The 55751-nt window shown below is 71.3% G+C and carries 56 protein-coding genes (2 of these 56 only partly in view); 25 read left to right on the forward strand and 31 right to left on the reverse strand.

Features of this window, described 5'->3' with window-relative positions; genetic code table 11:
• Positions 1-280, forward strand: partial view of a hypothetical protein gene (locus QLQ12_RS12710; RefSeq protein ID WP_282759645.1) — the 3' portion only. The gene continues 59 nt to the left of window position 1, outside the view; the window shows 280 of its 339 coding nt (coding positions 60-339); its start codon lies beyond the left edge, outside the window; its stop codon occupies positions 278-280.
• A 31-nt stretch (positions 281-311) separates the two neighbouring features.
• Here QLQ12_RS12710 and QLQ12_RS12715 read toward each other — a convergent pair whose 3' ends face one another.
• The 4 genes from QLQ12_RS12715 to QLQ12_RS12730 form a co-directional block, all read right to left on the reverse strand.
• Positions 312-1559 (reverse strand): glycosyltransferase family 4 protein, encoded by a 1248-nt coding sequence (locus tag QLQ12_RS12715; RefSeq protein ID WP_282759647.1) that lies wholly within the window; start codon positions 1557-1559, stop codon positions 312-314.
• Between the two features lie 389 nt (positions 1560-1948).
• The gene (locus QLQ12_RS12720) at positions 1949-2236 is read right to left on the reverse strand and encodes a YciI family protein (protein ID WP_282759649.1); all 288 of its coding nucleotides are present in this window, start codon (positions 2234-2236) and stop codon (positions 1949-1951) included.
• A gap of 220 nt (positions 2237-2456) precedes the next feature.
• Complete coding sequence (locus QLQ12_RS12725; RefSeq protein WP_282759651.1) at positions 2457-2870, reverse strand: nuclear transport factor 2 family protein; 414 nt, start codon at positions 2868-2870, stop codon at positions 2457-2459.
• A 98-nt stretch (positions 2871-2968) separates the two neighbouring features.
• Complete coding sequence (locus QLQ12_RS12730) at positions 2969-3502, reverse strand: hypothetical protein (protein WP_282759653.1); 534 nt, start codon at positions 3500-3502, stop codon at positions 2969-2971.
• A gap of 48 nt (positions 3503-3550) precedes the next feature.
• Between QLQ12_RS12730 and QLQ12_RS12735 the strand changes: the two genes are divergently transcribed.
• Both QLQ12_RS12735 and QLQ12_RS12740 read left to right on the forward strand, forming a co-directional pair.
• The gene (locus tag QLQ12_RS12735) at positions 3551-4258 is read left to right on the forward strand and encodes a hypothetical protein (protein ID WP_282759654.1); all 708 of its coding nucleotides are present in this window, start codon (positions 3551-3553) and stop codon (positions 4256-4258) included.
• Positions 4259-4590: 332 nt separating this feature from the next.
• Positions 4591-6201 (forward strand): cellulase family glycosylhydrolase, encoded by a 1611-nt coding sequence (locus QLQ12_RS12740; RefSeq protein ID WP_282759655.1) that lies wholly within the window; start codon positions 4591-4593, stop codon positions 6199-6201.
• 115 nt (positions 6202-6316) lie between these two features.
• Here the strand turns inward: QLQ12_RS12740 and QLQ12_RS12745 are convergent, their stop codons facing one another.
• Positions 6317-7153: an LLM class flavin-dependent oxidoreductase gene (locus QLQ12_RS12745; RefSeq protein WP_282759657.1), complete on the reverse strand. Its 837-nt coding sequence runs from the start codon at positions 7151-7153 to the stop codon at positions 6317-6319.
• A 268-nt stretch (positions 7154-7421) separates the two neighbouring features.
• On the opposite strand from QLQ12_RS12745, the gene QLQ12_RS12750 reads away from it, so the two are divergent.
• Complete coding sequence (locus QLQ12_RS12750; RefSeq protein WP_282759659.1) at positions 7422-7826, forward strand: DoxX family protein; 405 nt, start codon at positions 7422-7424, stop codon at positions 7824-7826.
• A 50-nt stretch (positions 7827-7876) separates the two neighbouring features.
• On the opposite strand, the gene QLQ12_RS12755 is transcribed toward QLQ12_RS12750, so the two are convergent.
• The gene (locus QLQ12_RS12755; protein WP_282759661.1) at positions 7877-8317 is read right to left on the reverse strand and encodes a MarR family winged helix-turn-helix transcriptional regulator; all 441 of its coding nucleotides are present in this window, start codon (positions 8315-8317) and stop codon (positions 7877-7879) included.
• Complete coding sequence (locus QLQ12_RS12760; protein WP_282759662.1) at positions 8314-8733, reverse strand: EVE domain-containing protein; 420 nt, start codon at positions 8731-8733, stop codon at positions 8314-8316. Before QLQ12_RS12760 ends, QLQ12_RS12755 begins: the two co-directional genes overlap by 4 nt.
• Positions 8734-8991: 258 nt before the next feature.
• Between QLQ12_RS12760 and QLQ12_RS12765 the strand changes: the two genes are divergently transcribed.
• Positions 8992-11661 (forward strand): BTAD domain-containing putative transcriptional regulator, encoded by a 2670-nt coding sequence (locus QLQ12_RS12765; RefSeq protein ID WP_282759663.1) that lies wholly within the window; start codon positions 8992-8994, stop codon positions 11659-11661.
• 76 nt (positions 11662-11737) lie between these two features.
• Complete coding sequence (locus QLQ12_RS12770; RefSeq protein WP_282759664.1) at positions 11738-12271, forward strand: DUF3558 family protein; 534 nt, start codon at positions 11738-11740, stop codon at positions 12269-12271.
• A 23-nt stretch (positions 12272-12294) separates the two neighbouring features.
• On the opposite strand, the gene QLQ12_RS12775 is transcribed toward QLQ12_RS12770, so the two are convergent.
• Entirely contained in the window at positions 12295-13302 is a 1008-nt protein-coding gene (locus tag QLQ12_RS12775; protein WP_282759666.1) for an AraC family transcriptional regulator, read from the reverse strand.
• A gap of 70 nt (positions 13303-13372) precedes the next feature.
• Here QLQ12_RS12775 and QLQ12_RS12780 point away from each other — a divergent pair, with 70 nt between their 5' ends.
• From QLQ12_RS12780 to QLQ12_RS12800, 5 genes are all read left to right on the forward strand, one after another.
• Entirely contained in the window at positions 13373-14869 is a 1497-nt protein-coding gene (locus QLQ12_RS12780; RefSeq protein ID WP_282759668.1) for a flavin-containing monooxygenase, read from the forward strand.
• Between the two features lie 207 nt (positions 14870-15076).
• On the forward strand, positions 15077-15718 hold the full coding sequence (locus QLQ12_RS12785) for a hypothetical protein (protein ID WP_282759670.1): 642 nt from the start codon (positions 15077-15079) through the stop codon (positions 15716-15718).
• Between the two features lie 187 nt (positions 15719-15905).
• Entirely contained in the window at positions 15906-16094 is a 189-nt protein-coding gene (locus QLQ12_RS12790; protein ID WP_282759672.1) for a (2Fe-2S)-binding protein, read from the forward strand.
• Positions 16095-16148: 54 nt separating this feature from the next.
• Positions 16149-16631 carry a bacterioferritin gene (gene bfr / locus QLQ12_RS12795; RefSeq protein ID WP_282759674.1) on the forward strand — a complete coding sequence of 161 codons (483 nt, stop codon included), beginning with the start codon at positions 16149-16151 and terminating at the stop codon, positions 16629-16631.
• Positions 16632-16718: 87 nt separating this feature from the next.
• On the forward strand, positions 16719-17351 hold the full coding sequence (locus QLQ12_RS12800; protein WP_282759676.1) for a maleylpyruvate isomerase N-terminal domain-containing protein: 633 nt from the start codon (positions 16719-16721) through the stop codon (positions 17349-17351).
• Between the two features lie 83 nt (positions 17352-17434).
• Here the strand turns inward: QLQ12_RS12800 and QLQ12_RS12805 are convergent, their stop codons facing one another.
• On the reverse strand, positions 17435-18304 hold the full coding sequence (locus tag QLQ12_RS12805) for a polysaccharide deacetylase family protein (RefSeq protein WP_282759678.1): 870 nt from the start codon (positions 18302-18304) through the stop codon (positions 17435-17437).
• Positions 18305-18399: 95 nt separating this feature from the next.
• Here QLQ12_RS12805 and QLQ12_RS12810 point away from each other — a divergent pair, with 95 nt between their 5' ends.
• Positions 18400-19008, forward strand: coding sequence for a cadmium resistance transporter (locus QLQ12_RS12810; protein WP_282759680.1), 609 nt, complete (start codon positions 18400-18402; stop codon positions 19006-19008).
• Positions 19009-19028: 20 nt separating this feature from the next.
• Here QLQ12_RS12810 and QLQ12_RS12815 read toward each other — a convergent pair whose 3' ends face one another.
• Genes QLQ12_RS12815 through QLQ12_RS12825 form a run of 3 tightly spaced genes read right to left on the reverse strand, consistent with a single transcriptional unit; the run spans position 19029 to position 22544 of the window.
• Positions 19029-20096 carry a DUF2855 family protein gene (locus QLQ12_RS12815; RefSeq protein ID WP_282759681.1) on the reverse strand — a complete coding sequence of 356 codons (1068 nt, stop codon included), beginning with the start codon at positions 20094-20096 and terminating at the stop codon, positions 19029-19031.
• Positions 20097-20156: 60 nt separating this feature from the next.
• On the reverse strand, positions 20157-21329 hold the full coding sequence (locus QLQ12_RS12820; protein WP_282759682.1) for a lycopene cyclase family protein: 1173 nt from the start codon (positions 21327-21329) through the stop codon (positions 20157-20159).
• 21 nt (positions 21330-21350) lie between these two features.
• Positions 21351-22544, reverse strand: coding sequence for a delta-60 repeat domain-containing protein (locus QLQ12_RS12825; protein WP_282759684.1), 1194 nt, complete (start codon positions 22542-22544; stop codon positions 21351-21353).
• A gap of 225 nt (positions 22545-22769) precedes the next feature.
• Here QLQ12_RS12825 and QLQ12_RS12830 point away from each other — a divergent pair, with 225 nt between their 5' ends.
• Positions 22770-23177, forward strand: coding sequence for a RidA family protein (locus QLQ12_RS12830; protein ID WP_282759685.1), 408 nt, complete (start codon positions 22770-22772; stop codon positions 23175-23177).
• Between the two features lie 38 nt (positions 23178-23215).
• On the opposite strand, the gene QLQ12_RS12835 is transcribed toward QLQ12_RS12830, so the two are convergent.
• The 4 genes from QLQ12_RS12835 to QLQ12_RS12850 form a co-directional block, all read right to left on the reverse strand.
• Positions 23216-23605 (reverse strand): winged helix-turn-helix transcriptional regulator, encoded by a 390-nt coding sequence (locus tag QLQ12_RS12835; protein WP_282759687.1) that lies wholly within the window; start codon positions 23603-23605, stop codon positions 23216-23218.
• Positions 23606-23626: 21 nt separating this feature from the next.
• Entirely contained in the window at positions 23627-24490 is an 864-nt protein-coding gene (locus tag QLQ12_RS12840) for a helix-turn-helix transcriptional regulator (RefSeq protein ID WP_282759688.1), read from the reverse strand.
• A 177-nt stretch (positions 24491-24667) separates the two neighbouring features.
• Positions 24668-25663: a polysaccharide deacetylase family protein gene (locus tag QLQ12_RS12845; RefSeq protein WP_282759690.1), complete on the reverse strand. Its 996-nt coding sequence runs from the start codon at positions 25661-25663 to the stop codon at positions 24668-24670.
• Positions 25664-25964: 301 nt separating this feature from the next.
• On the reverse strand, positions 25965-27008 hold the full coding sequence (locus tag QLQ12_RS12850) for an NAD(P)-dependent alcohol dehydrogenase (RefSeq protein WP_282759891.1): 1044 nt from the start codon (positions 27006-27008) through the stop codon (positions 25965-25967).
• Positions 27009-27164: 156 nt separating this feature from the next.
• Here QLQ12_RS12850 and QLQ12_RS12855 point away from each other — a divergent pair, with 156 nt between their 5' ends.
• The gene (locus QLQ12_RS12855; protein ID WP_282759692.1) at positions 27165-28151 is read left to right on the forward strand and encodes an aldo/keto reductase; all 987 of its coding nucleotides are present in this window, start codon (positions 27165-27167) and stop codon (positions 28149-28151) included.
• A 35-nt stretch (positions 28152-28186) separates the two neighbouring features.
• Entirely contained in the window at positions 28187-28861 is a 675-nt protein-coding gene (locus QLQ12_RS12860) for a DUF6891 domain-containing protein (protein ID WP_282759693.1), read from the forward strand.
• A gap of 24 nt (positions 28862-28885) precedes the next feature.
• On the opposite strand, the gene QLQ12_RS12865 is transcribed toward QLQ12_RS12860, so the two are convergent.
• Positions 28886-30673, reverse strand: a complete 1788-nt coding sequence (locus QLQ12_RS12865; RefSeq protein WP_282759695.1) for an AMP-dependent synthetase/ligase — start codon at positions 30671-30673, stop codon at positions 28886-28888.
• 91 nt (positions 30674-30764) lie between these two features.
• Between QLQ12_RS12865 and QLQ12_RS12870 the strand changes: the two genes are divergently transcribed.
• Together QLQ12_RS12870 and QLQ12_RS12875 are read left to right on the forward strand one after the other, a co-directional pair.
• Entirely contained in the window at positions 30765-31439 is a 675-nt protein-coding gene (locus QLQ12_RS12870; RefSeq protein ID WP_282759697.1) for a TetR/AcrR family transcriptional regulator, read from the forward strand.
• A gap of 27 nt (positions 31440-31466) precedes the next feature.
• Complete coding sequence (locus QLQ12_RS12875; RefSeq protein WP_282759698.1) at positions 31467-32558, forward strand: hypothetical protein; 1092 nt, start codon at positions 31467-31469, stop codon at positions 32556-32558.
• 91 nt (positions 32559-32649) lie between these two features.
• Here QLQ12_RS12875 and QLQ12_RS12880 read toward each other — a convergent pair whose 3' ends face one another.
• On the reverse strand, positions 32650-33927 hold the full coding sequence (locus QLQ12_RS12880) for an ROK family transcriptional regulator (RefSeq protein ID WP_282759699.1): 1278 nt from the start codon (positions 33925-33927) through the stop codon (positions 32650-32652).
• A 55-nt stretch (positions 33928-33982) separates the two neighbouring features.
• Between QLQ12_RS12880 and QLQ12_RS12885 the strand changes: the two genes are divergently transcribed.
• The 6 genes from QLQ12_RS12885 (at position 33983) to QLQ12_RS12910 (ending at position 41416) form a co-directional block, all read left to right on the forward strand.
• Complete coding sequence (locus QLQ12_RS12885) at positions 33983-34816, forward strand: LacI family DNA-binding transcriptional regulator (protein WP_282759700.1); 834 nt, start codon at positions 33983-33985, stop codon at positions 34814-34816.
• Between the two features lie 131 nt (positions 34817-34947).
• On the forward strand, positions 34948-36252 hold the full coding sequence (locus tag QLQ12_RS12890; protein ID WP_282759702.1) for an ABC transporter substrate-binding protein: 1305 nt from the start codon (positions 34948-34950) through the stop codon (positions 36250-36252).
• Positions 36249-37124 carry a carbohydrate ABC transporter permease gene (locus QLQ12_RS12895; protein WP_282759704.1) on the forward strand — a complete coding sequence of 292 codons (876 nt, stop codon included), beginning with the start codon at positions 36249-36251 and terminating at the stop codon, positions 37122-37124. Before QLQ12_RS12890 ends, QLQ12_RS12895 begins: the two co-directional genes overlap by 4 nt.
• Positions 37121-37933 (forward strand): carbohydrate ABC transporter permease, encoded by an 813-nt coding sequence (locus QLQ12_RS12900; protein ID WP_282759705.1) that lies wholly within the window; start codon positions 37121-37123, stop codon positions 37931-37933. Before QLQ12_RS12895 ends, QLQ12_RS12900 begins: the two co-directional genes overlap by 4 nt.
• Positions 37930-40401, forward strand: a complete 2472-nt coding sequence (locus QLQ12_RS12905; RefSeq protein WP_282759707.1) for a glycoside hydrolase family 2 protein — start codon at positions 37930-37932, stop codon at positions 40399-40401. The genes QLQ12_RS12900 and QLQ12_RS12905 overlap by 4 nt, the downstream gene beginning before the upstream one ends.
• A gap of 16 nt (positions 40402-40417) precedes the next feature.
• The gene (locus QLQ12_RS12910) at positions 40418-41416 is read left to right on the forward strand and encodes a glycoside hydrolase family 26 protein (protein WP_282759708.1); all 999 of its coding nucleotides are present in this window, start codon (positions 40418-40420) and stop codon (positions 41414-41416) included.
• A gap of 41 nt (positions 41417-41457) precedes the next feature.
• Here the strand turns inward: QLQ12_RS12910 and QLQ12_RS12915 are convergent, their stop codons facing one another.
• From QLQ12_RS12915 to QLQ12_RS12935, 5 genes are all read right to left on the reverse strand, one after another.
• Positions 41458-42120, reverse strand: coding sequence for a response regulator (locus tag QLQ12_RS12915; protein ID WP_282759710.1), 663 nt, complete (start codon positions 42118-42120; stop codon positions 41458-41460).
• Positions 42117-43295 carry a sensor histidine kinase gene (locus QLQ12_RS12920; protein ID WP_282759712.1) on the reverse strand — a complete coding sequence of 393 codons (1179 nt, stop codon included), beginning with the start codon at positions 43293-43295 and terminating at the stop codon, positions 42117-42119. The genes QLQ12_RS12915 and QLQ12_RS12920 overlap by 4 nt, the downstream gene beginning before the upstream one ends.
• Positions 43296-43314: 19 nt before the next feature.
• Positions 43315-45642 carry an FtsX-like permease family protein gene (locus tag QLQ12_RS12925; protein WP_282759713.1) on the reverse strand — a complete coding sequence of 776 codons (2328 nt, stop codon included), beginning with the start codon at positions 45640-45642 and terminating at the stop codon, positions 43315-43317.
• Positions 45639-46322 (reverse strand): ABC transporter ATP-binding protein, encoded by a 684-nt coding sequence (locus tag QLQ12_RS12930; protein WP_282759714.1) that lies wholly within the window; start codon positions 46320-46322, stop codon positions 45639-45641. Before QLQ12_RS12930 ends, QLQ12_RS12925 begins: the two co-directional genes overlap by 4 nt.
• A 151-nt stretch (positions 46323-46473) precedes the next feature.
• Positions 46474-46950, reverse strand: coding sequence for an RrF2 family transcriptional regulator (locus QLQ12_RS12935; protein WP_282759716.1), 477 nt, complete (start codon positions 46948-46950; stop codon positions 46474-46476).
• Between the two features lie 107 nt (positions 46951-47057).
• Here QLQ12_RS12935 and QLQ12_RS12940 point away from each other — a divergent pair, with 107 nt between their 5' ends.
• Positions 47058-47528 (forward strand): cupin domain-containing protein, encoded by a 471-nt coding sequence (locus QLQ12_RS12940; RefSeq protein ID WP_282759717.1) that lies wholly within the window; start codon positions 47058-47060, stop codon positions 47526-47528.
• A gap of 10 nt (positions 47529-47538) precedes the next feature.
• Here the strand turns inward: QLQ12_RS12940 and QLQ12_RS12945 are convergent, their stop codons facing one another.
• Positions 47539-48378, reverse strand: coding sequence for a patatin-like phospholipase family protein (locus QLQ12_RS12945; RefSeq protein ID WP_282759718.1), 840 nt, complete (start codon positions 48376-48378; stop codon positions 47539-47541).
• Positions 48379-48469: 91 nt separating this feature from the next.
• Between QLQ12_RS12945 and QLQ12_RS12950 the strand changes: the two genes are divergently transcribed.
• Positions 48470-49585 carry an AraC family transcriptional regulator gene (locus QLQ12_RS12950; protein WP_282759720.1) on the forward strand — a complete coding sequence of 372 codons (1116 nt, stop codon included), beginning with the start codon at positions 48470-48472 and terminating at the stop codon, positions 49583-49585.
• Here QLQ12_RS12950 and QLQ12_RS12955 read toward each other — a convergent pair.
• The 7 genes in view from QLQ12_RS12955 to QLQ12_RS12985 are tightly spaced (at most 18 nt apart) and all read right to left on the reverse strand, a layout consistent with a single transcriptional unit that may run on beyond the window.
• Entirely contained in the window at positions 49477-50478 is a 1002-nt protein-coding gene (locus tag QLQ12_RS12955; protein ID WP_282759722.1) for an SMP-30/gluconolactonase/LRE family protein, read from the reverse strand. The two genes, QLQ12_RS12950 and QLQ12_RS12955, sit on opposite strands and share 109 nt — an antisense overlap.
• Before the next feature lie 18 nt (positions 50479-50496).
• Positions 50497-51195, reverse strand: coding sequence for a histidine phosphatase family protein (locus tag QLQ12_RS12960; RefSeq protein ID WP_282759723.1), 699 nt, complete (start codon positions 51193-51195; stop codon positions 50497-50499).
• A gap of 4 nt (positions 51196-51199) precedes the next feature.
• On the reverse strand, positions 51200-52237 hold the full coding sequence (locus QLQ12_RS12965; protein ID WP_282759724.1) for a phosphotransferase family protein: 1038 nt from the start codon (positions 52235-52237) through the stop codon (positions 51200-51202).
• Positions 52234-52971, reverse strand: a complete 738-nt coding sequence (locus QLQ12_RS12970) for an SDR family oxidoreductase (protein ID WP_282759726.1) — start codon at positions 52969-52971, stop codon at positions 52234-52236. Before QLQ12_RS12970 ends, QLQ12_RS12965 begins: the two co-directional genes overlap by 4 nt.
• Positions 52968-53759, reverse strand: a complete 792-nt coding sequence (locus QLQ12_RS12975; protein ID WP_282759727.1) for an SDR family NAD(P)-dependent oxidoreductase — start codon at positions 53757-53759, stop codon at positions 52968-52970. Before QLQ12_RS12975 ends, QLQ12_RS12970 begins: the two co-directional genes overlap by 4 nt.
• On the reverse strand, positions 53756-54997 hold the full coding sequence (locus QLQ12_RS12980; protein ID WP_282759730.1) for an acyl-CoA dehydrogenase family protein: 1242 nt from the start codon (positions 54995-54997) through the stop codon (positions 53756-53758). Before QLQ12_RS12980 ends, QLQ12_RS12975 begins: the two co-directional genes overlap by 4 nt.
• Positions 54998-55006: 9 nt before the next feature.
• Positions 55007-55751 carry the 3' portion of an HAD-IA family hydrolase gene (locus QLQ12_RS12985; RefSeq protein WP_282759732.1) on the reverse strand. It continues 44 nt past the right edge of the window, so only the last 745 of its 789 coding nucleotides appear in the window; its start codon lies off the right edge, out of view; it ends in the stop codon at positions 55007-55009.

Below are 55751 nucleotides of genomic sequence, written 5' to 3' on the forward strand. Positions count from 1 at the left end.
CGCCGGCAGGGAACTCATGCGCACCGAGGTGCAGCGGGCCGAGGTGACCGACGTCGAGGGATGGTTCCACTGCTTCGGCGGCCTCGTCGACGCGCGCCAGGCGACCGCGGTGCTGGTCGGGTCGGTGCATCAGGACGACGACGAGCCCAACGCCAGGCAGTACGTGGTCCGGCTGCACCTGCCCGGCGGCGACACGGTGACACTGCGGCTCGGACCGTACGACGACGCCACCTTCGCGCACGCGGTGGCGGAGACGGTGGTGCGCCGGCTCTTCGGCTGAACCCCTTCGGCCGAGGAGCCGGCGTCACCGTTTACCGCCTGCTCTCCCGCGCGCTTTCCTCAGCGCTCTCCTGGCTGACCCTCTGCGCCGGGATCTTCGGTTCGCCGGCCGTCCGGCCGGTCAGCTCGGCGAACAGCTTCTCCCAGTGCGCGGCGATGACGTGCATCTCATACTGAGCGCCGGTGGCACGCGCGGCCAACCCCATCGCCTCGCGCTCCTGACTGTTCTCGATCAGGCGCGACATGCCGGCGGCCAGACCCTCCAGATCCTCGGCCGGAACGAGCACGCCGTTGCCGCCGTCGTCGACCACATCGGCCGGGCCGGTCGGGCAGTCGAACGACACCACCGGCAGACCCGCGTTCATCGCCTCCAGCAGGACCATCGGCAGGCCCTCCTTGCGGGAGCTGAGCACGAAGATCGACGACCTGGTGAGTTCCGCGTCCAGGTTCCGGGTCGTCCCACGCAGATGGACCACCTCGTCCAGACCGCGTTCGGCGATCATGGCGGTCAGCTTCTTCCGCCACTTGCCGTCACCGAAGATGTTGAGCTGCCAGTCCGGGTGCTTCTCGTGGACCGGCACGAACGACTCGATCAGCAGATCGAAGCCCTTCTGCCGCTCCAGCCGCCCGGCGGCGATCAGCGTCCGGTCCCGCTCGGCGTCGGGCGCGCCGGTGCGAGCCGGGATGCCGTTCGGGATGCGGACCAGCCGGACCGCGTCGCCGAGCGCCTCGCGGTAGTCGGCGAGGTCGGCCTGCGTCAGCACCGACACGGCGTCCAGCCGCGGATAGGCGCGCTTGATCTGTGCCTGCAGCCGCAACCGGTAGCTGCGGTAGTTCATGTGGTCCTGACCGATACGGATCAGCTTGCGCGGCCCGAACCAGGCGGACAGCAGGTTGAGCGCCGGCCGCGTCGAGATCAGCACCGTGCCCTTCTCCTGGGCGCGCATGTAGCGGATCACCAACAGGTCGACCTGGGGATCCCAGCGCTTGTACCGGAAGTCCCGGCCGTGCGGCATCGGGTTCGGCATGCGACGGGTCTTGCGCCACAGCCGGGAGTTGGTGCCCGCCTCGTCGGTCCACCGCGAGCCGTCGGGGCGAAGGTCCGTCACGGACACCAGCCGCACCCGTGGATCGAGCGTGAAGGCGGGCACCTCGGAGGTCCGGTACACGCTGGCGATCTCGACGTCGTGGGTGGCGCACAGCGCGTTGGCCTGATTGAAGACCGTACGGATGGTTCCGCCGATCCCGTACGCGTTGTGCAACAGATACCGAATGTTCACGGGCACAACCTATGTTTCGCTGTCAATCGGCGCTGTCCCTCGAATCGGGCATCCCGCCGATGACTACCGGCCGCCGGGCCTGACGCTCATCCATGTCGGGTGCGAACTCGCATGCCACAAGGCGGCTGGAGCTTCCAGGTCGCCCGCAGCAGAGGCCAAGCTAGCAGCGCGGATGCCGGGCACGAAATCGATCGTCTGACCGTCTTCGGACGGCGGTTCGGAGGACGGGCCCATCCGCGACACCGCTAGGCACCAACAGACAGCAACGACATCTCGGGCTGTATCGGTCACATCCGCGTGCTTTTCCAGCCCTGAATGTGGCCTTGACCACCCATTCCACCTCGGCCCGGCCGTCGGTCTCCGGCCGGCGCGGCCGTCGGGCCGCGCGGCTACGACAGGAGTCGCTCGAAGCCGGCCGCGGCTCGGGAGGCGACGAACTCGGTCACGGCGTACTCGGCGAGGCCGAGCCGGCGGAACGGATCCTCGGCGAGCCGGCGCTCGAGATCCTCCGCGGAGAGGCCGCCGGCCAGGATCACGCCACCGACGCGGGGCACGCGCCGGCCGGAGGCGATGAACACCCCGTCGGCATACTGCCGGTCCAGCCAGGCGATGTGATCCTGCAGCGCCTCGTCGACCCGGGCGAGGTCGGCCCGGTAGGTAAGTACCACCACGAACATTGCATGATCGTAAATGACGGTGGACGCCCGGGCCCGCCGGTGGGCCCGGCGCATGGGCGACGACGTGCAGAACTCCCTCGCCGTGGACCTCGACCGTCTGGCCACCCTCGCCGAGACCCCGGCCCGCTGACCCGACCGTCGCGTCACGACGAGGCGCGCGGCAGCCACAAGCCCCGGCCGGACGGGTGGGTTCCATCGGCGCGGCGCCCGCGCGGGAGGCTCATCGAGCGTCGGTGAACTCCAGGGAGCCGAACTCCCAGTACGCCCGCAGGGCGGAGAGCCTGCCGTTGCCGTCGCCCCGGTAGGTGAACACGCCGCGCACGACGGCGGTCTGCCCGCCGGGCAGGCTCATGTGGATCGAGCCCACGTCGGCCACCTCGTCGCCGCAGAGGTACGACCGCTCGATCTCGAAGCGGAGACTGTCCACCTGGGCGATCACGGTGTCGTAGAAGACCGCGATGGCCGCGGCGCCGCGGTGCCCGGCGCCCGCGGGATCGAGCGGCGACGGACCGACCGGGTCCTGGACGATCGCGTCCGGCGTGAACAGACCGAGCCAGGCCTCCCGGTCGTTGGCGCCGGCCGCCGCCTGGGAACGGCGTGCCAGGTCCCGCACTGTCGCGACCGCTTCCGTCATCACCGGTCTCCCGTCATGCGGCCGCACTCGCGGGCTGTCCCCCAGCGTCCTCGTGACCACCGCCGTCACGCCAGTAGAACAGGTTCTATCGAAGGAGGTCAATCCGGTGGTGTGATCCGCCGCGCCGTCTGAGCTGGAGGCGTGCACGGCAACGCCCGACGCCCTGTCATTTGCGGGGATGGCTCCAGGCGTTCCCGGTCACGGGTGAGCTGGAACCGCGTCGTTCCACTGTGATGCGCCTGCCAGCCCGCGCCGAGCGCCTCCCGGACGATCTTCGCGACCAGAGCCGGCGCGATGGGGTTCAGCTCGAACACTTCGGCCGCCCGGCCGGCAGGTGCGGTGATGATCGGCCCGTAGTTCAGCCATGGGTCGTCGAAGGCCACCATGACCTCCAACGCGCCGCCGCGCCGGGGTGCGTCGTGCCAGACCTTGACCCTGACATGGCCAGGATCCACCAGGCCGACGGTCCATCGGTAGGCGATGTCCTCGACGACGATGCTCCTGATACGGGACCGGGCCACGACGAAAGAGTAGGCGCCATCCGCTTGTGCCGCGATGACGCGTTCGCGATTCCGGCCGCAGCAGGTTCGGCGGAAGGCGCCGTCCGACCACGGTCTGACGGTCACGTTCATACCGTGCTCCGACGCGCCGGGTGTCACCGATGGGCCACTGTCGATCTCATGACGGAACCGCGTTTTCCCGGCCGCTGGCTCGGCGGCGTCGCACTCGTTCTCGGCCCGCTGCTCATGTCGACCGGGGTCCTGCTCCGCGCTGGGCGCGACTTCTTCTTCCCCGAGCAACTCGCCGCGTACGCCCAGCACCCGGCCTTGATGCTCACCGCCTACAGCTGCTTCCTCGCCGGCAACGTGCTGCTGTGGCCCGCCGTCGCCGTGCTCGCTCAGCGCATCGGCGCGACAAAGCCGATCATCGCTGTCTGGGGCGGGGCCCTGGCGACGTTCGGCCTGTTCGCCCGAACCTTCCACGCCGGAGTCGACCATCTGGCATTTCAGCTGGTCCGGGTCCAAGACCTGCCGACGGCGACCCAGGCGGTGGCCGACTCCTACACTGCCTACCACATCATCAGCGCGCTCTCCGTGGCGATCATGGCAGGCTGGATCGTGCTCGCGGTCGGCGCCTGGCGCGCCCGCGTCCTCGGCCTGCCCCGGGCGATCGCCCTGGCGGCGATGTCCGCACTGCCCCTGGGCGTACTCAAGGGCACCACCCCGCTGTCGATCATCGCCGTGGCCGGCCTGATCGTGGCCCTGATTCCCCTGGGGGCGCGGGTTCTCCGGGAAGGCCAGACGCCCCGTCCACGTGCGGTCGCCGGCTGGTGCGGCGCGGTCCTGATCGCCGGCGCCGCGATGACCATCCTCGGCATGCTGGGCTGACACGGACTCCGCCCTTGTTTCGCCATCGACACATGCCTATGATTCAGCCACCCCGAAAGTTAACATCCCCGCAACATCAAACAACGTCGAAGCGGTTCGACAACTCTATGTGTCGATCGGCGGGCCTCGTCGACCGTTCCCTTCGCATGCCCGCACACGGTCGCATGCATCCGCCTCGGACAGAAACGCGCTGCGACGCAATGAATCGAAGGCGCCGCCTTTCCCGCCGGGCACGGCCACACCGGTGGTCACGCCGAGCGCCGACGCCGCGCAGTCAGCCACGTCGATCAAGTTGGTTTCCACGCCTCCAGACCGAATGCAGGGAGATACCGATGGGCTCACAATCGAGGAAGGTCCGGTTCGCGTTTCTTGCCGCCGCTCTGACGCTGACCGGATCCGTGTCCGGCGTGACGAGTCCGGCGTCGGCCGACGTCGCGGCCCCACTGAACGCTTCGCAGCTTGTCGCCGACATGGGCGCGGGCTGGAATCTAGGAAACTCGCTGGAAGCCAGTGCCAACGGAATCCCCAGCGAAACGGCATGGAACAACCCGATCGTAACGCAAGCTCTTGTCGACAGGGTGAAGGCGGCGGGATTCAAGACGATCCGCATCCCGGTGTCCTACCTGGGCCACATCGGCCCCGGCCCGAATTACACGATCAACCCCTCCTGGCTGAACAGGGTCCGAGAAGTCGTCGACTACGCCCACAACCGAGGCCTGTATGTGCTGATCAACATGCATGGAGACGGCTACAAAACCGTCTCCGGATCCTGGCTGATCTGTGATTCGACTTCCCAGACGACGATCAGGGACCGGTACCAGAAGGCATGGCAGCAGATCGCGACCAGGTTTCAGGGTTACAGCGATCGCCTGATCTTCGAATCCATGAACGAAAACTTCGACGGGCAATACGGCCGCCCCACTCAACCGTGCTACTCGAACATCAACGCCTACAACCAGATCTTCGTGGACACCGTGCGGAGAACCGGGTCGAACAACAGTTCAAGGTGGCTGCTCGTCCCGGGCTGGAACACGAACATCGAGTACACCGCGGGCAACTACGGCTTCGTTCTTCCGACGGACCTGAATCGATCCTCAACCATTCCCAGCAATGAGCAGAGGATCATGATCTCGGTTCACTATTACGACCCGTGGGACTTCACGGGAACGGAGGACGGCACCATCACGCAATGGGGGCCGGCCGCGACCAACCCGTCGAAGAGGTCGACCTGGGGACAGGAAGACCATCTGGACGCGCAGTTGAAGAAGATGTACGACACTTTCGTCGTGCGAGGCTATCCGGTGTTCGTCGGCGAATACGGCGCCATCGACAAGACGTCGTTCGACTCCTCGAACAACAGGTACCGTGCCGACTTCGCGCGCACATTGGTGGCCACTGCCAAAAAATACGGAGCGGCCACCGCCTACTGGGACAACGGTGTGAACGGGCAGTACGGGTTCGGGCTGTTCAACCGAGGCTCTGCCACGGTGACCCAGCAGGGCATTGTTGATGCCATCATGAGCGCCGTCGGCAGCGGCCCGGCCCAACCGTCGCAGCGGTATGAGGCGGAGACCGCACCGGCTGTGTGCCAGGGCACCATCGATGCGAATCACGCCGGCTACTCCGGCACCGGATTCTGCAACGGAAGCAACGCGATCGGCGCCTACGCTCAGTTCACGGTCAACGCGTCCGCGGCCGGCCCGGTCACGGTGCGGATCCGGTTCGCCAACGGCGCCACCGGCGCACGGTCAGCGAACCTGGCAGTCAACGGAATCGCGGTCTCGACGGTCTCGTTCGAGTCCACCAGCACGTGGGCAAGCTGGACCACCAAGTCCGTGACCGTCACGCTGAAGGCCGGCGCCAACACCATCCGGCTGGATCCGACCACGGCAGCCGGGCTGGTCAACGTCGATCGCCTGGACGTCGGTGCGGCCTCCGCCTGACGGCCGAGCTCTCCGGAGCATGGCCTCTCCCGTTCGGCAACCGGATCGGTGAGCGGAGCCGGCCCGTCAGCGGAGCCGGCCCGTCAGCGGAGCTGGCCCCGCTCACCGACGTGACTCAGAGCAGTATCTCAGCGAGGGTGTCCACCTGCCGAGGATCGTCGGCGTAGCAGTACAGCACGAGCTCGTCGGCGCCGAGCTCGCGGTAGGCGGCGGCGGTCTCCGCGATCTGCGCCGGATCGGTCAGCGGTTCGCCCCATCCGGGCCGGCCCGTGAACGCGTAGTAGCCGGCCACGGCACGGCGGCCCCGCTCCACCGTCTCGCGTGGGCCGACCGCCACGTTGATCTGGCAGACCAGGCGCGGCCTTCCCGGCCGCCCGGCGTCCGCCCACTCCTGTCGCACCGTCTGCACCAGTGGGCCGGCCCAGGTCAGCGGGGCCGCGCAGATGAAGCCCTCGCCGTACCGGGCGACCCGGCGCAGCGCGGCCGGGGCGAAGCCGCCGATGAGGATCGGCGGGCCGCCGGCGGTGGCCGGGCGGGGACCGATGGTGGCGGTGCGGAACTCCCCGCCCCGCCAGATCTCCCGCATCGCGGTCAGCTGGGCGTCGAGCATGCGGCCGCGCTGCTCGATCGGTGTCCCGGCGGCCGCGTGGTCGTCCTCGCGGCCGCCGATGCCGACACCCAGCACGAAGCGGCCGCCGGACATGCGATCGATCGTGGCGACCTGCTTGGCCAGCAGTGCCGTGCCCCGCAACGGACCCAGCAGGACCTCGGTCTGCAGGCGGATGCGACCGGTGGCGCCGGCCAGGACGGCCAGAGCGGTCAGCGGCTCAGGATTGTCGAAGGCGAGCCGGTCGAGCAGGGCGAGGGTGCCGAAGCCGGCGGCCTCGGCCGCGCGGGCCCAATCGAGCAACCGCTCGGGGGCGCTGATGGGCAGGCCCAAACCGTAATCCATGATGTTCTCTCCGAACGTAGGCGGCAACCAGCGAGTCGCCACCTCCTGCCCGGTGAGGTGCGGGCCCCGGGGTTGTCTGCGACGTGGTTCTCGGCCCGGGAAGCGGAGTCCCGGCGAGCATAGGCGCCACCTCGCGGCGGCGAAACCTCATTTCCCGCCGGGATTCGTGGGCGGCGGGCGATGAGTTCCGCCCGCCTCGCAGGTCTACACAGACGCCTCGATCAGTCCGGGGCGGCAAGCGTCACTTCCTGCGAGCTGAGGACACACCATGACCGTCGTCGACACCGCACCTGCCACGGCCGCGCCCCGGTTGCACCGGACGTTGTGGGTGATTCAGGTATTCCTAGGGGTGTTTCTCGTCGTCGCTTCGGCCGGGCCCAAGCTGTTCGGTGAGGCGTACGCCGTCCAGACCTTCGAGGACATGGGCGCTCCCACGTGGTTCCGCTACTTCGTCGGGCTGGTGGAGCTGGCCGGTGGTGCCGGACTGCTCGTGCCGCGCCTCGCCGGGCCCGCCGCCGTGGGCCTCGCCCTGCTGATGGTGGGTGCGGCCATCACGCAGGCCGCCATCCTGCACGGCGGCGCGCTGGTGATCACCCCCGTGGCGTTGTTCGCCCTCTTCGTGTTCATCGCCTGGGGCCGCCGCGACTCGCTCAGCCGCCTCCTGAAGCGGTAGGAGAACGGCGAATCACCGGCCGCCGGCGCCGCCTGCCGTGCTCCCGGATGTCATCCGGCACGGAGTGTGCGCAGAGCCGCGGTGAACGCGGGCAGGTGGTCGCCGAGACCGGCGAAGAAGGCGGCGTCGCACGCCTCCACCGCGACCACGGCCTGATTGGCGAGGTCACGGCCGGCTTCGGTGACGGCCACCGCCCGGGCCCGCCGGTCGGTGGGATGGGCCGGCCGGTGGACCAGGCCGCGGCTCTCCAGGGTGCGCAGCACCTGCGAGGTCATCATCGCGTCGGTGGCGGCCATGTCGGCGAGAGCTTTCTGGGTGACCGGGCCGGCCGGGCCCAGATAGGTGAGCGTCGCCAGCAGCACGAACTGCACATGGGTGATGTCGAACGGTTTCAGCGCCGCCCGCTGGGCGGCCTGCCACCGGTTGGTGACCTGCCACAGCAGCAGGCCGGGGCTGTCGTCGGCGCTGTCGTGCCGCGACGCCAGCGTCACGATGGCACCCGCGGGGAGCGCATGGCCGCGTGGATCCGCTCGAAGTCGCCGTCGGTGAGACGCAGCAGGCCGCGGCGCAGCTGGACACCCCAGCCCGCCCGGGCGGTGAGGTCCAGGCCCAGCGACCGGATCGGTGTGTCGACCACATCGGGAAGGTAGTCGACCCGGCGCCGCCAGGGATGGAAGTCTCCCTCGTGGGCCTGCCAGATCTCGCCGTCGGCGACCACGCCGATTGCCGTGAACGCCTGCAGCGGGGTGCCGTCGCGCAGGCTGGTCCGCGGCGAGTAGTAGACGAGCCAGTCGCCCGCCGCGAGCCGGGCCAACCCGTCACGCCTGCCATGGCCGAGCTGGGCGATGCCCAGCTCGGCGCCGCGCTGGACGTGGTCGCGGCACACCACACCGAGCCAGCGCGTCATGCCCGCGCCCTCGCCGCGCGGGCCGCCCGCACGAACTCGGCGAAGGCCCGCGGTGGAACGTCAAAGATGATCTTGCCGGTGGTGGGCGTCCTCATGCATTTAGTATGCGCACTTACTATCTGGTCGTCAAACGCCGGCGCGGACGACGGCCACGATCGTGGCGGGAACGGCCGGCCGGCCCGCCGGGCCTTAGCATGTGGACACGCCTGTGGCGAAGCTTGTGGGCACGCCTGTCTGACCGGTTCGGCGGAGGTGTGGGTGCGGTTCGAGGTCCTGGGGCCGGTGCGGGTGCGCACCGATGCCGGCGAGGCGGCTCTGGCGCCGAAACCGCGGGCCCTGCTCGCCGTGCTTCTGGCCGCCCGCGGCCGGCCGGTCACCTCCGAGCGGCTGCTGGACGAGCTGTGGCCGGACGGCGCCCCGTCGACCGCGAGCGCGACACTGCAGATGCACGTGTCGGCGCTGCGCAAGGTCGTCGGCGACCGCATGCGGACCGCCCCGGGTGGCTATCGCCTGGACCTCGCCGGCGCGGGATTCGACGCCGCCGAGTTCGAGGAGAGCGGCGCGCTGGAGTTGTGGCGCGGGGACGCCTACGAGGGGGTCGCCGGGGCGCCCTCGGTGGCGGCCGACGCGGCCCGGCTCGGCGAGTTGCGGCTGGCGGCCCGGACGGAGTGGGGACGGCGGGCACTCGCCCAGGGCCGGCACGTCGCGGCCGCCACCGAGCTGGCGGCCTGGGCCGCTGAGCAGCCGGCCGCGGAGGGCCTGGTCAAGTTGCTCATGCTGGCGCTGTATCGGTCCGGGCGGGCCGGCGACGCGCTGGGCGCGTTCGGCCGTACCGGGGAGGCTCTCGCCCGGCTGGGGGCGCGGCCGGGTGGTGAGCTGGAAGCGCTCGCCGCGGCCGTGCGGAGGCAGGACCCGACGCTCGACCGGCCAGCGCCCGGATTGCCGGCGCGGCGCAGCCGCTTCATCGGGCGGCGGGCCGAGCTGGACCGGCTGATCGAACTGCTCGGGACCGCCCGGCTGCTGACCGTCGTCGGGCCGGGAGGAGCGGGGAAGACCCGGCTCAGCCTGGAGGTGGCCCGCGAGGTGGCCGGTGAGCACGACGCGGTGCACGTCGTCGAACTGGCCGAGCACCGTGACGGGCCGCTCGGCGCGCGCATGGCGGCGTCCGCCGGCGTCCGTGAGGAACCCGGCGTGCCCGTGCTGACGACCGTGGCGCGGCAGCTCACCGGGCGGGTTCTGGTGGTGCTCGACAACTGCGAGCACGTGCGGGCCGCCGCGGCGGAACTCGCGTACACACTGCTGGCGGCCTGCCCGGGAGTGCGGATCCTGGCGACCAGCCGGGAGCAGCTCGGCCTCGGCGGCGAGGTGATCTTCGCGTTGGGCGGGCTGGCCACACCGGCGCCGGACGCGACCGATCCGCACGCGGACGCGGTCCGGCTGCTCGCCGACCGGGTGGCGGCCGCACGCGGCGGTGTGGGGCTGGGCGCGGCCGAGCAGGCCGCGGCGGCCGAGTTGTGCCGGCGCGTGGACGGTCTGCCGCTGGCGATCGAGCTGGCCGCCGCCCGGCTGCGGGCGCTGCCGCTGTCCGAGGTCGCGTCCCGGCTGGACCGGCAGCTCGACCTGCTGAGCGGCACATCGCCGTCGGCACGGCACCGAACCATGCGGGCGGCGATCGACTGGGGGTACGACCTGCTCGACCTGCCGCAGCAGAAGCTGCTGCGGCTGCTCGGAGTGTTCGCCGGGGGGTTCGACCTGGCCGCCGCCGAGGAGGTCTACGGCGCCGACCCGATCGACACCCTGACGCAACTGGTGGACCGGTCGATGGTGGAGCACACCGGCGGGCGCTACCGGCTGATCGAGATGATCCGCGCGTACGCCCGCGAGCATCTCGCCGCCGACGAGCGCGTCATCGCGTACGGCAGGCTGGCCGGTCTCTGGGAGAGCCGCCTGGCGGCGCCCCCGCCGTCGGACGGACCGGCGCACGCCGCGTGGCTCGAAGGCATCGCCGCGGACCATGACACGATCGTGGCCGCGATCGACTGGGCGTTGCGGGACGGCGACCCGGAACGCGGACTGACACTCGCGACCGGAATGTGGTGGTACTGGTGGATCGCCGGCCGGATGGCCGAGGGCCGCGAGCTGCTGGGACGTGCCCTCGCGGCGGCTTCGGCGCAGTCGTCGGCGCTGCGCGGCCGGGCGTTGCGGGCGGCGGCCGCGCTGGCCCGCAACTCCGGTGACCTGGCGGAGGCCCGGCGGCTGGGCGAGGAGTGCCTGGCCACGTTCCGGGCGGTCGGCGACCGCGGCGGGGTGCTCGCCGCGCTGAACAATCTGCTGATCACCGCGCAGGCGCAGGAGGACTATCCGGCGTCGCTGGAGTTCGGGTTCGAGGCGTTGCGGACGGCGCGGGAGGCGTCGGACGCGCGGATGGTGGCGGCGGCGTCGAACAACACGGCCGGGACACTGCGCTGCATGGGCCGTCTCGACGAGGCGGAGCCGCTGTTCGCGCGGGCCCTTCAGGGGTTCCGGGAGCTGGGTGACCGGCGAGGCGAGGCGGCGGCGCTGACGAACCTGTCGGCCACCGACCGCCGCCGGGGACGGTCGGCGCCGGCCCGGTCGGCGATGCGGGAGGCCCTGGCCATCTACACCGAGCTGGGGATCGTCGAGGGCCAGCTCGACGCCGTCGAGGGGCTCGCGCAACTCGACGTCCTCGAGGGCGACGCGGCGGGCGGGTTGCGGCTGCTGGCGCTCGCCGCACGGGAGCGGTCGGCGCTCGGCGCGCCGAGCTTCACGCCCGACGAGATCGCCGACCGCGACGCGGCGGAGAGGACGGCGAGAGAGAGCCTGGGCACGGCCGGAGTCGCGACCGCCTACCGGGAGGCGAACGCGACCTCGTTACCCGATGTGGTGACAGCGCTGCTCGCGGTCTGAGCGTCTTTGGGATTTCTTTGGCGGCCTGCCTCATGGTCTTAAGCACCAGCCCGGCACCATCGCCAAGGAGACTCCCGTGAAGCACCGCCTCGTAGCCCTGACCGCCATCCTCGCCGTCGCGCTCACCGGCGGTTGCGGAGCCATCGGAAGCGCCGCCGCCGGTGGCGTCCCCATCGCGAAGACCGCCACCGCCGTTGCGACGCCGGCGGCCGGGGAGTCCGCGAAGGAGTCGGTGAAGGACGGCGGGGACCTGCCCGACCCGTGCACCCTGCTGGACTCCGGCGACGTCGCGGATCTCACCGGCCGTGAGGTGACCCAGGTCGACGAGGACGGCGGCGGCAGCGGGGACACGACCCGGCACTGCCAGTGGCAGCAGTCCGGCGGCCAGGTCGCGATCTTCCTGACCCGCACCACCGCCGAGGACTTCGACGTCACGATCGCCGAGGCCGAGTGGGTGGACGGGGTGGGCCAGGACGCCTACGCGCACTCCGGTCACCTCTACGTCCTGCACGGCACGGTACAGATCGACGTCTATTCCCGCGGCGCCTCCGACGAGCAGAACCTGGACGACGCGAAGGAGATCGCGCAGGCCCTGATCCCGCTGATCTGAGCCCGCCGGGCGGCGCCCGCGGCTCACGTGCTCCCTGACGCCCGCCGGATCGCGGTCGGGGTGGCGCCGAACCAGCGGCGGCAGCAGCGGGTCAGGGCGGACTGTTCGGAGAGGCCGAGCAGTCCCGCGACCTGACCCAACGGCGTGTCGGTGCCGGTCAGGTAGCGGTGCGCGGCGGCCCGGCGGACGTCGTCGAGGACGGCGGCGAACGTGGTGCCGTGGGCGCGCAGGCGCCGCTGGAGCGTCCTCGGATGCAGGTTGAGCAGGGCGGCGATCGCGCCGATCTCGGCGGGCGCGGTGCCGAGCGTCTGGACGAGCGCGGCGTGCACCTGCTGGGTGATGCCGGGGCCGGTCCGCGCCGCCTGTTCGGCGAGGAACGCCAGCGCCAGGTGGCTCAGCTGCGGATCACCGCGGTCGAGGGGGTGCCGCAGCAGCCCGGCCGGCATGCGCAGCATCACCGACGGGCGCTCGATGCGCACCGGAGCGCCGAAGAAGTCCTGGTAGGCGGTGAGCGGCGCCCGCGGCCGGTACGGCAGTTCGACGCTGCGCAGATCATAGGGGCCGATCAGGGTGATGATGGCCCGGTGCAGGAACCCGAGGCACAGGTCGGTGCCCTGGACCGGTGCGGGACGGCCCCGCCCGATGTCGTAGCGCAGGGCGACGGTTCCCGGCTGGCCGTACGGGTCCGCCTCCAGCGTGAGGCTGTGCGCCTCGGCGTGCACGAACAGGTACCGCGAGGTGCGTTCCAGGGCGTCACCGGCGGTCGGCGAGTGCTGGATGGCCAGGGCGAGCGGCCCGAGTGTGCCGAGATCCTGCCGCACGGCGACGCGCAGGCCCAGGTCGGGGCAGCTCAGACAGTGGGCGGCGACCTCGAGCGTGCGCGCGAGGGCGTCGTCGTTGACCAGCATGTCGTCGGCGTCGAGCGCCGCCGCGGGAAGGCCGGCGGCGTGCGCGTAGGCCTCGGCGTCGCCGCCGAGTTCGGCGACCGTGGCCCGGAAGCCTCGTAGCCCTGCGGACCGGATCAGCGGCATGTCGTACAGGGTCAAACAGTTGTCGTGTCAGGTCAAGAGCGTGATCGATGTTCTCCGCACACTGGAGCGCATGGCAGACGTGGCTGAGCCGGTGGAACACCTGGACGTGCTCATCATCGGCGCCGGGATCTCCGGCATCGGCGCCGCCCGGTACCTCAGGACCGAGCTTTCGGCGAAGACCTTCGCGATCCTGGAGGCCCGCGCCGCCTCCGGCGGGACCTGGGACCTCTTCCGCTATCCGGGCATCCGCTCCGACTCCGACCTGCACACCTTCGGGTACGAGTTCAAACCGTGGCGGGACCGGCAGTCCATCGCCGACGCGCCGCGGATCCTGTCGTACCTGCGCGAGACGATCAGCGAGAACGGTCTCGGCGGGGCGATCCGTTACCACCACCGGGTGCTGGCCGCCTCCTGGTCCAGCGAGCGGGCACGCTGGACGGTCGAGATCGAGCGCACCGACACCGGTGAGCGCCTGCTGCTCTCGGCGGGGTGGCTGTTCTCGGCGAGCGGCTACTACCGCTACGACGAGGGGTTCACGCCGGTGTTCTCCGGCCGCGACCGGTTCCGCGGCCCCATCGTGCACCCGCAGCACTGGCCGGAGGACCTCGACCACACCGGCAAACGGGTCGTGATCATCGGAAGCGGCGCCACCGCGGTGACCCTGGTCCCGGCCATGGCGGACACCGCGGCGCACGTGACGATGCTGCAGCGGACGCCGTCGTACGTGATGCCCGTCCCGCGCGAGGACGCCCTGGCCGAACTGCTGCGGAAGATCTTCGGAGACCAGCGGGGGTATGCGCTGGCTCGTCGCAAGAACATCCTCAAGCAGCTCGCGGTCTGGCGGTTCTGTAAGCGGTTCCCGACGGCGGCCCGCCGGCTGATCCGCTGGGTCAACACCCGGCAACTGCCGGACGGCTATCCGGTCGACGAGCACTTCAACCCGCCGTACAGCCCGTGGGACCAGCGGCTGTGCGCGGTTCCCGACGGCGATCTGTTCCGGGCGATCCGGCACGGTCAGGCCTCGGTGGTGACCGACCGGATCGTCACGTTCACCGAGAACGGCGTGCTGCTGGAGTCCGGCCGGGAACTGGAGGCCGACATCATCGTCACGGCGACCGGCCTGAACGTGCAGGCGTTCGGCGGCGTCACCGTGACCGTGGACGGGGAGCCGGTGCTGTTGCGTGACACCGTCGCCTACAAGGGCGTGATGCTGTCCGGCGTGCCGAACCTCGCCTACGCGATCGGCTACACCAACTCCTCGTGGACGCTCAAGATCGGGCTGCTGTGCGAGCACTTCTGCCGGTTGCTGGCGCACATGGACTCCCACGGCTACGACGTCTGCCGTCCCGAGCTCGCCGACCCGGCGATGCCGACCCGGCCGTTCCTGGACTTCGCCGCCGGCTACATCCAGCGGGTCGTCGGCGATCTGCCCCGGCAGGGTGACCGGATGCCGTGGCTGACCTCGATGAGCTACTCCTCCGACGTCAAGCTGCTGCGCTCCGATGACGTCACCGACCCCGAACTGCACTTCACCCGCGTCGCGGACCGATCGGGAGTGGGAGCGTGACCGCGGACGAACTCGCCGGGGCCCGGCGAGGGGCAGGCCTCCACGGCCGCGTCGGCGAGCCGCGAGTCCCGCGGTGAGCGGCGCCCGCCACGCGCCGGTTCCGCCACGCCAGTACCGGCTTCGTGCCAGGCCGGAGCGCGGGCGGAACTGACCCGGTCACCGCGTTCCTAGACTGCCGCCACACCCGGTGCTCGGCAGGGAGGGAACGTGTCGGATCAGAACGCCACACCGCCGGCGGCCACAGGGCGCCGCTGGTTCGTCGCGGCTCTGCTGTTCATGGTGATCGCGGCCGTGGCGGGTGGCGCCGCACTGTCCCGGACGCGCGGCACGGAGGCCGGCACGGGCCTCGGCCCCGAGCCGGAGACGTCCACCCCGGCCTCTGCCCCGGGCGCCGCTCTCTCCGCCGCCGCCGGCCCGCTCCCGGACGGCCCCGCGTCCGAGCCAGAGCCCGAGCCCGAGCCGAGCAGGGGTACGCCGAAGCCCCCGGCCACCACGCGCGCGGTGTCCGGCACGACGTCGCCGGCGCCGGCCCGGCCGGTCATCGTCCACTTCCGGGTCGTGTCACCGCCGGCCTGCCCGTCCGGCACCGACCAGGTGCGCCACGAGGGTGACCCGGTGATCCTGGAGTGGCAGGTCACCGGCGCGGACCGGACCACTCTGGCGGTCGACGGTCCCGGTCACTACGCCGAGTACGGCGTCACCGGCTCCACGCGGGTCAACTTCCCGTGCGGCGGGGAGCCGGGCAGTTATCAGGCGCACACCTACACGCTCACCGCGTTCGACGGCGACGCCACGATGTCGAAGACCTTGACGGTGCGGGCGCGGGTGCAGGAGATGGCCGCCACCTGATTCATCCGCCGCCCGGCAGCGTGAAATACCGAGGAACGGCCATCCGCCCCGGCTCGCCTCGCAGCGACGGCCTTTGATGGGCGCCCCTGCACGAGACAGCGGCTTGGCTCACAGAGCTTGCGTGAGCAGGGCTTTTAGGGCAACCTAACGAAGGTAAGGCTAAGCAAATCGAAGGAACCCACGCTCGATGTACGCCTGTATCTGTCTTCAAGTCCGCGAGCGTGTGGTCCGCGCCGTCATCCGCGCCGGTGCGCACACGGAGGAGTCCGTCGGGGACGCCTGCGGCGCCGGAACGGGTTGCGGCAGTTGCCTGGACCGGATCTGTGACCTGATCGAAGAGGAGACCGTCGACACGCGCCTGCCATTGGTCGCATAGCGTCACCAAGCGGTTACGATCAACCCCAGTTAGCCATAACTGGGGGTATTCGGCATGCAAGGTGACGCCCGTGTCATCGAGTTCCTCAATGAGCAGCTCACCGCGGAACTGACCGCGATCAACCAGTACTTCCTGCACGCGAAGATGCAGGAGAACTGGGGATACACCGTGCTCGCGAAGCACACCAAGGCCGAGTCGATCGACGAGATGCGTCACGCCGAGGTCCTCACCGACCGCATCCTTTTCCTCGAAGGACTGCCCAACTATCAGAAGCTGTCCGTGCTGCGGATCGGCGAGTCGGTCAAGGAGCAGTTCGAGTGCGACATGAAGATCGAGGTCGAGGCGGTCGACCGGCTGCGCCGCGGCCTGGAGTACATGCGCTCGATCGGTGACGTCACGTCGGCCCGGATCTTCGAGGACATCCTCATCGACGAGGAGCACCACGTGGATTACCTGGAGACGCAGCTTGCCCTGATCGAGAAGCTGGGCGAGGCGCTCTACCTGCAGAACGTCACGGACCATCCGGAGGCGGGTTAGTCCTCCGGCACACGGAAACGCTCGGCCGCTCTGGCGCTGAGCGCGACCGCACTGTCACACTGCGTTGATCGGCGGGAGGTGGCGGCGATGGTCAGGCAGGACTATCTGGACACGGCGGCGGTGGCCACCACGCTTCTGGCCGACCCGGCGGTGGCCCGCTGCTGGACGGAGCCGAGCTGCCTGCGCAAGTTCCGGGTCTGCGGGGTCGCCGGGCATCTGGCCGGCCAGGTCACCCAGGTCGTCGGCGTGCTGGACAGCGAACCGCCCGGCACGGCACCGGTGTCGTTGGTGGAGCACTACGGCCGGTCGACGTGGACCGACGGGGACATCGACAGCGCGCTCAACACCGGCATCCGGCAGAGCGGCGAGGACACCGCCGCCGCCGGAGTGACCGCCATGCACACCGAGGTCACCGCCGCCCTCACCGATCTGCGGCGGCGGCTTCCCGCCGAACCCGTGGAGCGGATCATCCAGCTGCCGTGGGGGCCGTGGGCGTTGACGCTGGACGACTTCCTCACCACCCGGATGCTGGAGATCGCGGTGCACTCCGACGACCTGGCCGTCAGCGTCGGCGTGGCGACCCCGGTCCTGCCCCCGTCGGCGCTGGAGACGGTTCTCGATCTGCTGTGCCGGTGGTCGGCGTCCCGGCACGGCGGGACGGCCGTGCTGCGTGCCCTGGCCCGGCATGAGCGGGCGCCCACCGGGATCGCCGCCCTCTGACCGGCAACCCACCGCCCGGCCGCACCGGACCAGCAGCTCTGCCGCCCACCCCAAGGGACCAGCGGCCGCGTCGCCAGACCGGATCAGCGGCCGCCCGCCAGCAGGTCGGAGAGCGTGACCGGCTCCAGGCCGCGCCGGCGCAGGCCGGCGAGGATCTCGGGAAGCGCGTCGTCGGTGTAGAGGGCGTTGGCCTCGGTGACGTGCAGGATGATGACCGATCCCGGCTTGACCTGCGACAGCACCGCGTTCACGACCGGCGCCGGACCGCGGGCGAACGGATCCCCGCTGACCACGTCGCCGTCGACCACGGTGACACCGAGCGGCGCCAGGGCCTGCAGCGCCTTCCGGTCGTGGCAGAGGCCGGGGAACCGGAAGTAGCGGGTCTGCCTGCCGCCGAACGGCTCCAGCGCCCGGAACGTCTTGGCGACGTCCTCGGTCATCGCGTCCGCCGGCACCCGCGGCAGGTTGTAGCAGTCGCCGGTGAAAGCCGCGTGCTCATAACTGTGGTTGGCGATCTCGAACCGCGGGTTGCCGGCGATCCGGCGGGTGACCTCGGGGTACTGCTCGGCCCACTGGCCGGTGACGAAGAACGTGGCGGGAATCCCGCGCTGCTCCAGCATGCCCAGCAGGCGCAGGTTCGCGTAGGAGGCGACCTCGCCCCGCTTCAGCCGGGCGATCATCGCGTCGGTCATGTCGGCGTCGAACGTCAGCGCCACCTGTTGGCGGTCACGAGGACCGTTCTGGATCACCGGCGGCAGGACGCCGGGACTGCTCGCGCCCGGCTGCCGGGCCGGCGCGGATCCCGACTGCGCGGCCGACGGGTTCGGCGCCGCGGGCGCGGCCTCGACGACCGGGCCGGACGCCCGCACGGGCGCGGGCGTGGGCTGCGCGGAGGAGCATCCGGACAGGACGAGCGCCGCGCAGAGGGCGAGGAGTCGCGGAGGGATCGACATGCCCGCGACGATGCCATCGCTCCCGCCCCGCCGCCACACCGCCCCCGCCCGGCCGATGATCACGCCATGAGAAGCTGGTCGCCGTCACGATCCCGGTGGAGGCCGAATTGAACGCGGGCGTCATCGGGCAGGCGGTGGGCCTGTTCACGGCCACCAACATCGACGACATCGTGATCCTGGCCCTGTTCTTCGCCCGGGGCGCCGGGCGCCGCCACACGACCCGCGACATCCTCACCGGCCAGTACCTCGGGTTCGCGGGCATCGTCGCCGTCGCCGTCGCGGCCGCTATCGGAGTGACGTTCCTGCCCGGCGCGGCCCTTCCCTACCTCGGTCTGCTGCCGCTGCTGCTCGGTGTCAAGGCGGCGGCGCAGGCGTGGCGAGACCGCGGCGAGGACGAGGACGACGACGTCAGCGGTACGGGCGGGCCGGGCGTTCTGACGGTCGCCTCGGTCACGTTCGCGAACGGCGGCGACAACATCGGCGTCTACGTCCCCGTCTTCGCGACCACGGGCGCCGGCGGCATGGTCGTCTTCGTGGCGGTGTTCCTGCTGCTGGTCGCCGTCTGGGTGGCGGCCGGCCGGTTCTTCGCCACCCGCCCGGTGGTGGCGAGGGCGCTCGGCCGCTGGGGCCACGTCCTGCTGCCGGTGGTGCTGATCGGCGTCGGCGTGCTGATCCTGGCCGAAGGCGGAGCGTTCGGGCTGTAGGACGGACCCCGGGCCGGGCGTCAGAGCTGGACGACCTGGCCGACGCGCGGCGGGGTGCGGCCGTCCAGAACCTCCAGCCAGGCCCGCCGCAGGTCCTCGGGGCCGGCGCCGGCCCGCACATCGAGCCACTGCCCGGCCACCGCGGCGAAACGCTTCCAGGCCTCGGCGAACCGCTCGTCCAGGCCGTCGCGGCCCCAGTCCTGGCGGCGTTTGCGCATCTGCACCGGGGCGAAGAACACCTCGCCGGCGGCGTCGGCGTTGGGAATCCGGTTGGTGAGGCCGACGGCGATGTCACGCACGAGGTGGTCGCCGAGCCGGGCACGGAGGGCGGCGCGGGTGTCCGGCGCCCCGGACAGGTCGAGGTAGACCGAGGACTTCGTACCGAGGTCCTCGACGGCGTCGTAGGTGAGCACCGTGTCGTAGCAGCCGAGGGACTCGGTGAAGGCGACGTTGCCGGGTGAGGTGAGCCCGACGATCCCGGGTCCCCGGCCGTGCAGTTCGAAGGCGGCGGCGTACGCCGTCTTGCTGGACGCCGAGGAGAGAATGAGCTGGTCGGCGCGGTAGAAGCCGTTGTCGGCGACCTGGTCGGCGAGCATGAACGAGGTGAAGAACAGCGGCCGGAACAGGATCAGCAGATCCTCCTGGTCGGCGCGGTAGGCGGCGTCGCCGGTGACCGACCGGTAGGCGTTGTAGGGCGATGGGAGGTCGGCCCGGTGCTCGGTGGCGTCGCGGAAGCCGGTGGAGTCGACGCGGTCCGGGCGCACCACCAGGTGCCCGGCGGGCGGGAGGTAGCCGTACACCCGCTGGCCCTTGTCGACGCCGGCGACCGTCGACTCGACGACCTCGGCGAAGCCCCACAGCGGCGGAAGGCCCCACTCGGGGCCGAGCCCGCGCGGCTCGCCAGGGAAGAACTGCCAATAGCGCATGGACTCGCCGAGCACCGCGTAGGTGACGTTGTTGGCGGTCAGCCCGACCCGGTCGACCCGCAGCAGCGCCTCACCGTCGACCAGGGCGGGTGTCGACGTCTCTGCCAGGGTGGTGCGGCCGAGGTCGTCGCGGGCAACGGCGAACGTCCATGAATCAGGCATGCCGTGACGGTAAACAGCCTGCCCGGACGGGACAAGTGCACTGAGAGTGCAAAATCCCACTCACCGCTTCCGGCGCAGCCGGGCGAGGGCGTCGCCGCCGGCCGCGCGAGCCATCGGGAGCAGCGGGCTGGAGGCCATCAGGGTCAGGTCCTCGGCGAGCGAGGTGGTGCCGTCGAGGAAACGCAGCACCCGCTGCGCCGGATTGCGGTCGAAGAGCCGGTCGAAGAACGCCACCCCGTCGACCAGACCGCGGTCGAGGGCACGCAACTGGACCGCGTCCATCCAGCGGTGCCGGGCGGGGTAGGGCGGGCCGGGCAGCGGCGGGCGGCCGGCGGCGACCTCACCGGCGATCCGGCCGGCCTGGCGGACCATCGCCGTGAACGTGAAACCGGTCGACGCCCGGGTGGCGCCGCCCGCGGTGCCCAGCCGCACCACCCGCGGCGACGGACGGGTCTCGAACACGCCGTCGGTCATCGGGATGACGCCGTTCTCCACCTCCCGCACGGTCAGCGTGGCGAGATCGAGGCCGAGCAGGGCGGCGTATCCGCGCAGCGCGGCGTCGTAGGCGTCGCCGGAGAGCACGGCCGGGGAGAACTCGGTGTACTCGACGAGGGCGAACCGGTCGCTGACCGGCAGGACGTAGCCGAACGACACCCCACGGGGCGGCTGCGGGGTACGGAAGTCCATCAGCACCGCCCGCCCCGGGTCGAAAACCGGCCGGCCGGACTCCAGCCACCAGCCACGGAAGTGCTGCAGCCAGTTCGTCCGGCCCGGGCGGGCCGGCCGCCGGGGCCGCGAGTCGAGCACCCAGGCGGCGCGGACCAGGGGCGTGCCGTCGGGGTGCGACACCACGACCCGGTCGCCGTCGTCGGTCAGCGCCCCGGCGGGTGCGGCGATCCGGATCGCGTCCAGGCGCTTCTCAGCGTCGCCGGCCAGATCGTAGAGCGGACCGGACCGCAGCATCGCGTACCGCAGCGGGCTCAGCGGCAGCGTCCGGCGGGCGGCCGGGGTGACCACGTCGACCGCGTTCCAGCTCGCGCTGAGCAGCGGGTCGAGGGCGGTTCCGGGCGTGCCCCAGAAGGCCCAGGTGCGGTCCTGGCCCCTCTTGTGGACCGGGTCGACGATCGCCACCCGCACCCCGGACAGGTTCTCCCGGCCCAGCGCGGCCAGCACGAGGCTGGCCGCGCCCCCACCGCCGACCAGGGCCAGATCGACGTCGACTCCCACTGTCACCGGGCAAGCTTGCCACCGGCGTCAGGCGCCGTACCCACTGGCACGAAACTGGGCGAACCGGGGCCGGCTGGCCGTCCCGAAGGCGGTGAAGTCGCCGCCGACGGTGACCGTGCGGAGTTTCGGGTTCGCCTTCATGGTGAGGACACCCCATTTGCCGTTGCTGCGGGGGTTCCAGCCGAGCAGGGCGCCGTTGTTCGGGTCCCAGGCGGCCATCTTGGGCTGCGGGCGCATCTTCTTGGTCGGGCACCAGGCCTTGGCGTCACGCGACGGCTGCGGGCAGGCGACGGTGAAATGGCCGCCGGCGTAGACGGCCCCGTTCAGATAGGTGATCGCCTGCACGTCACCGTCGGTGACACTGCTCCACACCAGTTTGCCGTCCGGCTGGTAGGCGGCGACCCGGCCGCCCGCGCCGGCCACCGCGGCGTAGATCTTGTCCGCGGCGATGGTGAGCCCGAACACCGGGTACGGGGCCTGGGGACGGAAGCCGGTGTCCAGTTTGCCGTCGGCCAGGCGGAGCGCACCGAGGCGGGCGCTCGCGTCCGTGCCGTTGAGCTTCCTGAAGGCCCCGCCGACGTAGAGCCGTGGGCCGGTGGCGGTCAGTGCCTGGATCTTGCCGTCCGTGCCGCCCTGAAAACCGGTGTCGACGGCGCCGTCGGACAGCCGGAACGCCGCCAGGTTGCGGGCCGTCCTGCCGTTCACGGCGGTGAAGCTGCCGCCCACGTAGAGGCGGCCGTCGGCGACGGTGATCGCCTGGCCGACGCCCTTGATGGTGTGTTTGAGCGGGCTGACGGCGGCGGTGGTCAGGTTGATCGCGGCCAGTCCGGCGCGGGGCTGGCCGGCGACGGTGGTGAACTCGCCGGTGACGTAGAGGTTGCCGCCGGAGGCGGTCAGCGCGAGCACGGTGTCGTCGAGGAGCGGGGCCCACGGCAGCAGCCGGCCGGTGCGGGCATCGACGGCGGCGAGCCGTTTGCGGGCCACCTCCTTGCCGTCGACGATCGCGTGGGTGAAGTTGCCGCCCAGGTAGACCGTGTCGCCGACGTGTGTGCTGGCGTACACCAGGCCGTCGAAGCCGACGGTCTGGTCCGGTTCGGCGGAGATCAGCGGGACGCGCCCGGCGTCCGCGGGCGTCCCCGTCAGGACGAGTGCGCCGGTGAGCAGGGTCGCGAGGCAGCGCTGCGGGAATCGGCGCCGCGGAGAGGGACCAGCCAAGATCATGATGGCGACGATAGGTCCGTTTCCTCCAGTGCCGGGCGGGATCAGCACGGATAAGCCGAAAGGTGAAAGCTGTGCCGCTCGCTCCCACTGTGGTGCGTGATACCGAACCCCAGGCCAGACGCGGGTTACCCACAGGTGACCCGGTATCGATAAAGTGCCTTCTTCCCAGCTCAGCCTCACTCTCTTACGGTTACTGAGGAACCGAAAGAGAGAGGTAGTGAACCCATGGCCGTGACTCTGGTGAACCCGCCCGGACTGCCGGTGATCGACGTCTACCGGCAGGTGTCCGTCGCGACCGGATCCAAGCTGATCCACGTGGCGGGCCAGGTCTCCTGGGACGCCGACGGCAAGACGATCGGCGACGCGGACCTCGCCGCGCAGGTGGAGCAGTGCTACGTGAACGTCGCCGCCGCACTGGCCGGCGTCGGCGCGTCCTTCGGCGACGTGGTGAAACTGACCTTCCACGTCGTCGACTGGACCGCCGACAGGATGCCGCTCCTGATGGACGGGGTCGGCCGGGCGCAAGCCCGGCTCGGCATCACCGCCGCCCCGCCGGCCTCGCTGTTCGGCATCGCCGCGCTCGACGTGCCCGAGCATCTGGTCGAACTGGAGGCGACGGCGGTCCTCGACTGAGGCGTGGCCCAGCCGCCCCTGGAGAGAACACGCCTCGGCTAGCCGCCGGCGTCGAAGCCGCTGCGGGAGGCCTCGATGTGGCCGAGGTAGCGCTGGGTCCAGCCGCACATGCCGTCGACCACACCCCGCAGGGCCACGCCCGCCTCGGTGAGCGTGTACTCCACGCGCGGCGGGATGCTGGGGTGCACGGTCCGGACCACCAGACCGTTGCGCTCCAGCATCCGCAGGTTCTGGGTGAGCATCTTGTGGCTGATGCCGCCGACCTCGTCGCGCAGTTCACTGAACCGCATGGTCCGCTGCCCGAGGAACTCGATGATCAGCATTGCCCACTTGTTGGCCACGTCGGAGAAGATCTCCCGCGCCAGCGAGTCCGCCCGGGCCAGGTCGGCCTCCGGCGGCAGCGCACCGATCTCCTGCCTCGTTCCCACCGGCAGAGAGTACGGCAGACCCTAGACCGCCGTGACCGAGGTGGCGGCCCACGAGGCGAGCAGGCGCAGCGCGTCGGCGGTGGACGAGCCCGGCTCGGCGGCGTACACCGTCAGGCTGAGGTCGGGTTCGGCGCGCAGATCCATGCTCTCGTAGGAGAGGGTGAGATCGCCGACGACGTGGTGATGGAACTGTTTGACGCCGGTGCCGTGGGTGCGCACGTTGTGCGCGGCCCACCGGCGACGGAAGGCGTCACTGCGGGTGGAGAGCTCGCCGACCAGGTCGTGCAGGCTCTTGTCGTGCGGGTCCTTGCCGGCCGAGGTGCGCAGGTTCGCCACGATGATGTCGGCGGAGACGTCCCAGTGGGGATAGAACCGGCGGGCGGCCGCGTCGAGGAACGCGAACCGGGCGAAGTTCGGGCCGGCCGGGTCGGCGAAGTGGTCGTGGAACATGGCCCGGCCCATCGGGTTCGCCGCGAGCAGGTCGCCGCGGTTGTTGGTGACGATCGCCGGGGCGGTCGTGATCGCGTCGAGCGACCACCGCAGCGTCGGCCGCAGCGCCCACGGCTTCGCGCGGCGCCGCGGCCGCAGGATCGCGTTGCTGCCGTCGGCCTCGTGCGCCAGGCGCAGCAGATGAGCGCGTTCGGCGTCGTCGAGCCGCAGGGCGCGGGCGATCGCGTCGAGGACCCCCGCCGAGACCCCGGCGAGCGAGCCGCGTTCGAGCTTCGCGTAGTACTCCACACTCACGCCAGCCAGCGCGGCGACCTCACTGCGGCGCAGGCCGGGCACGCGGCGCCGCCCGGACGGGGCCGGCAGGCCGGCCCCGTCCGGGCTGATCCGGGCACGGCGGGAGGTGAGGAACTCCCGCACCTCGACTCGGTTGTCCATGCCCCGACGGTACGACCCGCGCCGCCGGCTGGGAATGCACTGGCAGTACACCCCTCGCCCCACGTGCCCGGCTCGCGGAATCCATGACGCGGGGCGCCGAGTCCTCTGCGGATCCGTCGAGCGGGAGCCCCGGCGCGTCGGCCCGGAAACCCGCCGCCGCGCCCGGTGTCGCGCCGGTCAGGTCGCGGTGCAGGAGAGCGAAGGCCAGTTCCGGTTGCCGTTGGTCTGGATGGTGACGCCGAAGCTGTTGCCGCCGCCGTTCGGTCTGGCGACCATCTGCTGGGCCGACGGCCAGGTCGCCGACGTGTTCCAGGTGGCGATGACCTTCGCCGGTGACGGGATGTTCAGCGTCACCGTCCAGTTGCTCGAGCCCGTGACGGCGATGTTCAGGTTGTAGCGGTCGCTCCACTGCTGACCCGCGGAGATCGTCGCCGTACACGTCCCGCCGGTCGGCGGCGGGGTGGTGGCGCCACCCGGGTCGACGGCGCGGCCGGTGGTCGGGGAGATCATGCCGGCGCAGAGTCCACGGGCGGCCAGACCCTGGGCGATGCGCCCGATGGCGGCGACCGTGTTGGCCGGCCAGTCGTGCATCAGGATGACCTGCCCGTTGGTGAGCCGGGCGGCGGCCGCCACGATCGCGTCGGTGCTGGCGTTGTTCCAGTCCTGGGTGTCGACGTCCCAGATGATCTCGGTGAGGCCGAACCTCTGCGCGGCGGCCCGCAGGGTCGCGCTGGTCTCGCCGTACGGCGGCCGGAACAGTCTCGGGGTTCCGCCGCCCCCGTTGGCGATCGCGGTCTGCGTGCGGGAGATCTCCGATTCCATGGCGGCCTGGCTGAGCTGGGTCATGTGCGGGTGGGTGTAGCTGTGGTTGGCCACCCACATGCCCGCGTCGACCTGGGCCCGGACCAGGGCGGGGTTGGCCGCGGCGTACTGACCCTGGTTGAACATGGTGGCCCGCAGCCCGTTGTTGCGCAGCGCGGTCAGCAGGTTCTGGGTGTTGCCCGCCGTAGGGCCGTCGTCGAAGGTCAGGCCGACGTATCCGTTGCAGGCCGCGGCCTTGGCCGCGGTGGCCTCGATCGCGGTGAGGCCGGCGACGGCCGTGAGGGCGGTGACGGCCACCGCGGCCGCTACGGCGGCGAATCCGGCGCGCCGGGGTCTGGGGATGTCAGGCATGCGGTTGTTCCTTCCGCTGACGCCCGGCTGGGGGAGCCGGGCGAAGGGATTGGCGCATCTCGATGGCGCGAGTATTGGCCGCATCCTGACACCATGTCAACAATTTTCGGGCGTCTATCGGAAGTTAGCGATCACATATCAGCAGCTTGTCGGCAGGCAACGAAAACACCCTCCGGGATATTGCCGATAATTTGCAAGTCGATTATCCGAAACTTCCGGCAACCGTTCACCCCGGGTTGTGGGCGGGGGCCCCTTAATTTTTCGGGGCCCCCCGCGCCGCGGTCAGCGCTAAGAGCCGGGCTCAGCGCAGGGAGTCCACGTCGATGACGAAGCGGTACCGCACGTCGGACTTGAGCACCCGCTCGTAGGCCTCGTTCACCGCGTCGGCGCCGATCACCTCCACCTCGGAGGCGATGCCGTGCTCGGCGCAGAAGTCCAGCATCTCCTGGGTCTCGGCGATGCCACCGATCGACGAGCCGGCGAACGAACGCCGCGCCCCGAACAGCGTGAAGACCTGCACCGGCAGCGGCTCCGGCGGCGCGCCCACGTTGACCAGGGTGCCGTTCAGGCGCAGCAGCCGCAGATAGGCGTTCATGTCGAGCGGCGCGCTGACCGTGTTGATGATCAGGTCGAACGTGTTCAGCAGCGTCTCGAACGTGGCCGGGTCGCTGGTCGCGTAGTAGTCCTTCGCGCCGAACGCCAGCCCGTCGTCCTTCTTGCCGAGCGTCTGCGACAGCACGGTGACCTCGGCGCCCATCGCCACGGCGAACTTGACGGCCATGTGGCCCAGACCGCCCATGCCGACGACGGCGACCCGCTTGCCGGGCCCGGCCTTCCAGTGCGCCAGCGGGGAGTACGTGGTGATGCCCGCGCACAGCAGCGGAGCGGCCGCCTCGTGCGGGATGGCGTCCGGCACACGCAGCACGAAGTCCTCGTCGACCACGATGTGCGTGGAGTAACCGCCCTGGGTGACCGTGCCGTCGCGATCGCGGCCCGCGTACGTCCCGGTGTTGCCCTTCAGGCAGTACTGCTCGTACCCGGCCTGGCAGTTCTCGCACTCCCGGCACGAGTTGACCATGCAGCCGACACCGACCCGGGCGCCGACCGCGTGCTTGGTGACCTCGGAGCCGACCTCGGTGACATGGCCGACGATCTCGTGCCCGACGGTGAGGGGATAGGGCACCTTGCCCCAGTCCCCGCGCACGGTGTGGATGTCGGAGTGGCAGATGCCGGCGTAGCTGATCTCGATCAAGACGTCGCGCGGCCCGAGATCACGCCGCTCGACGGTGGTGCGGACGAGCGGCTCGGTGGCCGAGGGCGCGGCGAGAGCGTTGACGGTAAGAATGGCGCATCTCCGATCAGGATCATGGTTCGTCTCACGATCATTACCCAGCTAACCGGATGATCCCTCCGCCGGGGAGTCATTGGTGATAGGTGTACTGCGGGTACCTGTCTCAGCAGTGCCTCCCGTGTGCCGCCGGGATGCGATTGACTGGGCTTCATGAAACGTCGCACACTCGGCCAGGGTCTCGAGGTCTCGGCGATCGGCTTCGGCGCCATGGGCATGAGCCAGAGCTACGGTCCCGGCCCCGACCGGGCCGGCAACATCGCCCTGCTGCGCGCCGCCGTCGAGCGCGGCGTCACCTTCTTCGACACCGCGGAGGTGTACGGGCCGTTCGTCAACGAGGAACTCGTCGGCGAGGCCCTCCAGCCGGTGCGCGACCAGGTCGTCATCGCCACCAAGTTCGGGTTCGCCATCGACGCCGACGGCCGCCAGACGGGCCTGTCCAGCCGGCCGGAGAACATCAGGCGGGTCGCCGACGCGTCCCTGAAGCGGCTGCGCACCGACCGCATCGACCTGTTCTATCAGCACCGCGTCGACCCGGCCGTGCCGATCGAGGAGGTCGCCGGCACGGTCCGGGACCTCATCGCCGCCGGCAAGGTCAAGCATTTCGGGATGTCCGAGGCGGCCGAGGCCACCGTCCGGCGGGCCCATGCGGTGCAGCCGGTCACGACACTGCAGAACGAGTACTCGCTGTGGTGGAAGGGCCCGGAGGCACAGATCCTGCCGATGTGCGCGGAACTCGGGATCGGGCTGGTCCCCTACAGTCCGCTGGGCAGGGGTTTCCTCACCGGCGCGATCGACGCGAACACCACCTTCACCGAAGGTGACATGCGCGGCGCTCTCCCCCGTTTCGACGCCGCGGCGCGCCGGGCCAACGAGGCGCTGATCGACCTGCTGCGCACCGTCGCGGCCCGCAAGAACGCCACCGTCGCGCAGATCGCGCTGGCGTGGCTGCTCGCCCAGCGGCCGTGGATCGTGCCGATCCCCGGCACCCGCCGCCTCGAGCGCCTGACCGAGAACATCGGCGCCGCCGACGTCGAACTGACCGCCACCGACCTCCAGGAGATCGACACCGCCACCGCGAAGATCGATATTCAGGGCGCCCGTTACCCCGACCACCTGGAGCGGATGACCAACCGCTGAAAGATCATCGGGGTGCTCATGCCATGATCGCCGGTGTGACCGCATGGCCCTACAACGACCGTCCCGACGGCGTCCGGTTCCTTCCCGACCGCGTCGACGAGGAGGCGCGCGCCGAGATCGAGGACGAGATCTGGACCTGGATCGTGCGCGGGGAGGTCGACGCCGGCGAATTCGTCGACTACCTCGACGACGGCGAGGAGAACCACGGTCTCACCGGCGAGGAGATCACCTCGGCGTACGAGAAGGCGCTCGACGTCCGGCGCTCCCAGCAGCGCGCCTGGGGTGACGTGCGGGGCAACCTGACCCTCGCCTTCGCCGAACTCAACCGGATCGGCGTGCTGGCCAGGGAGAACTTCACCTGCTGCGGCACGTGCGCCGGCGCCGAGATCCACGGCGAGCGCGACGGGTCCCGGCACTGGCACGGATACGTGTGGTACCACCAGCAGGACACCGAGTCGCTGATCTCCAGCCCCGGCGGCGCGGTCTATCTCGGGTACGGCGCCTACCGGCCCGACGATCTCGACCAGGCCGCCTACGACGCCCTGTCCGAGGACGAGAAGGAGGCCTGGTACCAGGCCGAAGTGGAACGTCTGCTGGACGAGCGCGTCTTCCCGGTGCTCCGCGGGCACGGCATGGAGGTCCAGTGGAACCGGAGCCTCGCCACCCGCGTTCTGGTCACCGGCGCCCGGTGGTACGCGCCTCTGATCTGAGGCGCCCACCGCGGGCGTGCGTCATCACGGGTACAGGGCGTCGAGAAGATGACGGTAACGCTCTTCGACGGCACGGCGGCGCACCTTGAGTGACGGGGTCAGATCGCCGCCCTCGACGGTCAGGTTCTGCTCCAGGATAGTGAACCGTTTGATCGTCTCCCACCGGCCCAGGCCCGCGTTGACCTGGGCGATGTAGCCGTCGACGGCGGCGACGAGCGGTGCGGAACGGACGATCTCGGCGTGCCCGGCGGCGGTGACGCCGTGCTGCTCGGCCCAGGCCCGGACGGCCTGCGGGTCGAGGTCGACGAGCGCGGTGATGTAGCCGCGGCCCTCGCCGTGCACGACGAGCTGCCCGCCCAGTGGGCAGATCGCGGCGAACCGGGTTTCCAGGGACTGCGGGGCCACGTACTTGCCGCCGGCGGTCTTGATCAGATCTTTCTTGCGGTCGGTGATCCTGAGGTTGCCGCGGGCGGTCAGTTCGCCGATGTCGCCGGTGCGCAGCCAGCCGTCGCCGGTGAGCACGGCTGCGGTCTCGCCGGGCAGGCCGTGGTAGCCGTCCATCAGACCCGGGCCCTTGATCAGGACCTCGCCGTCGCCGGCGATGGTCACCTCGGTGCCGGGCAGCGGCAGGCCGACGGTGCCGTGTTCGAGCGATTCGAGGCGGTTGACGAAGGTGGCCGCCGACGACTCGGTGAGGCCGTAGCCCTCGAGAACCGGCAGGCCGAGCGCGTCGAAGAACTCGGCGATGTCCGCCGACAGCGGCGCGGCGCCGGAGATGAAGTAGCGCAGCCGCCCACCGAACCGCACCCGGATCTTCGCGAGCACCAGACCGTCGGCGACGCGGTGGCGCACCGCCAGCCCGGCCGGCACCGGCCGCCCGGCCCGGCGGGCCCGGACGACCCGCCGGGCGACATCGACGGCCCAGTCGAAGAGCCGGGCTTTCAGCCCACCGTCGCGGTGCGCGGCGGTCCGCACTCCGGCGTGCACCTTCTCGAAGATCCGGGGTACGGCGGGCATCACCGTCGGCCGTACGACGGGAAGGTTGTCGATGATCCTGGTCAGGTCCCCGTCGACGAAGCACGGGTAGCCGATCGCGAGCTGGGTGGCGATGAGCGCCTTGCCGAACGCGTGGGCCAGTGGCAGCCACAGATAGCCGAGGTCGTCGGGCCCGGCCAGGTCGATGGCCTGCCCGGCGAGTCCCTCGTAGATCCAGCAGCGGTGCGGGAGGCGTACCCCCTTGGGTCTGCCGGTCGTGCCGGAGGTGTAGATGAGCGTCGCCAGATGCTCCGGGCGGACCGCCTCGATGGCCCGGTTGACGGCGGCTGGTGTGCCGCTGAGCAGTGCGCGCCCGCGTTTGCGCAGGCCGTCGAGGCTCAGCGTGCGCGGGCCCGGCACGACCGGGCCGTCGATGACCACGGCGTGTTCGACCGGCGATCCGGCGGCGAGCACGCCGTCCAGCAATCCGGCGTGCTCGACGACGGCGATGCGGCTGCCGGAGTCGGCGAGCACGTGGGCCACGTCCTCCGGCGACGAGGTGGGGTAGATCGTGGTGGTGGCGCCGCCCGCGCACATGATGCCGAGGTCGGCGTGGATCCACTCGATGCGGGTGCCGGACATGATCGCCACCCGGTCCTCGCGGCGCAGCCCGAGCGCGAGCAGCCCGGCGGCGATCTCGTGGGCGGCCTGCTGTGTCCGGGCCCACGTCTCGGTGTGCGGCTCCCCCGCCGCGTCACCCGGCCAGAGGTAGGACGGCGCGTCCGGCGTGCGGGCGACCCGGTCGGCGAGCATCGCCCCGACGGAAGAAGTCTCCATTCGCTGACCCCCAGGCATCGACGACTGTCACAGAATTTTTAAAGTACGGCATGGTACTTGTGAAGGGCCAGGGGCGTGCGACGATTCCCCGATGAGCGAGGCGAGGGTGCGGCCCGGAGTGTTCTTCAGCCCGGCGGGCCGCGACCTGCCACGGGGCCGCAGCGCCCTGGAGCCCGAGGTGGTCAGGGCGGCGCAGCGCGAGCGGATCCTGGCCGCCTTCGCCGAGCTGGTCGCCGACCGCGGCCTGACCACGGTCACCGTCGCCGACGTCGTCAAGCGGGCGGCCGTGTCACGGAGCGCCTTCTACGCCGTCTTCACCGACCTGCCCGCCTGCGCCGACGCCGCCTACCAGCGGTTCATCGAGGTGCTGCTGGAACGGTTCGCGGCGGCGTGCACCGACGCCGACGACTGGCTGGCGCTGATCCGGTCGGTGATCGACGCCTACCTCGACACCATCGCCGCCGACCTGGTCGTGACCAGGGCCATGATGCTGGAGATGGACGCCGCCGGGCGCGCCGCCCGCGACCGGCGCCGCACGGCGCTCGCGGTGATCGCGCGATTCCTCCACGACCGGCACACGTTCTGGATCGGCCGGGACGGCACCCTCGGCCCGCTGCCGGGCGAGGCCTTCCTGGGCTTCGTCTACGCGCTGCGGCAGCTCGCCTGCGACCGGCTCGACGAACAGCCCGAACCGGACCTGCGCTCGCTGCGGGAGCCGGTCTTCCGCTGGGTCACCGCGAGCGTCATGGGCGCCGCCTCCACCTGAGACCCCGCGGGGTGTCACGATTGGTCGATGGATGTCACGCGGCGGGCGGCGTCGATGGTGGCCTGCCTGGCACTGTCCGGGTGCCTGGCCGCGCCGGGCGCCACCGTGGATCTCGGCCGTCCGCTGTCGGACGCGGACAAGCCCCACCAGCGGATCTCCCGCGATGCCGGGCTCAGCGCCGCATGGTCGCCGGACGAGAGCCTGTGGCTGTTCGGCGACACGTCGCAGGAGAACGGGCCGGCGTTCCTCGCGGGAACGACGGCGGCCATCGGGGCGTACACCCGGGGCGCGGCGCCGACCGCCCTGCGTGAGGTGCCCACCCCACCGGCGCCGCACCGCGCCGGGCAGGCCGCCCCGGCGCTGTTCCTGCCGACCCCGCAAGGTCTGCGGGCCACCGCGCGGCAGAGCTGCGACGGCATCGACCCCTACCCGGCCGCCTGGCCGTCCGGTCTGGCCCGCATTCCCGGGACCCGGCACCTGCTGATCGTGTACGCCGAGATCTGCGTCCGTTCGGTGACCGACATGCTCACCCAGCGAGTCAGCATGGCCGTCTACGACCCGGTGGCCAACCGGTTCCTGGACAGCCGCACCCCGTTCGCCGCGCAGCCGCTGGAGGCCGGCCTGCCCGTCGCGCAGCGCCTCGGCTCACCGGTGTTCGGCGACGACGGACACCTCTACCTGTACGCCCACGACGTCACCACCGGCAAGATCATGGTGGCCCGGGTCGGGGCGGACCCCGCGGCGTGGGGCGATGCGGCGAACTACCGCTGGTGGAACGGCTCGTGGAGCCCGGAGCCCGGGGACGCCGTCTCGATCGCCGCGGTGCCGTTCGCCGGATCGGTGCACGTCGCCGACTACTCGGGCCTCGGCACGCACCGGCTCGCCATGATCGTGCAGACCGAGTTCGGCACCGGCCGGTTCCAGATCCTGGAGGCCGCCTCACCGGCCGGGCCGTGGACCCCCGGACCGGCCGGCCGGGTGCCGGACCGGTGCGGCACGGTCGGCTACGGCTGTTACGCGCTGCACGGTCACGCCGAACTCTCCACCGCCGACCGGTTCCTGTTCACCTGGTACAGCCCCCACGATCGCCATCTTCGAACCGGGTCCGTGCGATGGTAGGAGACCTCCCGGGAGGGCGGGCTCTCCCGGAGGTCTGGAGCGGCGATCGAACGCGAGGGCACTCCCCCTGCGCGCGCGATGTCGGCGCCGGTCAACCCGGGCGGCCTCCCGCGGGCTGGGCTGACCCGGCGGGGGCGGAGGTGTGGCCGGGAGCCACCGCCGCCTGGACGATCAGGGCGGCGGCGCCGATGGCGGCGGCGTCCCGGGGCTGGGCGGAGAGTTCGACCAGGATCGGGTGACGTTTGCGGGAGTGGGCGGTGCGTTCCAGGTGGGCGCGCAGCCGGCGAGCGTAGATCGAGCCGGCGAGCGCCGCGCCGGGGCCGGTGAGCACGACCCGCCCCAGGTCGAGCAGGTTCACCATCGAGGTGGCGGCGACGCTCAGGTGGCCGGCGGCCCGGTCGAGCACGTCGAAGGCGGTGACGTCGCCGCTGACGGCGGCGCGGGCGACCGCGTCGTACGCGCTGGAGGTGGTCGCCATGGTGTCGAGGCCGAGCCGGCCGTTCAGAGCGTGATCCGCCCGGGCGGTGGCGACGACCGCGGGCATCGAGGCGTAACGCTCCACGCAGCCACGGTTGCCGCACGGGCACTCGAGTCCGTCGTAGTGGATCGACATGTGGCCGAGTTCGCCGGCGTCGAAGCTCGCGCCGCGGAAGAGCGCCCCGCCGAAGACGAATCCGGCGCCGATGCCGGTGCCGAGGTAGATGCAGCCGAACGCCTGCTCGCGGGAGACCCGGCGGCTCCAGAACTCGCCGAGGGCGGCGGCCGCCGCGTCGTTCTCCACCATCACCGGCAGGCCGAGCCGTTCGGCCAGGTCGGCACGCAGCGCCGGCAGCCCCTGTTCGGCCAGGCCGGCGGCCGGCGCCGGCAACCCCTGTCCGGCCGGGTCCGCTCGCAGCGCCGGCAAACCCCCCAAGGCGAAGGCATCACCGGGGTACGGGGTGGGCGCCACGATCGCGAGCCCTTCGATCCGGCCGCGGGGCAGGTCGAGGCCGGCCGTGAAGTCGTCGAAGCGCCCGGCGAGCCGGTCGGCGGACAGCCGCGGCACGACCTCACGGCCGACCACGCCGCCGGTCAGGTCGACGGCCACGCAGGTGACCGTGTCGGGCCCGAGGTGGAAGCCGATACCGAAGCGGTTCGCCGGTTTGATCGCGATCAGTTTGCGCGGCTTGCCGCGGATCGAATCGGCCGAGCCGACCTCGTGGATGATGCCGTCGGCGATGAGGTCGCGCACGATGTTGGAGATCGACGGCTGGGTGAGGCCGGTGAGGTCGGCGAGCTCGACGCGGCTGATCTCGGCCGCGGAGCGGATGACGTCGACGATGAGAGCCCGGCTGCCTGGCCCCGCGGCGGGCGCTTCACGTCGTGCCATCGAGGTAGGGTCTCCGGGTCTCGTGCTGACTGCAACACCCTACCGGGAGGAACCGGTGACTCAGGCGCCACGGCGGGTCGGGCTGGTATTGGAGCGCGCCTCGCAGGTGCTCGGTGAGGAACCGTACTACCACGAGTTCCTCGAAGGTCTGGAACGGGTGCTGACTCCGGCGGGCGTGTCGGTGCTGGTGCAGGTGGTCACCGACCGGGAGGCCGAGTCGGCCACCTACGCGCGGTGGGCCGGGCAGCGCCGGGTCGACGGGGTCATCCTGGTGGACCTCGGGCCGGACGACGAGCGGGTCGGCCTGGTGACGTCGCTGGAGTTGCCGGCCGTGGTGATCGGCGATCCGTCGACGTCGCAGGGGCTGCCGACGGTGTGGACCGATGACGCCGGCTTCGCCGAGGAGGTCGTCGGTTTCCTGTACGGCCTGGGACACCGGATGATCGGGCACGTGACCGGGCCGCCGCGGTTCGCGCACACGCAGATGCGCCAGAGCGGCCTGGCGGCGGAGGCAGCCGAGCGCGCGATGACGCTGCTGGTCGCGGAGGGCGACTATTCGTTCGACGGCGGCCGGGCGGCGACGCGGGAACTCCTCCGAGGACGGCCTTCGGCGCTGGTCTTCGACAACGACGTGATGGCCCTGGGTGGCCTGGCCGCGGCGGCCGACCGCGGGCTGCGGGTGCCGGCCGACCTGTCGGTGGTGGCCTGGGACGACTCGGCGCAATGTCAGCTCGCCGTACCCGCCCTGTCCGCGATGAGCCACGACGTGGAGCGGATCGGCGAGCTGGCCGCGGAGGCGGTGCTGGCCGCCATGGCGGGCGCGCCGGCGGCCGTCTACCAGGCTCCTTCGGCTCACATCGTCGTGCGCGACAGCACCCACCCCCTCTGATCTGATCATGCGGCTTCCGGCCCTGGCCGTCCACGGTCTTCAGACTACATAAATTATTAATTTAACCTTGACGGCTCCGTAATGCGGCCACCATGCTGTGCGCTCAAACCGCTGATGAACGGATGAGCGACATGGTCGATAGAAGGCAGTTCCTCGGTATCGGCACGGCCGCCGTGCTGGCGCTGACAGCCGGGTGCACCGGCGGCGCGAGCGAGGAGACCGGCGGCGTCACGGGTGAGATCACCGGCGCGATCACGGTTCTGACCAACCGGACCGACCTGGCCACCACCGCCCTGCCGCAGTACGCGAAGGCCTTCGAAGCGAGATACCCGGGCACCAGGGTGGCCTTCGAGCCGGTCACCAACTACGAGGGTGACGTCACCACACAGCTCAGCTCCGGCCAGTACGGCGACGTCCTGCTGATCCCCAACACGGTCAAGGTCGACCAGCTCGGACAGTTCTTCGAGCCGCTGGGCACGACGAGCGAACTCAAGGCGAAGTACCGGTTCGTCGACGAGAAGGCGTACGACGGCAAGGTCTACGGTCTCTCGCTCGGCGGCGTCGCCAACGGCTTCGTGGTCAACAAGCGGGTCTGGGCGCAGGCCGGGATCACCGCCCCGCCCACCACACCCGAGGCGTTCCTGGCCGGCCTCAAGGCGATCGACGACGCCACCGACGCCATCCCCTACTACACGAACTACAAGGACGGCTGGCCGCTGAGCATGTGGAACGGCCACCGGGCCATCCTCGGCGACCCGGCCGCCAACGAGACCTTCCCGGCCGACGCGAACCCGTGGCAGCCCGGCAAGGTCCAGCACATCACCGACGGCCTGCTCTTCGACATCGTCCACAACAGGCTCAGCGAACCCGACCCGCTCACCACCAACTGGGAGGGCGCCAAACCGATGATCGGTACGGGCAAGGTCGCGAGCATGCTGCTCGGCTCCTGGGCGGTGCCCCAGATGCGGGACGCGGCGAAGGCTGCCGGCGCGAACCCGGACGACATCGTGTTCTGGCCGTTCCCCTACCAGACCGGCGGAAGGTTCTACGCCCGCATCGAGGGCGACTACAAGGCAGCGGTCAGCCGGACCAGCGAGAACAAGGCCACCGCCAAGGCCTGGCTGGAGTGGTTCATCACCGAGTCCGGCTTCGCGGGCGACCAGCAGGCCATCCCCTCGGCCGTCGGCCAGGACCTGCCGCCGGTGCTGAAGGACTTCCAGGCCACCGGCGTCGAACTGCTCGAACTTCCGGCCGCCACCGCGAACAGCGGCAAGGAGGACGAGATCATCAAGATGTCGGAGGTCGACCTGACCGGCAACATCTACCGGCAGAAGCTCGTCGACATCGCCCGCGGCGCGGCCAAGGGTGACAAGGAGTCCTACTTCGCCGAGCTGAACAAGCGGTGGAGCGCCGCGCAGTCGCAGGTCATGAAGTGACGGAGGTGAACAAGCGGCGGTACCTGCCGTGGCTCTACCTGGCGCCCGCCCTCGGGTTGCTGATCACCTTCACCTACGTGCCGGTCGGCAACATGCTCTTCTACAGCTTTCACTCCTGGGACGGCCTGGACGTCACCATGGACCCGGTCGGCCTGGACAACTACGTGCGGGTGTTCACCGACGAACGGTACTGGCGGGTCTTCCTGGTCAGCGGCTACTACTTCGCGGCGTCGTTCGCGCAGATCGCGATCGCCCTGTACTTCGCGGTGGTGCTCTCGTTCGACGTCCGGTTCAAGAACCTGTTCAAGGGCATCCTGTTCTTCCCGTACCTGCTCAACGGGGTCGCCGTCGGTTTCGTCTTCCTCTATCTGTTCCAGCCGGACGGCACGCTGGACACCGTGCTGCGCTGGCTGGGGCTCGGTGACCAGACCCGGCACTGGCTCGGCGACCCGGACATCGCCAACATCTCGCTGGCCGGCACATCGGTGTGGCGGTTCACCGGGCTGAGCTTCGTGCTGTTCCTCGGGGCGATCCAGTCCATCCCGGGCGAGATCTACGAGGCGGCGGAGATCGACGGCGCCGGCCGATGGCACCAGTTCCGGCACATCATCGTGCCGGGCATCCGGCGGATCATCAGCCTGTCCTTCATCCTCGCGATCTCCGGGAGCCTGGCGGTCTTCGAGATCCCGTTCGTGATGACCGGCGGCGCGAACGGCACCCGCACGTTCGTGGTCCAGGCGTACGAGACCGCGTTCCAGTTCCGGCAGATCGGCCTGGCCTCGGCGATGGCCGTCGTCCTGCTGCTGGTCGTCCTGCTGATCACCTGGGTCCAGCGCCGGATCGTGCCCGACGAGGAGGTGCAACTGTCATGAGAAGACCGGCGATGTACGCCTCCCTGGTGCTGGCCTCCCTGGTGGTGCTCGTGCCGCTGGCCGTCGTGTTCTTCGCGGCGTTCAAGACCCGCGCCGAGTACAGCACCACCGGACCGTTGACGCCTCCGCGGAACTGGCTCCACTTCGACAACTTCGTCACCGCCTGGTCCGAGGGGCGGATGCTGCTCGGCTTCGGCAACACCACCGTCATTCTGGCGGTCTCGCTCACCGGCACGATCCTGGTGGGGACGCTCGCGGCGTACGCGGTGAGCCGTTTCGACTTTCCGTTCAAGCGCCTGGTCCTCGGCTCGTTCCTGGTCGCCGCGCTGGTTCCCGGCGTCACCACCCAGGTCGCGACCTACCAGATCGTCAAGTCGATGGGCCTGGTCAACACCCCGGCGTCGGCGATCGTGCTGTTCCTCGGCACGGACATCATCTCGATCTACATCTTCATCCAGTTCATGCAGTCCATCCCGCCCAGCCTCGACCAGGCGGCGATGATCGACGGCGCCTCCCGGTTCACCGTCTACCGCCGGATCATCCTGCCGCTGATGAAGCCGGCGATCGCGACCGTGGCGATCATCAAGGGCATCGCGATCTACAACGAGTTCTACATCCCGTTCCTCTACCTGCGCTCGCCCGACCTGAGCGTGATCTCGACGGCGCTGTTCCGCTTCAAGGGGCCATACGGCGCGCAGTGGGAGACCATCGCCGCCTGCACCATGATCGTCATCCTGCCGACGGTCGTGCTCTTCCTGCTGCTGCAGCGCTTCATCTACAACGGCATCACCGCGGGAGCGACCAAGTGACCTTCTCTCAGGATCTCGCCGGCTCGTGGCGGCTGCGCGGAACCGGCGTGGACATCGCGGCGACCGTCCCCGGCTGCGTCCACACCGATCTGCTCGCCGACGGGCGGATCCCGGACCCGTTCCTCGACGACAACGAGCACGCGGTGGCCTGGGTGGGCCGCCAGGACTGGACATACGAGCGTGACGTCTCCTGGGACGGCCCGTCCCAGGAGCGGGTCGACCTGGTCTTCGAAGGGCTGGACACGGCGGCCCGCATCTCACTCGGCGACACGGTCATCGGCGAGACCCGCAACATGCACCGGACCCACCGCTTCGACGTGACGTCGATCCTCGCCGGACGGTCCGGACCGCCCGCGCCGACCGGCGGCCGGGCGCTGAAGGTTCACTTCACCTCGGCCTACACCGAGGCCGAGCGGGTCAGGGACATCGTCGGGCCACGACCGAACGCCTATCCCGAGCCGTTCCCGTTCATCCGCAAGATGGCCTGCGGCTTCGGCTGGGACTGGGGACCGACGCTGGTCACCGCCGGCATCTGGCGACCGGTCCGTCTGGAGGGCTGGAGCACGGCGCGGATCGCCACGGTCCGCCCGCTGTGCACGTACGACGGAGATGCCGGAACGCTGGACCTGACCGCCGGCGTCGAGCGCACCCGGGACAGCGCGCTCCGCGCGCAGGTGCTCCTCGACGGCCGGGAGCTCGCCGTCCTGGACCTGCCCGCGAGCGAGACCAGCGTGCGCGGCGAGATCAAGGTGCCCGGTGTGACCCCGTGGAATCCGATCGGGCACGGCGAACCCGCGCTGTACATGTTGACGGTCATGTTGACTGCAGTTGACGGGACTGTACTTGACCGCTGGCAACAGTTGACTGGATTCCGCACCGTACATATTGATCGCAGTGCAGATGACGCCGGCACCCGCTTCGTCTTCCATGTCAACGGTGAACCCGTCCTGGTCAAGGGCGTCAACTGGATACCGGACGACATCTTCCCGTCCCGGATGACCCGTGAGCGGTATGAGCTGCGGCTGCGTCAGGCCGCCGGCGCCGGCGTCAACCTGATCCGGGTGTGGGGTGGCGGCATCTACGAGGACCGCGCCTTCTACGAGGTGTGCGACGAGCTCGGCCTGATGGTCTGGCAGGACTTCCTGTTCGCCTGCGCCTGCTATCCCGAGGAGGAGCCGCTGCGCTCGGAGGTGCTCGCCGAGGCCCGCGACAACGTGACCCGGCTGTCGCCGCATCCCAGCCTGGTCACCTGGAACGGCAACAACGAGAACCTGTGGCTGCGCGGCGCCCACGGCTGGGCCGGCGACCCGGGCGGCGATCTGAGCTGGGGCGCCGGCTACTACCTGGAGGACCTGCCGGCGATCGTCGCCGAGCTGGACCCGACCCGGCCCTACCAGGCGGGTAGCCCGTGGTCCGGGTCCTGGGAGCACGAGCCGAACGATCCCGCGCACCAGACCTTCCACTCCTGGGAGGTGTGGAACCGGCAGGATTACCGGCACTACCGCGACTCGGCGCCGCGATTCGTCGCCGAGTTCGGCTGGCAGGCGCCACCGGCCTGGCGCACGCTGCGCGACGCGGTCTCCGACGAGCCGATGCTGCCGGACTCGCCGGGCGTGCTGCACCATCAGAAGGCCGAGGACGGCAACGGCAAACTCGCCCGCGGTCTGGCCCCGCACTTCCCGGCGCCCGCCACCACCGAGGCATGGCACTACCTCACCCAGCTCAATCAGGTGCGCGCGGTGCGTACCGGGATCGAGCACTGGCGTTCCTATTGGCCGCACACCGGCGGAACCATTGTGTGGCAGCTCAACGACCTGTGGCCGGTCACCTCCTGGGCGGCGATCGACGGCGCCGGCCGGTTCAAGCCGCTCTATTTCGCGCTGCGGGAGATGTACGCCGACCGCGCCTTGACCATCGCGCCCCGCGACGGCGGTCTCGTCGTCGCCGTCCTCAACGACCACCCGTCCGCGTGGACCGGCGAGTTGCGCCTCGAACACCGCGACATCAACGGCGCCGTGCTCTCCTCGACGACGTCCCCGGTGATCGCGGAGGCCCGGTCGGTCGCCCTGGTCCAGGCCTCGGCAACGTGTCCGGTGGCCGCCGGGACCCAGCCGGCCGCCCCGGTCCGGGCGGCGAACCGCGACGCGGCCCTCGTCGTGGCCACGCTGGGCGAGGCGCGGGCGATCTGGTTCGCCGAGGACTCCGGATATGCCGACGCGGGCCTGACCGTCACCGCGGAGTCCGTGCCGGGCGGCCTGGACGTGCGCCTGCACGCCGCCGGCCCGGCCCGCGACGTCCTTCTGCAAGCCGACCGGATCCACCCCGACGCCGTCGTCGACCGGGGGTTCCTCACCCTGCTGCCCGGTGAGTCGACGGTTCTGCACGTCCGTGCCCCGATCGAGCTCGACCCCGGCTCGATCAAGGACCCGTGGGTGCTCACCGACCTGTCCACGGTCCTGAACCCCTAGTCAGGAAGGTTCCCCCGTGAAGATCCCCCGAACCCCGTCGATCCTCGGCGCGGCGCTGATCCTCGGCGCCGCCGCGATGATCCACACCGCCCCGGACGCCTCCGCCTTCTCCGCGACGAGCAAGGCGGCCGTCATCGGCTACCTGCGATCCATCACCGGTACGAGCATCGTCTCCGGCCAGCACAACAAGGAGCCGGCCGTCGCGCCCGCCCAGTACACCAAGCAGGTCAACGACGTCACCGGGCAGTGGCCCGGCCTGTGGGGCGGGGACATGATGTTCCGCGCCGACGACGTCGACAACCGCCAGCGCGTCATCGACCAGGCCCGACGGGAGTGGGCCAACGGCTCGCTGGTCGCGCTCACCTGGCACGCCTGCTCCCCCACGGTCGGCCGCACCTGCGAATTCGACGGCGGCGTGAAGACCCCGATCTCGAACGCCCAGTTCCAGCAGATCGTCACCGGCGGCACCGCGCTGAACCAGACGTGGCGCAGCCGGATGGCCGAGGTGGTGCCCTACCTGCGGCAGCTCAGGGACGCCGGGGTGCCGGTGCTGTGGCGGCCCTTCCACGAGATGAACGAGACGTGGAACTGGTGGGGTGGCCGGCCCGGCGCCAACGGCGGCGCCAAGATCTACCAGCAGATGCGTGACTACTTCGACAGCCAGGGCCTGACGAACCTGATCTGGGTCTGGAACGTTCAGGACAACCCGGCCGGCGGCTGGGCGAACTACTACCCGGGAGCCGGCTACGCCGATGTGGTGTCGGTCGACGTCTGGTACAAGAACCACCCGTCGACCGCCGACTACCAGCAGATCCAGTCCATCGCGGCGGGCAAGCCGATCGCGATCGCCGAGATGGGCAAGGTCCCGAACGCGGCCCTGCTGACCACTCAGCCGCGGTGGGCGTACTTCATGATCTGGTCGGAGCAGTTGCGCGGCAACAACACGAACGCTGAGATCCAGGCGGCGTACTTCCACCCCCGCGTCCTCAACCAGGGCGAGGTCAAGCTGCCCTAGGCCCATGATCCGGCCGGCCGGCCGTCGCGGCCGGCCGGCCCCTAGGAACCGCTGCCGGGTCGCACCAGCCCCGACTCGTAGGCGTAGACCACCGCCTGCACCCGGTCGCGCAGTCCGAGCTTGGCCAGGATCCGGCCGATGTGGGTCTTCACGGTCGCCTCGGCGACCTGCAGCCGGCCGCCGATCTCGAGGTTCGACAGTCCCTGCGCGACGAGCAGCAGGACTTCCCGCTCCCGGTCGGTCAGGTCGGGCGGGCCGGCCGCGGCCGGTCCCTTCGCGACGAGCCGGCCGGCGAAGCGGTCCAGGAGCCGGCGCGTGACCCGGGGCGCCACCACCGCGTCGCCGCCGGCCACCACCCTGATCGCGTTCAGCAGTTCGTCCGGCGGCACGCTCTTGAGCAGGAAGCCGCTCGCCCCCGCCTGCAGGGCGGCGAACGCGTCCTCGTCGGTGTCGAACGTGGTCAGCACCAGCACCCGGGGAAGCGGGCCGGCGGCGCAGATCCGCCGGGTCGCGGTCACCCCGTCGAGCACCGGCATCCGCAGGTCCATCACGACGACATCGGCCGGTGTCGTGCGGAGCAGGCGCAGCGCCTCGGCGCCGTCGCCCGCCTCGCCCACCACGGTCATGTCGTCCTGATAGTCCAGGACCATCCGGAACCCGGCCCGGACCAGATGCTGGTCGTCGACGAGCACGATCCGGATCACGCCGGCACCGCCCGGGCGCCGGCGAGAGGGATGCCGGCGTGGACCCGCCAGCCACCGCCCGGCATCGGCCCGGCCTCGAACGTGCCGCCGTAGAGGGCCACCCGCTCACGCATGCCGACGAGACCGTGCCCGCCGGAGATGGTGGGCCCGCCGCCCGCGCCGGAGTCCCTCACCTCGATGTCGATGCCGCCCGCCCGGTAGCTGACGGTCACCGTGGCGGCCGGCTCCGGGCCGGCGTGCCGCAACGTGTTCGTCAGCGACTCCTGCACGATCCGGCAGACCGCCAGGGCGATGCCCCCGGGCACCTCGGGCGGGGTGCCGTGCACGGTCAGGGCGGCCGTCAGGCCCGCGTCGCGGGCCCGCTGCACCACGGCCTCGACCTGGTCCAGCGCGAGCGGGGTGCGGTCCGACGGGCCGTCGCCGTCGCTGCGCAGCAACTCCACCAACTGCCTGATCTCCTCCAGTGCGTCGCTGCCGGTCGTGCCGATCGTCCGTAACGCCTCGCGGGCCCGCTCCTGGTCGCGGTCGAACGCGTACGCGGCGCCGTTGGCCTGCAGGATGATCACCGAGAGGGAGTGCGCGACGATGTCGTGCAGCTCCCGGGCGATCACCGCCCGCTCCTCGGCGACGGCGATCCGCGCCACGTGCTCACGCTCCCGCTCGGCGCTCAGCCGGCGTTCGAACGCGTTCTCCTGCAACTGGCCGAAGTACCGCACGCTGAGGGCCACCGCCCAGACCACCGACCCGTAACCCAGCAGCATCCCGAAGTTGCGCGCGACCTCGTCGAACGAGAGCGCCGAGTCGTCCCGCAGCGGCAGCAGCAGGGAGGTGAACACCCACGCGCCGACCCCGCCGGCCACCGCGCGGCCCAGCGTCGCCGCGTGCACGATGACCGCGTACATCGCGACGGCGATGGTGATCAGCAGCATGCCCTCGTGCAGTTTCGTCCCGTCGACCTCGATCGTCGCGGTCACCGTGGTCAGCAGCGCCACGGCGACGAGGACGGTGATCGGGCGTCGGCGCCGCCACATCAGCGCCAGCCCCGCCAGCGCCCCGAAGAGCAGGCCGCCCAGCGGGAACTGATGCCACCACCACGTGGACAGGGCGGCCACCGAGCAGGAGACCAGCACGTCGGCCGGCAGACCCCGGCCGACGGCACGTGCGCGCAACAGCATGCCGGTCAGCGTATGGCCTTCATTCACTGCGCAGCTCTCGCACCTGCAGCAGGCGGAACAGCAGCGGCAGGCCGGCGGCCGTGACGGCCAGGACCATCGCGGCGACCGTGCCGGTCATCGCGGCGATCACCGGCCAGTCGAGCACGACCGGGGCCTTCGTGGCCGCGAGCAGCACCGCCGACAGGGTGCTGCCGATGACGACCGCGAGGAGCAGTCCGGCCGAGGCCGGGACGGCGACCTGGTAGAGCACCGATGCCGACAGCGTCCGCCGCCGGGTGCCGAAGGCGGCGAGCACGGCCAGCAGCCTGCGGCGCTCGCGGAGCTGCTCGGTGACGTTGACGAGCATGCTCGCGCCGATGAACAGCAGGAGCAGGACGGCGCAGGCCTGGGCCACCTGCCGGGCGCCGGCGAACTGGTCGCCGATCCGTTTGTCGCCGAACAGCTGCAGGGGCGCGGCCGGCGCCAGCCGGGCCATCGTGTTGCGGACCCGCTCGATGGCATCCGGGGCGGCCGGATCCAGCTTCACCAGGTAGGCGTCGGTGATCATGCCGCGCAGGTCGGCGGGGACCTTCAGCGCCGCGGGGGTCGCCAGGTACGACACCGGAAAGGCCTCGCCGGCGTACAGCGTCACGACCGGCAGGTCGGCCGGCACCGTCCACCGCGACAGCGGCGTCGCCTCGTCGGCGCCGTAGAAGGGCGCGGCGATCCCGGGACGCAGGACCGGGCTGTCCCAGCCGGGCTGGACGGCCACGAAGCTGTCCCCGTCGGCGCAGGACGGCAGCGGCGCGTACTGCCGGAGCACGTCGCAGTCGCCCACCCGTACGGTCACGCCGCTCTGGTCGTCCGGATCCGTCCGCAGGTAGCCGTAGCCGGCGGTGCGCACCGCCCCGACGCCCGGGGTGCCGGCCAGCGCGGCGTCCCAGCCGGCGCCGTCGGCGCCGTTGGTGTAGGCGACGGCCTGGAAACGGTCGGCCGGCGGCTGCGTCCCGTTGGTGGCCGCGATCGAGACGCCGAGCAGTCCCTGGATGGCGATGATGCCGGCGACCGACACCGCGATGCCGGAGACGGAGCGGACGGCGGCGTCGCTGTCCAGTTGCAGACGCCGGATGCCGAGCTGCCATGCGACGCCACCGCCTCCGAGGCGCCGTACCAGCGCCTGGACGAGCCAGGGCAGCAGCACGACGACGCCGGTCAGCAGCAGGATCGCCCCCGCGGCGAGCTGGCCGCGGGTGCCGTCCCCGATGTCGCCGGACATCCCGCCGAGCAGCGGGTAGAGCAGCGCCATTCCGGCGCCCGGCGGGATCAGGCGCCACCAGAGCCGCCGGCGGCGTACGCCACTCTGCCGCACCACGCCGAGCGGCTCGATGACGACGCGGCGCAACGCCGACAGCGTCACCAGGACGGCGCCGGCCGGCACCAGCAGCAGGATCATGGCGAACAGCGCCGGTACCGGGCGCAGATCCGAGGGGTACGGACTGAAGTCGGACGGCAGCAGGGCGCCGATACTCTGGCGCAGGCCGAGAAAGACCAGGCCACCCACGACGAGACCGAGCACCGCGCCGATCAGGGCGTCCCCGGACGCGATGCGGCGCGTCATCCGGCTGTCGGCGCCCACCAGCCGGATCGCGGCGAGCTGCCGTTCCCGGCTCTCACTGCCGAACCGCACGGCCGTCGTGACGAAGGCCAGCACCGGCAGCAGCATGACGGCCGCTCCGACGACGGCGAGCAGCACGATCATCGGATCGGTCGTCGGTGGGCCGCCCCCACCGAACGAGGCGGTCCGCTCCGCCCCGTCGTCCGTGGTCAGCGTGCCGGAGCCCAGGTAGAAGTACACCTCGTCGGGCCCGGCGAGACCCTGCGGCGCGATCGTGCCGGCCACGCGGGCGGACCACCGCTGTCTCAGCACATCACCACCGGGGCCGTCGAGGAGGGCGGCCAGCGCCGGGGAGACGAACAGCTCGCCGGCCGCCGGCATCCGTGCCACCCCGGGCGGCGCCGGCGCGCGGTCACCCTCCGGGCGCAGGATCCGGCCCCGCACGACCTCGTCGCGGAACCGGGTCTCGATGGCCTGGACCAGCAGGGTGCCCGGCCCGGCCGAACCGGCGGCCGCGCCCGGCGTACGGTCGGCCAGTCGCTCCTGGCGGGCCGCGACGGCGGTCGGCGCGCCCGCCAGCAACAGCAGCATCCCCACGCCGAGGCCCACTCCGGCCGCGATCAGGGTGAGCCGCAGCCAGCCGGAGCGCCCGCCGGAAACGCTCAGCCGCACCCCCAGAGCGAGGTCGCGCAGCCAGGCGAACCCGCCACGGCCGGCGCGCTGGACGTCGGCGCGCTGGACGTCGGCGGTCATCGGGCGGCCTCCGCGAACACCGCGGCGCCGTCACGGAACGCGACCTCGCGGTCGGCGCACGACGCGATCCGCGCCTCGTGCGTGACCAGCACGACCGCGCTTGAACGCTCCTTCGCGGCGGCGACGAGCAACCGCATCACCTGCTCGCCGTTGCGGGAGTCGAGGGCGCCGGTCGGCTCATCGGCGAAGATCACCCGGGGAGAGGTGATCAGCGCGCGTGCCACCGCGACCCGCTGGCCCTGGCCGCCGGACGTCTGCCCGGGGCGTTTGCCGGCCACCTCGCCCACCTCCAGACGCGTGAGCAGATCGGCCGCCGAGCGTTCCGCCCGCGTGCGCCGGACCCCGGCGAGTCGCAGCGGCAGGGCGACGTTCTCCAGACAGGTGAGCTCGGGCACCAACTGGCCGAACTGGAAGACGAACCCGAACGCGCCACGCCGCAGCGCGCTGCGCTCCCGGTCGGTCAGCGTGGTCAGGTCGCGGCCCTCGTAGCTCACCCGACCGGAATCCGGGGCGAGGATCCCGGAGAGACAGTGCAGCAGGGTGGACTTGCCGGAGCCCGACGGCCCGGTCAGTGCCAGCACCTCACCCGGGAAGACCTGCAACGACGCGCCGTTCAAGGCATGGGTGGCGCCGAACGACTTGCTCACGCCGTCGGCGACGAGCAGGGGTTGCGATGACACGGTGAGCTCCCGTTGGATCGTGGATCGACGATGTCCACCACGCTAGGGAGGCAACGGGGACCCGGCGTCCACCCTGATGATGGATCTTGGAGTACGACTTGAGTCGTACATCGGCGCCCGGTGTCCTGATGAGCCGCCATGAGCGGCGGACCTAGCGCAGCTCCGCGATCCTGGCCCGGGTGTCGGCCGGAGCCCCGGGATGCCCTCGCTCGACGTCGGACCGGACGTCGGCCACGGTCTTGCCGGACAGCTCCCGCCGCCAGGCCAGGTCCGCGCCCCGCATGGCATGGGCGAACGCGCAGGACTGCCGGTAGTCGACACCCGCGTGCTCCCCCGGCCCCTTGCTGAGGATCTGGTCGCACCGGAACAGCTCCTCCGGGCCCTCGATCGCGGACACGATGTCCAGCAGAGAGATCGCCTCCGGCGGCCGGGCCAGCCGGAAGCCCCCGCGCGGTCCTGAGATCGACGTCAGGATCCCGGCCCGGACCAGGGCTTGAAGCTGCTTGTTCAGGTAGGCCGGCGGCAGCTCGTAGAACGCCGCGAGGGCGCCGGTCGGCACGGGGGCGTCCAGCCAGCTCAGGTTGAGGCACGTGTGAAGGGCCCATTCGACGCCCTGACTCATCCGCATAGTTCTGGACTCTACGTGTCCAGAACCGGTGACGCCCGACACGATCACTGGCGACGGCAATCCTGGACATCTAATATCTAGGAATCACCGAACGTAAGGAGCCGGCAATGACATTGGTCCGCGCAGCCCAGGCCGAGGTCCTCGACAGCGACCCGACCAGCGTGATCACCCTGCTACTCGACCCGGAGCACACCGGTGGCGCTCTCACCAGCAACCGGACCTTGCTCAAAGACGGCACCGCCGGCGCCCCGCCGCACCTGCACACCCGCTCCGGCGAGCTGTTCTTCGTGCTCGACGGGGCCCTGGAGATGCTCGTCGGCGACGAGCTGCACACCCTGCGCCAGGGAGACGCGCTCTTCGTCGCCCCGAACACCCCGCACGCCTTCGCCCCCGCCGCCGGCCAGGACGCCGACTTCCTCGTCGTGATCACCCCCGGCAAGCCCCGCTTCGACTACTACCGGCTGCTCGACAAGGTGCACCAGGGGGAAGCCACCTGGCAGCAGGTCGGCGAGACCCAGGACCACTACGACAACCACTACGTGGACAGCCCGGTGTGGGCGAACCGCGCGGCCGGCTAGCGCCCGCCGCTCACGTCCAGACAGGACGCAGCCGGTCCGCCTCGGTGGCGGCCTGGGCGCGGCCGGCCTCGGCGGCGGGGCGCCGCCGTGCCGGGTCCAGCGGGTTGCGGCCGATGGCCGCGCGGGCCGCCGCGTTCGGCGACACGACCACGCCGAGCACCCCGGGCCCGAGCGCCGCGAGCTGCGCGCCGGGCCGCCCGGAAGGCCGCACCGACTGCGTCACCGGGGCGAGCACCACCACCCGCTCGCTGCCGGTGGCCAGGTCGGCGTTGGCGGCCGAGCGCATCCCCCCGTCGATGTAACGTTTCCCCTCGACCGTCATCGGCGGCCACGTCAGCGGCACCGCACAACTGGCCGCGACAGCGTCGATCAGGGAGACGCCGCTGGCGGCGTCGAAGACGCGCACCGCGCCAGTCTCGGCCTCGACCGCGATGATGAGCAGGCGGGTCGCCGGCCAGGAGCCGTCGCCGAGACGGCGCGCGATGACCGCCCGCCGTTCCGATTCCGGCACCGTGTGGGCGCGCAGTGCCCGGCGGCCCAGCCAGGCGCGCCCCCGCGCCGGGTCGCCCGGCCAGAGGCCGGCGACGGCGAAACTCAGCAGGCCGCCGATCCCGATGCGCGCGGCGGTCTCCTGTCCGGCGTCGGCGAGCTGCGCTTCGAAGAGATCACGCAGCGGTACGCCGGACAGCACCTGGGCGGCCACCGACGATCCGGCCGACGTCCCGACGAACAGCCCCGCGTCGGTGAGATCGACGCCGTGCTCGGCCAGGCCGTGCAGCAGCCCGACCTCCCACGCGACGCCGGTGACACCGCCGCCACCGAGCACGAGAGCCTTGCCGTCAACGCCCATCCATGGATCCTGGCATCCCCGCGCCGGGATCTCCACCGCTGCGTCGTCGATCGGATTTGACTCTCGGCGACAGGGCTGTGAATCTTCGGCGGTGTCGCTGGTTCGGTCGGCTGGGTTGCAGAGGTTCCGGGAGACCGTGGAGGCGCTGGGCGGCGACCCGGTGCTCTACGCCCGGCAGGCGGGGCTGCCCGTCGAGGCGCTCGACGCCGACGACCTGCTGATCCAGGACACCGCGCTCGCGGGCGTGCTGGAGATCGCGGCGATCGGCCTGCGCTGCCCCGACCTGGGGCTGCGGGTGGCGTCGGCACAGGATTTCAGCATGCTGGGGCCGCTCGCGGTGGCGATGCAGCATTCGCCGTCGGTGCGCGACGCCCTGGAATGCACCTCGCGGTACATGTTCGTGCACGCCCGGGACATGCACGTCTCGTTGATCGGCGACCCGGAGGGCGTACCGGGGATCGTGGGGTTGCGGTATGCGTTCGGGTCGGGGGTGCGCCCGCTGCCGCAGGCGACCGACATGACGATGCTGTTCGTGCACCGGGCGGTGTCGTTCCTGGCCGGCGGCGGGTACGGGCTACGGTCGGTGGATCTGCCGCACGAGCCGGCCGCGCCCCGGCATCGGTATGCGGAGGTGTTCGGCGCGCATGTGCGGTTCGGCCGGCCGGAGGCGTTGCTGCGGATGCCGGCGACGCTGCTCGACCGGCCGCTCGCCGGGGTGGACGCGACGTTGCGGGGGCTGGCTCTGGCGTTCCTGTCACGGCAGGCGCCCGGCCCGGGCACGCCGACGGCGGCGCGGGTGCGGGCGGTGCTGGCGCAGGCGCTCGGCACCGGCTCGACCGACCTGGCGGACGTCGCGCGGGCGCTGGCCGTGCATCCGCGCACGCTGCAGCGGGATCTCGCCGGCGAGGGCCAGTCGTACGCGGCGATCCTCGACGGTCTGCGCCGGTCGCGGGCCCGCAGCTATCTGACGACGACGGACATGCCGCTGGCGCAGGTGAGCCGGCTGCTGGGGTTCGCCGAGCAGGCGGTGCTGAGCCGGTGCGCCCGGCGGTGGTGGGGCATGAGCCCGACAGCGTTGCGCAAGGCACCCCGGCGGCGTCAGGACGAGCGGGACGGCAGTGGGTCCAGGACGGCCACGTCGTCCTCGATCAGGCTGCCGAGGACGATCACTCCGTCGCGTTCGGCGACCGAGGTGACGAACCCGTAGGAGCCGTCGTCGGCGCGCAGGTCGTGCACCACCCGGCCGTCCAGGTCGAAGGCCATGATCCAGGCGACGATGGCGGGCTGCGGGCGGACCGCGGCGGGCAGGTTCCACACCAGCAGCCGCAGGAGTCCGGGCAGCGGCAGCAACCGGTCGAGCAGCGGGTTGCGCGGCGCGACGATGCCGGCCCAGACCAGGCCGTCGCTGCCGAGCCACATGTTGTCGGGGAAGCCCGGCAGGTTCTCCACCAGGATGTCGGTGCGGCCGGCGGCCGGGCCGGTCAGCCAGTGCCGGCGGATCCGGTACCCGGCGGTCTCGGCGAACAGCAGGTGTGACTCGTCGGGGGCCAGGATCAGGCCGTTGGCGAACTTGAGGTCGCGCAGCACGGTGGTGACTGCGCCGTCCGGGTCGCGGCGCAGCAGCCGGCCGGTGCAGGAGTGTTCGAACACGTCGCCGAGATGGTCGTCGAGGTGCCACCGGCTGGTCGAGGTGGTGAACCAGATGGTCCCGTCGCTGCTCTCCACCACGTTGCTGGCGAAGGTGACCGGTTCGCCGTCGGCCGAGTCGGCCAGCACCTCGACGGCGCCGTCCGGGCGTACCAGGAGAAGGCCTTTGTCGTGGTCGCAGACCAGGACCGCGCCGTCGGCGCGGGGATGCAGCCCGAGCGGCCGCCCACCGGTGTCGGCCAGGACGGTGCGGTCGCCGGTGGCCGGGTCGATGCGCACGATCCGGCCGTCGGCGAGGCCGGTGATGATGTGGCCCGCGTCGTCGAGGACGACGTCCTCGGGGCCGTGGCCGCCGGTCGGCAGGCGGCGCCGGACGGAGATCTTTCCGGTGGGCACGCGGGCGGCGAAGGTGGGCGGTGTCCAGCGGCGCGGGTGGATGATGCGGCGGGCCATGCGAACCTCCTCAGACGGTCAGCGGTAGGTCAGCAGTCGCGGTTCGGTTTCCACATGGGTGTGTTCGTTGTAGGTGGACAGCCACAGCCCGCGGCGGCCGGAGACCAGCTTGGTGACGCCGGTGTTCACCGCGACCCGGTTGAGCGCGGCCCACACGGCGGCGGCGTCCGCACCGGCGGTGAGCAGCGCGGCGGCCATCGCGATCGGGCCGCCGGAGCTGACCGCGACGATGTCGCGATGCTCCCGCAGCAGCTCGCCGGCACGCTCCAGGGCGCCGGCGATCCGCTGCCGGAAGGCGGGGTACGACTCGGTGTACTCGCCGTCGAACCCGCCGGACGACCAGCGGCCGGTGGCCGCCTCGAAGATCTCCTGGAAGGCCCGGGCCGGCTGCTCGCTGCGGGCCAATTCGGCCGCTAGGACCGCGCGGTCACGGTACGCCGGCCGGTGCACCTCGACGACGTGCTGGAAATCGAACTCGTCCCACCCGGCGTCGGCGCGCACGTCGACGGCCGGGTCACCGAGGCCGTCGAGCAGCCCGGCGGCCGTCTCCCGCTGCCGGCGCAGCGAGCCGCACAGCACCAGGTCGGGCCGGATGCCGCGGCCGGCGAACGACTTGCCGAGCACCCGCGCCTGCTCCACGCCCAGATCGGACAGCGCGTCGTAGTCGTCGGCGCCGAACGACGCCTGGCCGTGCCGGACCAGCAGGAGCCGCCCCACGCCGTTACCTCCCCGCCCGGCGGATGATCCGCCGGCATCGATTCTCGAGCATGAGGCAGGCTACCCAGTAGTGGCGGAACGCCGGGTTCGTGGTCTGCCGGTGGTGGTAGCGGTAGTAGATCTGCTGCACGATCACCGCCAGCCGGAACAGGCCGAACACCTCGTAGAACGCCCACTCCCGGTCGGTCAGCGCGATGCCGGTGCGGGTGCGGTAATAGTCGACGACCTCGCGGCGGGTGAGCATGCCGGGCGTGTGGGTGGGCTGGCGGCGGAAGGCCCGGAACACCGGCCCGTCGTCGGCCTGCACCCAGTAGGCCAGCGCCCCGCCCAGGTCCATCAGCGGGTCGCCGAGGGTCGCCATCTCCCAGTCCAGCAGGGCCACCGGCCGGGTCGGGTCGTCGGGGGCGAAGACCACGTTGTCGAAGCGGAAGTCGTTGTGGATCAGGCAGGTGCCGCGGTCGGCGGGCTGGTTGTCGCGCAGCCACGCCATCACCTTCTCGAACGAGCCCACGTTGCGGGTGCGGGCCGCCCGGTAGCGTTTCGACCAGCCGTCGACCTGCCGGGCCACGTACCCCGCGCCTCTGCCCAGGTCGGTGAGACCGGCGGCGGCCGGGTCGACGGCGTGCAGGTCAATCAGGAGATCCAGCACCCGGGTGCAGAGCCGCCGCACCTCGGCCGGCGGCAGGTCGAGACCGAGCTCCTTGCGGGGGATGTGCCCTTCGACCCGCTCCATCACGTAGAACGGCGAGCCGATCACCGACTCTTCCTCGCAGTACGCGACCATCCGCGGCACGTAGCCGAAGACCGGCGCCAGCTTCGACTGGATGCGGTACTCGCGGCCCATGTCGTGGGCGCTCGCCGCCTTCCTCCCGGCCGGCGGGCGGCGCAGGATCAGGTCACGATCGGGGTAGCGCAGCAGGTAGGTGAGGTTGGAGGCCCCGCCGGAGAACTGCCGGACCTCGGGCGTGCCGTCGAGGCCCAGCCACTGGCCCACCGCGGCGACGTCGAAGGCGTCCTCGGCGCGGACCGGGCGGAGACTCACGTCAGCTTCCGGACGACCGACAGCGGCAGAGTGCGCATGGCGACGCCGATCGGCACCCACGGCCACGCCGGGACGTACGCCTTCGCCTTGCGCTTCTCGATGGCGGCGACCATCGCGCGGACACCGGCCGGGGTGTCCACCATGAACCGGGTCTTCTGTGTGACGTGCTCGTTCATCTCCGACCGGATGTAGCCGGGGAAGATCACCGAGACGTCGACGCCGCGGATGCGTTCGGAGCGGACGCCCTCGGCGATCGCGGCGACACCGGCCTTGGTGGCGGCATAGGTGGTCATCGCCCGGCGCATGCCGCGCAGGGCGGACATCGACGAGATGAGCACGAGGTGGCCGCGCTGCTGGGCCCGGAAGATCTCCAGCGCGGCCTCGGTCTGTGCCAGCGCCCCGACGAAGTTGACCATCGCGGTGGACCGGTTGGCGTCCCACCGGCCGGTGCCCAGCGGCGCGCCCTTGCCGAGCCCGGCGTTGACGATCACCCGGTCGATGCGGCCGAACTCCTCGGCGAACTCCCGGAACACGGTGAACACGGCCTGGTCGTCGGTGACGTCGAGGGCGCGCACGCTGACCCGGGTTCCGGCCAGTTCCTTCTGGAGCGCGGTGAGCCGGTCGGTGCGGCGGGCGCACAGCGCGAGGTCGTAGCCGAGCGCGGCGAACTGCCGGGCCATCTCCTCACCGAGACCGGCGCTCGCGCCGGTGATCAGCACGACCCCCTTGCTCATCGGGCGCCTCCGTCGAGCTCGCCGCGCCGGATCTTGGCGCCGGTGGCGATCATCCGACGGTCGTACAGGCGGCGGGCGAACCGTTTCGCCCAGTACGCGGCGCGGGCCGGCCGGTCGGGCAGGATCAGGAATCTCCGCGCGTCGACGTCGCGGAGCACCCGGGCGGCGATCTCGTCCGCGCCGAGCGGCGCCTTGTCGATCAGCTTGGTGGCGGCCTGTTCCATCATCGGGTCGTCGCCGGACATCGAGGCCGCCAGGTTGGTGCGGAAGAACGTCGGGCACACCACCGAGACGTCCACACCCCACGGGCCCAGCTCGTGGCGCAGCGTCTCGGAGAGGGCGACGACCGCGGCCTTGCTCGCGCTGTACGAGCTCATCGCCGGCGGGTGCATCAGGCCGGCGGCCGACGCCACGTTCACCACGTGACCGCTGCCCTGTTTCTTGAACAGCGGGGTGAAGGTCCGGCAGCCGTGCACCGCCCCGAGCACGTTGACGCTCAGCACCCGCTGCCAGTGCTCGGCGCTGAGCAGGTCGATCCGGCCACCGGCCGCGATCCCGGCGTTGTTGACCAGCACGTCCAGGCCGCCGTACTCCTGCCGTACCCGGTCGAGAGCGGCGGCCCAGTCGGCCTCGGAGGTGATGTCGAGTCTCTGGAAGGCGGCGCCGCCCGGCAGGGCGGCCGGCTCGTTGAGGTCGGTGACCAGCACCCGGTCGCCGCGGGCCGCGAAGCGGGCGGCCAGCGCGGCGCCGAGGCCGGAGGCGCCGCCGGTGATCAGGACACGTTTCATCGGGTGGCTCCATGCTGTGCGAGTTCGATACGGGCGATGACGCCGCGGTGCACCTCGTCGGGCCCGTCGGCGAGCCGGATGGCGCGGGCCGCGGTCCAGGCGTGGGCGAGCGGGAAGTCGCTGGACAGCCCGGCGCCGCCGTGGATCTGCATGGCGAAGTCGATGACCTGCTGAGCGACGTTCGGGGCGGCCACCTTGATCTGGCTGACCTCCGACATCGACGCCAGCGGGCCCTCGGTGTCGAGTTTCCACGCCGCGTGCATGATCAGCAGCCGGAGCGAGTTGATCGCGATACGGGCGTCGGCGATGCGTTCGCGGTTGCCGCCCAGGTCGGCGAGCGGCTTGCCGAACGCGGTGCGGGACAGGCCGCGTTCGCACGCCAGGTGCAGGGCGCGTTCGGCGAGACCGACCAGGCGCATGGCGTGGTGGACCCGGCCCGGGCCGAGGCGGCCCTGTGCGATCTCGAAGGCGCGGCCCGGTCCGGCGATGACGTTCGACAGCGGCACGCGCACGTTCGTGAACGACACCTCGCCGTGGCCGAACGGCTCGTCGAAGAAGCCCATCGTGTCGAGCATTCGCTCCACTCGCACGCCCGGCGTGTCCAGGGGCACCAGGACCATCGAGTGGCGGCTGTAGCGGTGCGCCCCGGGGTCGGTCAGGCCCATCACGATCAGCAGCCGGCAGTCGGGGTGGCCGACGCCGGTGGTCCACCACTTGCGGCCGTCGAGGACCACCTCGTCACCGTCGACGACCGCGGTGAGCCGCATGTTCGTGGCGTCCGAGGAGGCCACCCCGGGTTCGGTCATGGCGAAGGCGCTGCGGATGGCGCCGTCGAGCAGTGGGTCCAGCCAGCGGTCGCGCTGCTCCGGGGAGCCGTATTTCAGCAGTACCTCGGCGTTGCCGGTGTCCGGGGCGTTGCAGTTGAAGACGTACGGCGCCAGGAAGGACCAGCCGGTCGCCTCGGCCACCGGCGCGTACTCGGCGTTCGACAGGCCGGCGCCGCCGCGGGTGCCGTACCGGGCGGCGTACTGCCCCTCGTGCCCGGCGGGCAGGAACAGGTTCCACAGCCCCTGGTCACGGGCCTTGCGGCGCAGTTCCCGGACCTCCTCGGGCACGTGCCAGCGACCGTCGCCGTCGGGCCGGGGCAGCCGGCTCTCCAGCGGCTCGATCTCGTCGCGTATGAAGGCCCGCACCGCCTCGGTCAGCTCGGCGGCGCGCTCGGAAGGCGTGAAATCCATGCGCTCAAGTTAGAGGTTCCCGCCGCCGCCGGCTTGATCCTGTGCGACAGGCATTTGATCCAGCGCGACAAACGCCTGCTCGACCGCATCCGCGAACGCGCCCATGGACGCGAACTCGAGGTCGTAGGAGAAGTCGCCGCCCGGCGGCGGGGTGGCGCCCCAGCCGGGCCGATCGCCCCGGCGGTTGATCCACACCGACGGCAGGCCCTCGCGCTTGGCCGGCACGTGGTCGTGGAACAGGCTCTGCGCCACGTGCAACAGCTCGCCACGCCGCACGCCCAGCCGCGGCAGGGTGGCGTCGAGGGCGCGGAAGTGGTTTCCGGCGGGCTTGTAGGCGCCGGCGTCCTCGGCCGTGATGATCGCCGCGAAGTCGCCGCGCAGCCGCTTGTTGCTGCCGGCGAACCCGTCGCGGTGCACGTTGGAGACCACGATCAGCCGGTAGCGCCCGGCGAGCCGGGCCAGCGCGTCCGGCGAGTCCGGGAAGGCCGGCCAGTCCGCGACGGAGTCGCCGAGCCGCCGTGCCCACTCGTGCGGGACCGGCCGCCCGAGTCCGGCGCCGGTGCGGCGGAACGCCTCGGCGATCACCTCCGGATAGCGGGCCGCCGGGGTCTCCCGCTCGACGGCGGCCTCATGATCGGCGTACGCGCCCAGCAGCTCCTCGTCGGTGAGGTCCAGGCCCTGCTCACGGGCCCACGGCGCCATGACGGCGGCGATGCCCGCCTCCCAGTCGATGAGCGTGCCGTAACAGTCGAAG

The organism is Actinoplanes sandaracinus, assembly GCF_030009775.1.
GTDB lineage: Bacteria > Actinomycetota > Actinomycetes > Mycobacteriales > Micromonosporaceae > Actinoplanes > Actinoplanes sandaracinus.

What these genes read in the sequence shown, in the direction of transcription:
- QLQ12_RS12875 (WP_282759698.1), top strand. Translation starts at nt 31,467, where the DNA reads ATGGATGTCACGCGGCGGGCGGCGTCGATGGTGGCCTGCCTGGCACTG.
- QLQ12_RS12720 (WP_282759649.1), bottom strand. Translation starts at nt 2,236, where the DNA reads ATGTTCGTGGTGGTACTTACCTACCGGGCCGACCTCGCCCGGGTCGAC.
- QLQ12_RS12840 (WP_282759688.1), bottom strand. Translation starts at nt 24,490, where the DNA reads ATGGACAACCGAGTCGAGGTGCGGGAGTTCCTCACCTCCCGCCGTGCC.
- QLQ12_RS12800 (WP_282759676.1), top strand. Translation starts at nt 16,719, where the DNA reads ATGGTCAGGCAGGACTATCTGGACACGGCGGCGGTGGCCACCACGCTT.
- QLQ12_RS12775 (WP_282759666.1), bottom strand. Translation starts at nt 13,302, where the DNA reads ATGCCGCTGATCCGGTCCGCAGGGCTACGAGGCTTCCGGGCCACGGTC.
- QLQ12_RS12955 (WP_282759722.1), bottom strand. Translation starts at nt 50,478, where the DNA reads ATGGCCCGCCGCATCATCCACCCGCGCCGCTGGACACCGCCCACCTTC.
- QLQ12_RS12945 (WP_282759718.1), bottom strand. Translation starts at nt 48,378, where the DNA reads ATGGGCGTTGACGGCAAGGCTCTCGTGCTCGGTGGCGGCGGTGTCACC.
- QLQ12_RS12730 (WP_282759653.1), bottom strand. Translation starts at nt 3,502, where the DNA reads ATGAACGTGACCGTCAGACCGTGGTCGGACGGCGCCTTCCGCCGAACC.
- QLQ12_RS12725 (WP_282759651.1), bottom strand. Translation starts at nt 2,870, where the DNA reads ATGACGGAAGCGGTCGCGACAGTGCGGGACCTGGCACGCCGTTCCCAG.
- QLQ12_RS12900 (WP_282759705.1), top strand. Translation starts at nt 37,121, where the DNA reads ATGAGAAGACCGGCGATGTACGCCTCCCTGGTGCTGGCCTCCCTGGTG.
- QLQ12_RS12750 (WP_282759659.1), top strand. Translation starts at nt 7,422, where the DNA reads ATGACCGTCGTCGACACCGCACCTGCCACGGCCGCGCCCCGGTTGCAC.
- QLQ12_RS12980 (WP_282759730.1), bottom strand. Translation starts at nt 54,997, where the DNA reads ATGGATTTCACGCCTTCCGAGCGCGCCGCCGAGCTGACCGAGGCGGTG.
- QLQ12_RS12805 (WP_282759678.1), bottom strand. Translation starts at nt 18,304, where the DNA reads ATGTCGATCCCTCCGCGACTCCTCGCCCTCTGCGCGGCGCTCGTCCTG.
- QLQ12_RS12845 (WP_282759690.1), bottom strand. Translation starts at nt 25,663, where the DNA reads ATGCCTGACATCCCCAGACCCCGGCGCGCCGGATTCGCCGCCGTAGCG.
- QLQ12_RS12865 (WP_282759695.1), bottom strand. Translation starts at nt 30,673, where the DNA reads ATGGAGACTTCTTCCGTCGGGGCGATGCTCGCCGACCGGGTCGCCCGC.
- QLQ12_RS12745 (WP_282759657.1), bottom strand. Translation starts at nt 7,153, where the DNA reads ATGGATTACGGTTTGGGCCTGCCCATCAGCGCCCCCGAGCGGTTGCTC.
- QLQ12_RS12925 (WP_282759713.1), bottom strand. Translation starts at nt 45,642, where the DNA reads ATGACCGCCGACGTCCAGCGCGCCGACGTCCAGCGCGCCGGCCGTGGC.
- QLQ12_RS12760 (WP_282759662.1), bottom strand. Translation starts at nt 8,733, where the DNA reads ATGACGCGCTGGCTCGGTGTGGTGTGCCGCGACCACGTCCAGCGCGGC.
- QLQ12_RS12970 (WP_282759726.1), bottom strand. Translation starts at nt 52,971, where the DNA reads ATGAGCAAGGGGGTCGTGCTGATCACCGGCGCGAGCGCCGGTCTCGGT.
- QLQ12_RS12890 (WP_282759702.1), top strand. Translation starts at nt 34,948, where the DNA reads ATGGTCGATAGAAGGCAGTTCCTCGGTATCGGCACGGCCGCCGTGCTG.
- bfr (WP_282759674.1), top strand. Translation starts at nt 16,149, where the DNA reads ATGCAAGGTGACGCCCGTGTCATCGAGTTCCTCAATGAGCAGCTCACC.
- QLQ12_RS12740 (WP_282759655.1), top strand. Translation starts at nt 4,591, where the DNA reads ATGGGCTCACAATCGAGGAAGGTCCGGTTCGCGTTTCTTGCCGCCGCT.
- QLQ12_RS12870 (WP_282759697.1), top strand. Translation starts at nt 30,765, where the DNA reads ATGAGCGAGGCGAGGGTGCGGCCCGGAGTGTTCTTCAGCCCGGCGGGC.
- QLQ12_RS12935 (WP_282759716.1), bottom strand. Translation starts at nt 46,950, where the DNA reads ATGCGGATGAGTCAGGGCGTCGAATGGGCCCTTCACACGTGCCTCAAC.
- QLQ12_RS12855 (WP_282759692.1), top strand. Translation starts at nt 27,165, where the DNA reads ATGAAACGTCGCACACTCGGCCAGGGTCTCGAGGTCTCGGCGATCGGC.
- QLQ12_RS12780 (WP_282759668.1), top strand. Translation starts at nt 13,373, where the DNA reads ATGGCAGACGTGGCTGAGCCGGTGGAACACCTGGACGTGCTCATCATC.
- QLQ12_RS12790 (WP_282759672.1), top strand. Translation starts at nt 15,906, where the DNA reads ATGTACGCCTGTATCTGTCTTCAAGTCCGCGAGCGTGTGGTCCGCGCC.
- QLQ12_RS12735 (WP_282759654.1), top strand. Translation starts at nt 3,551, where the DNA reads ATGACGGAACCGCGTTTTCCCGGCCGCTGGCTCGGCGGCGTCGCACTC.
- QLQ12_RS12815 (WP_282759681.1), bottom strand. Translation starts at nt 20,096, where the DNA reads ATGCCTGATTCATGGACGTTCGCCGTTGCCCGCGACGACCTCGGCCGC.
- QLQ12_RS12880 (WP_282759699.1), bottom strand. Translation starts at nt 33,927, where the DNA reads ATGGCACGACGTGAAGCGCCCGCCGCGGGGCCAGGCAGCCGGGCTCTC.
- QLQ12_RS12975 (WP_282759727.1), bottom strand. Translation starts at nt 53,759, where the DNA reads ATGAAACGTGTCCTGATCACCGGCGGCGCCTCCGGCCTCGGCGCCGCG.
- QLQ12_RS12830 (WP_282759685.1), top strand. Translation starts at nt 22,770, where the DNA reads ATGGCCGTGACTCTGGTGAACCCGCCCGGACTGCCGGTGATCGACGTC.
- QLQ12_RS12940 (WP_282759717.1), top strand. Translation starts at nt 47,058, where the DNA reads ATGACATTGGTCCGCGCAGCCCAGGCCGAGGTCCTCGACAGCGACCCG.
- QLQ12_RS12920 (WP_282759712.1), bottom strand. Translation starts at nt 43,295, where the DNA reads ATGCTGTTGCGCGCACGTGCCGTCGGCCGGGGTCTGCCGGCCGACGTG.
- QLQ12_RS12825 (WP_282759684.1), bottom strand. Translation starts at nt 22,544, where the DNA reads ATGATCTTGGCTGGTCCCTCTCCGCGGCGCCGATTCCCGCAGCGCTGC.